The organism is Nisaea sp. (assembly GCF_039990255.1).
GTDB lineage: Bacteria > Pseudomonadota > Alphaproteobacteria > Thalassobaculales > Thalassobaculaceae > Nisaea.
Genome location: NZ_JBDXGG010000006.1, coordinates 57,672 through 114,673 on the forward strand (window position 1 = coordinate 57,672; position 57,002 = coordinate 114,673).

53 protein-coding genes (2 of these 53 cut by a window edge) are annotated in these 57,002 nt (G+C 59.4%); 19 read left to right on the top strand and 34 right to left on the bottom strand.

From position 1 onward, the window contains the following. The 4 genes from argJ to ABJ076_RS04395 all read right to left on the bottom strand — a co-directional run. Nucleotides 1-363, bottom strand: partial view of a bifunctional glutamate N-acetyltransferase/amino-acid acetyltransferase ArgJ gene (argJ, locus tag ABJ076_RS04380; protein ID WP_348190552.1) — the 5' end (the start) only. Its footprint begins 870 nt before the window's first position; the window shows 363 of its 1,233 coding nt (coding positions 1-363); its start codon is at nucleotides 361-363; its stop codon lies off the left edge, out of view. Nucleotides 364-410: 47 nt separating this feature from the next. Next, on the bottom strand, nucleotides 411-1,349 hold the full coding sequence (locus ABJ076_RS04385; protein ID WP_348190410.1) for a peptidylprolyl isomerase: 939 nt from the start codon (nucleotides 1,347-1,349) through the stop codon (nucleotides 411-413). A 171-nt stretch (nucleotides 1,350-1,520) separates the two neighbouring features. Continuing rightward, a complete protein-coding gene (locus ABJ076_RS04390; protein ID WP_348190408.1) occupies nucleotides 1,521-2,435 on the bottom strand; it encodes a hypothetical protein in 915 nt (304 codons plus the stop codon). Between the two features lie 233 nt (nucleotides 2,436-2,668). Next, nucleotides 2,669-3,814, bottom strand: a complete 1,146-nt coding sequence (locus tag ABJ076_RS04395; RefSeq protein WP_348190405.1) for an alpha-hydroxy acid oxidase — start codon at nucleotides 3,812-3,814, stop codon at nucleotides 2,669-2,671. A 188-nt stretch (nucleotides 3,815-4,002) separates the two neighbouring features. Here ABJ076_RS04395 and ABJ076_RS04400 point away from each other — a divergent pair, with 188 nt between their 5' ends. Beyond that, nucleotides 4,003-4,611 (top strand): CDP-alcohol phosphatidyltransferase family protein, encoded by a 609-nt coding sequence (locus ABJ076_RS04400; RefSeq protein WP_348190402.1) that lies wholly within the window; start codon nucleotides 4,003-4,005, stop codon nucleotides 4,609-4,611. Between the two features lie 173 nt (nucleotides 4,612-4,784). Here ABJ076_RS04400 and ABJ076_RS04405 read toward each other — a convergent pair whose 3' ends face one another. After that, nucleotides 4,785-5,426, bottom strand: a complete 642-nt coding sequence (locus tag ABJ076_RS04405) for a hypothetical protein (protein ID WP_348190399.1) — start codon at nucleotides 5,424-5,426, stop codon at nucleotides 4,785-4,787. 190 nt (nucleotides 5,427-5,616) lie between these two features. Here ABJ076_RS04405 and secA point away from each other — a divergent pair, with 190 nt between their 5' ends. Next, on the top strand, nucleotides 5,617-8,340 hold the full coding sequence (gene secA / locus ABJ076_RS04410; protein WP_348190396.1) for a preprotein translocase subunit SecA: 2,724 nt from the start codon (nucleotides 5,617-5,619) through the stop codon (nucleotides 8,338-8,340). A gap of 38 nt (nucleotides 8,341-8,378) precedes the next feature. On the opposite strand, the gene ABJ076_RS04415 is transcribed toward secA, so the two are convergent. The 3 genes from ABJ076_RS04415 to ABJ076_RS04425 all read right to left on the bottom strand — a co-directional run bounded on the left by ABJ076_RS04415 (nucleotide 8,379) and on the right by ABJ076_RS04425 (nucleotide 11,836). Next, a complete protein-coding gene (locus ABJ076_RS04415; RefSeq protein ID WP_348190393.1) occupies nucleotides 8,379-8,855 on the bottom strand; it encodes a hypothetical protein in 477 nt (158 codons plus the stop codon). 291 nt (nucleotides 8,856-9,146) lie between these two features. After that, entirely contained in the window at nucleotides 9,147-9,707 is a 561-nt protein-coding gene (locus ABJ076_RS04420) for an SAM-dependent methyltransferase (protein WP_348190391.1), read from the bottom strand. Further along, on the bottom strand, nucleotides 9,704-11,836 hold the full coding sequence (locus ABJ076_RS04425; protein ID WP_348190388.1) for an aminotransferase: 2,133 nt from the start codon (nucleotides 11,834-11,836) through the stop codon (nucleotides 9,704-9,706). Before ABJ076_RS04425 ends, ABJ076_RS04420 begins: the two co-directional genes overlap by 4 nt. 122 nt (nucleotides 11,837-11,958) lie before the next feature. Between ABJ076_RS04425 and ABJ076_RS04430 the strand changes: the two genes are divergently transcribed. Further along, nucleotides 11,959-12,414, top strand: a complete 456-nt coding sequence (locus ABJ076_RS04430) for a DUF1178 family protein (protein WP_348190385.1) — start codon at nucleotides 11,959-11,961, stop codon at nucleotides 12,412-12,414. Here the strand turns inward: ABJ076_RS04430 and ubiG are convergent, their stop codons facing one another. Beyond that, nucleotides 12,415-13,176 carry a bifunctional 2-polyprenyl-6-hydroxyphenol methylase/3-demethylubiquinol 3-O-methyltransferase UbiG gene (gene ubiG / locus ABJ076_RS04435; protein ID WP_348190382.1) on the bottom strand — a complete coding sequence of 254 codons (762 nt, stop codon included), beginning with the start codon at nucleotides 13,174-13,176 and terminating at the stop codon, nucleotides 12,415-12,417. A gap of 137 nt (nucleotides 13,177-13,313) precedes the next feature. Here ubiG and ABJ076_RS04440 point away from each other — a divergent pair, with 137 nt between their 5' ends. From ABJ076_RS04440 to ABJ076_RS04480, 9 genes are all read left to right on the top strand, one after another. Then, nucleotides 13,314-14,543: an aspartate kinase gene (locus ABJ076_RS04440; protein ID WP_348190379.1), complete on the top strand. Its 1,230-nt coding sequence runs from the start codon at nucleotides 13,314-13,316 to the stop codon at nucleotides 14,541-14,543. 3 nt (nucleotides 14,544-14,546) lie between these two features. Beyond that, complete coding sequence (ptsP, locus tag ABJ076_RS04445; RefSeq protein ID WP_348190376.1) at nucleotides 14,547-16,820, top strand: phosphoenolpyruvate--protein phosphotransferase; 2,274 nt, start codon at nucleotides 14,547-14,549, stop codon at nucleotides 16,818-16,820. Nucleotides 16,821-16,993: 173 nt separating this feature from the next. Continuing rightward, nucleotides 16,994-18,466, top strand: coding sequence for a RodZ domain-containing protein (locus tag ABJ076_RS04450; RefSeq protein WP_348190374.1), 1,473 nt, complete (start codon nucleotides 16,994-16,996; stop codon nucleotides 18,464-18,466). A 112-nt stretch (nucleotides 18,467-18,578) separates the two neighbouring features. Next, on the top strand, nucleotides 18,579-19,727 hold the full coding sequence (ispG, locus tag ABJ076_RS04455) for a flavodoxin-dependent (E)-4-hydroxy-3-methylbut-2-enyl-diphosphate synthase (RefSeq protein WP_348190371.1): 1,149 nt from the start codon (nucleotides 18,579-18,581) through the stop codon (nucleotides 19,725-19,727). Between the two features lie 126 nt (nucleotides 19,728-19,853). Next, the gene (gene hisS, locus ABJ076_RS04460; RefSeq protein ID WP_348190368.1) at nucleotides 19,854-21,098 is read left to right on the top strand and encodes a histidine--tRNA ligase; all 1,245 of its coding nucleotides are present in this window, start codon (nucleotides 19,854-19,856) and stop codon (nucleotides 21,096-21,098) included. A gap of 11 nt (nucleotides 21,099-21,109) precedes the next feature. After that, nucleotides 21,110-22,402, top strand: a complete 1,293-nt coding sequence (hemA, locus tag ABJ076_RS04465; protein ID WP_348190365.1) for a glutamyl-tRNA reductase — start codon at nucleotides 21,110-21,112, stop codon at nucleotides 22,400-22,402. Then, nucleotides 22,399-23,454: a peptide chain release factor 1 gene (gene prfA / locus ABJ076_RS04470; protein ID WP_348190362.1), complete on the top strand. Its 1,056-nt coding sequence runs from the start codon at nucleotides 22,399-22,401 to the stop codon at nucleotides 23,452-23,454. The genes hemA and prfA overlap by 4 nt, the downstream gene beginning before the upstream one ends. Next, nucleotides 23,454-24,323, top strand: a complete 870-nt coding sequence (prmC, locus tag ABJ076_RS04475; protein ID WP_348190360.1) for a peptide chain release factor N(5)-glutamine methyltransferase — start codon at nucleotides 23,454-23,456, stop codon at nucleotides 24,321-24,323. The genes prfA and prmC overlap by 1 nt, the downstream gene beginning before the upstream one ends. Before the next feature lie 261 nt (nucleotides 24,324-24,584). After that, nucleotides 24,585-25,376, top strand: coding sequence for a DUF4167 domain-containing protein (locus ABJ076_RS04480; RefSeq protein ID WP_348190357.1), 792 nt, complete (start codon nucleotides 24,585-24,587; stop codon nucleotides 25,374-25,376). A 77-nt stretch (nucleotides 25,377-25,453) separates the two neighbouring features. On the opposite strand, the gene ABJ076_RS04485 is transcribed toward ABJ076_RS04480, so the two are convergent. After that, nucleotides 25,454-25,912 (bottom strand): GNAT family N-acetyltransferase, encoded by a 459-nt coding sequence (locus ABJ076_RS04485; protein ID WP_348190549.1) that lies wholly within the window; start codon nucleotides 25,910-25,912, stop codon nucleotides 25,454-25,456. A 35-nt stretch (nucleotides 25,913-25,947) separates the two neighbouring features. Beyond that, nucleotides 25,948-26,754, bottom strand: a complete 807-nt coding sequence (locus tag ABJ076_RS04490) for an MOSC domain-containing protein (protein ID WP_348198874.1) — start codon at nucleotides 26,752-26,754, stop codon at nucleotides 25,948-25,950. Between the two features lie 205 nt (nucleotides 26,755-26,959). Here ABJ076_RS04490 and clpB point away from each other — a divergent pair, with 205 nt between their 5' ends. Further along, nucleotides 26,960-29,578: an ATP-dependent chaperone ClpB gene (clpB, locus tag ABJ076_RS04495; protein ID WP_348190352.1), complete on the top strand. Its 2,619-nt coding sequence runs from the start codon at nucleotides 26,960-26,962 to the stop codon at nucleotides 29,576-29,578. 57 nt (nucleotides 29,579-29,635) lie between these two features. Here the strand turns inward: clpB and ABJ076_RS04500 are convergent, their stop codons facing one another. From ABJ076_RS04500 to ABJ076_RS04515, 4 genes are all read right to left on the bottom strand, one after another. Continuing rightward, nucleotides 29,636-30,541 (bottom strand): hypothetical protein, encoded by a 906-nt coding sequence (locus ABJ076_RS04500; protein ID WP_348190349.1) that lies wholly within the window; start codon nucleotides 30,539-30,541, stop codon nucleotides 29,636-29,638. A gap of 82 nt (nucleotides 30,542-30,623) precedes the next feature. Beyond that, entirely contained in the window at nucleotides 30,624-31,250 is a 627-nt protein-coding gene (locus ABJ076_RS04505; RefSeq protein WP_348190347.1) for a pseudaminic acid biosynthesis-associated methylase, read from the bottom strand. Between the two features lie 25 nt (nucleotides 31,251-31,275). After that, nucleotides 31,276-32,046, bottom strand: a complete 771-nt coding sequence (locus tag ABJ076_RS04510) for a glycosyltransferase family protein (RefSeq protein ID WP_348190345.1) — start codon at nucleotides 32,044-32,046, stop codon at nucleotides 31,276-31,278. Further along, a complete protein-coding gene (locus ABJ076_RS04515) occupies nucleotides 32,043-33,074 on the bottom strand; it encodes a hypothetical protein (RefSeq protein WP_348190343.1) in 1,032 nt (343 codons plus the stop codon). Before ABJ076_RS04515 ends, ABJ076_RS04510 begins: the two co-directional genes overlap by 4 nt. Before the next feature lie 86 nt (nucleotides 33,075-33,160). Here ABJ076_RS04515 and pseI point away from each other — a divergent pair, with 86 nt between their 5' ends. From pseI to ABJ076_RS04535, 4 genes are all read left to right on the top strand, one after another. Further along, entirely contained in the window at nucleotides 33,161-34,234 is a 1,074-nt protein-coding gene (pseI, locus tag ABJ076_RS04520) for a pseudaminic acid synthase (RefSeq protein WP_348190340.1), read from the top strand. Beyond that, nucleotides 34,224-35,945, top strand: coding sequence for a tetratricopeptide repeat protein (locus ABJ076_RS04525; RefSeq protein WP_348190337.1), 1,722 nt, complete (start codon nucleotides 34,224-34,226; stop codon nucleotides 35,943-35,945). The genes pseI and ABJ076_RS04525 overlap by 11 nt, the downstream gene beginning before the upstream one ends. 110 nt (nucleotides 35,946-36,055) lie before the next feature. Next, nucleotides 36,056-37,876 carry a tetratricopeptide repeat protein gene (locus ABJ076_RS04530; RefSeq protein WP_348190334.1) on the top strand — a complete coding sequence of 607 codons (1,821 nt, stop codon included), beginning with the start codon at nucleotides 36,056-36,058 and terminating at the stop codon, nucleotides 37,874-37,876. After that, a complete protein-coding gene (locus tag ABJ076_RS04535; protein ID WP_348190331.1) occupies nucleotides 37,873-39,603 on the top strand; it encodes a tetratricopeptide repeat protein in 1,731 nt (576 codons plus the stop codon). Before ABJ076_RS04530 ends, ABJ076_RS04535 begins: the two co-directional genes overlap by 4 nt. A gap of 16 nt (nucleotides 39,604-39,619) precedes the next feature. On the opposite strand, the gene ABJ076_RS04540 is transcribed toward ABJ076_RS04535, so the two are convergent. The 15 genes from ABJ076_RS04540 to ccmA all read right to left on the bottom strand — a co-directional run bounded on the left by ABJ076_RS04540 (nucleotide 39,620) and on the right by ccmA (nucleotide 52,091). Continuing rightward, nucleotides 39,620-40,555 carry a DMT family transporter gene (locus ABJ076_RS04540; protein WP_348190329.1) on the bottom strand — a complete coding sequence of 312 codons (936 nt, stop codon included), beginning with the start codon at nucleotides 40,553-40,555 and terminating at the stop codon, nucleotides 39,620-39,622. A gap of 86 nt (nucleotides 40,556-40,641) precedes the next feature. After that, complete coding sequence (locus ABJ076_RS04545; protein WP_348190326.1) at nucleotides 40,642-41,166, bottom strand: GNAT family N-acetyltransferase; 525 nt, start codon at nucleotides 41,164-41,166, stop codon at nucleotides 40,642-40,644. After that, the gene (locus ABJ076_RS04550; protein WP_348190324.1) at nucleotides 41,153-41,899 is read right to left on the bottom strand and encodes an ABC transporter permease; all 747 of its coding nucleotides are present in this window, start codon (nucleotides 41,897-41,899) and stop codon (nucleotides 41,153-41,155) included. The genes ABJ076_RS04545 and ABJ076_RS04550 overlap by 14 nt, the downstream gene beginning before the upstream one ends. A 3-nt stretch (nucleotides 41,900-41,902) precedes the next feature. Then, nucleotides 41,903-42,622: an ABC transporter permease gene (locus ABJ076_RS04555; RefSeq protein WP_348190321.1), complete on the bottom strand. Its 720-nt coding sequence runs from the start codon at nucleotides 42,620-42,622 to the stop codon at nucleotides 41,903-41,905. Between the two features lie 84 nt (nucleotides 42,623-42,706). Continuing rightward, nucleotides 42,707-43,558 (bottom strand): lysine/arginine/ornithine ABC transporter substrate-binding protein, encoded by an 852-nt coding sequence (locus ABJ076_RS04560; protein ID WP_348190319.1) that lies wholly within the window; start codon nucleotides 43,556-43,558, stop codon nucleotides 42,707-42,709. Nucleotides 43,559-43,617: 59 nt separating this feature from the next. Continuing rightward, on the bottom strand, nucleotides 43,618-44,406 hold the full coding sequence (locus ABJ076_RS04565) for an ABC transporter ATP-binding protein (protein WP_348190317.1): 789 nt from the start codon (nucleotides 44,404-44,406) through the stop codon (nucleotides 43,618-43,620). A gap of 114 nt (nucleotides 44,407-44,520) precedes the next feature. Beyond that, nucleotides 44,521-46,011: a c-type cytochrome biogenesis protein CcmI gene (gene ccmI / locus ABJ076_RS04570; RefSeq protein WP_348190315.1), complete on the bottom strand. Its 1,491-nt coding sequence runs from the start codon at nucleotides 46,009-46,011 to the stop codon at nucleotides 44,521-44,523. Then, on the bottom strand, nucleotides 46,011-46,493 hold the full coding sequence (locus tag ABJ076_RS04575; RefSeq protein WP_348190312.1) for a cytochrome c-type biogenesis protein: 483 nt from the start codon (nucleotides 46,491-46,493) through the stop codon (nucleotides 46,011-46,013). The genes ccmI and ABJ076_RS04575 overlap by 1 nt, the downstream gene beginning before the upstream one ends. After that, entirely contained in the window at nucleotides 46,490-47,038 is a 549-nt protein-coding gene (locus ABJ076_RS04580) for a DsbE family thiol:disulfide interchange protein (protein WP_348190309.1), read from the bottom strand. The genes ABJ076_RS04575 and ABJ076_RS04580 overlap by 4 nt, the downstream gene beginning before the upstream one ends. 1 nt (nucleotide 47,039) lies before the next feature. Continuing rightward, nucleotides 47,040-49,034, bottom strand: a complete 1,995-nt coding sequence (locus ABJ076_RS04585) for a heme lyase CcmF/NrfE family subunit (protein WP_348190306.1) — start codon at nucleotides 49,032-49,034, stop codon at nucleotides 47,040-47,042. After that, entirely contained in the window at nucleotides 49,031-49,477 is a 447-nt protein-coding gene (gene ccmE / locus ABJ076_RS04590; protein WP_348190303.1) for a cytochrome c maturation protein CcmE, read from the bottom strand. The genes ABJ076_RS04585 and ccmE overlap by 4 nt, the downstream gene beginning before the upstream one ends. After that, a complete protein-coding gene (gene ccmD, locus ABJ076_RS04595) occupies nucleotides 49,467-49,658 on the bottom strand; it encodes a heme exporter protein CcmD (RefSeq protein WP_348190300.1) in 192 nt (63 codons plus the stop codon). Before ccmD ends, ccmE begins: the two co-directional genes overlap by 11 nt. A 129-nt stretch (nucleotides 49,659-49,787) precedes the next feature. Next, on the bottom strand, nucleotides 49,788-50,513 hold the full coding sequence (locus ABJ076_RS04600) for a heme ABC transporter permease (protein ID WP_348190297.1): 726 nt from the start codon (nucleotides 50,511-50,513) through the stop codon (nucleotides 49,788-49,790). Nucleotides 50,514-50,622: 109 nt separating this feature from the next. Then, entirely contained in the window at nucleotides 50,623-51,288 is a 666-nt protein-coding gene (ccmB, locus tag ABJ076_RS04605; RefSeq protein ID WP_348190294.1) for a heme exporter protein CcmB, read from the bottom strand. Then, complete coding sequence (gene ccmA / locus ABJ076_RS04610) at nucleotides 51,285-52,091, bottom strand: heme ABC exporter ATP-binding protein CcmA (protein ID WP_348190293.1); 807 nt, start codon at nucleotides 52,089-52,091, stop codon at nucleotides 51,285-51,287. Before ccmA ends, ccmB begins: the two co-directional genes overlap by 4 nt. Before the next feature lie 296 nt (nucleotides 52,092-52,387). Here ccmA and ABJ076_RS04615 point away from each other — a divergent pair, with 296 nt between their 5' ends. Together ABJ076_RS04615 and ABJ076_RS04620 are read left to right on the top strand one after the other, a co-directional pair. Then, a complete protein-coding gene (locus tag ABJ076_RS04615) occupies nucleotides 52,388-53,581 on the top strand; it encodes a CaiB/BaiF CoA-transferase family protein (protein WP_348190292.1) in 1,194 nt (397 codons plus the stop codon). Between the two features lie 54 nt (nucleotides 53,582-53,635). Beyond that, complete coding sequence (locus tag ABJ076_RS04620; RefSeq protein ID WP_348190290.1) at nucleotides 53,636-54,436, top strand: enoyl-CoA hydratase; 801 nt, start codon at nucleotides 53,636-53,638, stop codon at nucleotides 54,434-54,436. Nucleotides 54,437-54,440: 4 nt separating this feature from the next. Here ABJ076_RS04620 and ABJ076_RS04625 read toward each other — a convergent pair whose 3' ends face one another. From ABJ076_RS04625 to ABJ076_RS04640, 4 genes are all read right to left on the bottom strand, one after another. Next, nucleotides 54,441-54,773 (bottom strand): DHCW motif cupin fold protein, encoded by a 333-nt coding sequence (locus ABJ076_RS04625; protein WP_348190288.1) that lies wholly within the window; start codon nucleotides 54,771-54,773, stop codon nucleotides 54,441-54,443. A gap of 82 nt (nucleotides 54,774-54,855) precedes the next feature. Next, complete coding sequence (locus ABJ076_RS04630) at nucleotides 54,856-55,890, bottom strand: LLM class flavin-dependent oxidoreductase (protein WP_348190286.1); 1,035 nt, start codon at nucleotides 55,888-55,890, stop codon at nucleotides 54,856-54,858. A 29-nt stretch (nucleotides 55,891-55,919) separates the two neighbouring features. Continuing rightward, nucleotides 55,920-56,432 (bottom strand): flavin reductase family protein, encoded by a 513-nt coding sequence (locus ABJ076_RS04635; protein WP_348190284.1) that lies wholly within the window; start codon nucleotides 56,430-56,432, stop codon nucleotides 55,920-55,922. 2 nt (nucleotides 56,433-56,434) lie between these two features. Continuing rightward, a protein-coding gene (locus tag ABJ076_RS04640) for an alpha/beta hydrolase (RefSeq protein ID WP_348190282.1) crosses the window boundary here: on the bottom strand, nucleotides 56,435-57,002 show its 3' portion. Its footprint extends 230 nt past the window's final position; the window shows 568 of its 798 coding nt (coding positions 231-798); its start codon lies beyond the right edge, outside the window — the gene reads right to left on this strand; the stop codon is at nucleotides 56,435-56,437.

Consider the following 57,002-nt stretch of genomic DNA (forward strand, 5'->3'; position numbering starts at 1 on the left):
GGTCGAAGCGATGAACACTTCGTCGGGTGAACAGCCAAGAATGCCAGCCGCCGCGGACGCCGTCTCGCGCACAGCCGCATCCCCGACAGCGCCGGTGAAAACATTCGCATTACCGGCATTGACGACCAGACCGCGCCCACTGCCTTTGGCCAAGATTTCCCGGCACCAGATGACGGGCGCACCCGGCGTGGTGGACCGCGTCAAGGTTCCGGCGACAGTGGTTCCGGGCGCGAGCTCGGCAACCAAAACATCGTCCCGATTTTTGTATTTTATTCCGGACAAGACTGTGGCCGTACGCACGCCGGCAATTGCCGGTAGCGTCGGAAAGGAGTCCGGAGCAAGCGGCGAAACCTGATCGGTCATGGTCATGGTCATGGTCATGGTCCCACGGAAATGATTTCGATGGAAGACTATTGCGCCGGGAGTTTGGAGCCGTCCGGCCCGAAACGCTCGATATCGACTCCAGAGCGAAGCGCCTCGACAGCCTTGGTCAGGATCTCGCGGGTCAGATCCTGCGCCAACTGAGGCTGCACCTGCTCAAAGCTCGGCGGCTGCAGGGCGCGCCGATCTTCGACCTTGATGACATGCCAGCCGAACTGGGTCTGCACAGGCACCTCCGTGAACTCGCCCGCCTTCATGGCAAAAGCGGCCTCGGAAAACGCCGGAACCATTGCATCGGCAGTGAAGTAACCAAGATCTCCTCCGCTGGAGCCGGACGGTCCGGTGGATTTTTCGGCCGCGAGCTCCGCAAAATCGGCGCCTTGCTTCAGCTCTTCGATAATCGCCTTTGCATCATCTTCGCTGGCAACCAGAATATGGCGGGCTTTGACTTCCTCGCCGGCATCGGCGCCGCCCTTGATCGTCTCTTCGTAGCGCTTGCGCAACGTGTCCTCGTCCACCGCATCCTTCACAATATCGGTCATATAGACCTCGGAAATGATGTCGGCTTCAGCCCGTTTCACCCGCACCTTGACCTCGTCACGGTCCTGAATTCCCGCTTCCCTTGCCGCTTTGGCAATCAGACGCGTATCAATCGCCCGATCCAGCATTGGCGGATAGATCTGCTCCATCGGCGCCTGCTGATACTGCTGCGGCAACTGCTGGATCTGCTGGAGGACTTCCGAGAGATAGATCGGCTCGCCGCCAACGGTCGCAACGACGGTGGTCGCCGGGTCGATGGCTGCCTGATCGAGAGGCTTAGTTTCCGGCGTGGTGCCAGTGGTCTGCGCGGCGGCCGGAAGGGTTGCGGTCAGAACCAGCACGGGCAGAGCCAAAGCAGGAAGCAGTGTCGTTAGCGAGAGGCGCAAGGCCGGGACGTAAAATGCAGGCCGGAAGTAGAGATGTTTCATTAAGGCGCCTTTCACCGGACCATCGGCCCGCGCTTTGTTCTGAAAATGGCGCGAGAGCCCGGCTTCCGCGCGACGAGCAGCCCTATCAGATCACCCAAAGAGCGGCAAGGCGCGTTTGCAGCCTGCAGTATGACAAGTTCGAGGGTAGCGGCGCACGTGTATCTCCTGAAATCAGCGTGCGCGAAACGGCAGGATAAGATCGAAACGTAACCACTCTGCCGGAGAACGGTGGTTCGACAAATCGCTATTATCGGCGCGGATCAGGACGATGGCGCCTTCAGTATCATCGCTGCCGCCGAAATGCGGCAGATCCCGCCGCACTGTCTCTATGATCCCGTTGGCGATGGCCGCTCCATGAGCGCCGGTATCGACGAAAATACCCGGTCGCACATCATGCACTGCTGCGCTACCGCGCACATCAAACACAACCCCGGTCGCCCGCATATCGATGCGGTCCAGAAAATCTGCCGCCCCGATCTCGATTGCCGCCGTACCACGCAGCCCGTCATAGCGCACGGAAATATTTTCGAACGTGAGGCCCAGCGGGCTACTGCTCGCACTGCCCGCTTTCTGGAGATAGCGCTCCCGCCCCACTCGCACCGCACTCAGCGCGGCTATATGAAAACGCCGTTCGACATCATGCGCCGCATTGTCCGGGACCCGCATCAAGCCATGCACAAGCAACCCAACATTACTGACGGCACGGCGGATAAGGCCACTGAGATCTTCGGTCAAAAGGACCGCCGTCGAACGGGAAATCAGCACGTCGTCAGTGCTCGATGCGGCAGATGGGACTAGCGCATTCACATAGGCATTTGCTGCATAGGGCGACCTCGGCCGGGCGTGCTGGGGCGCGGACGTTGAAGCCGCCTCGCTGGAAAGATGAACATCGACGACGTTTTCGTTCCCATCGCCTTGATTACTATCACGCTTGGGTTTCTGATCACGCGTACCTTGGTCGTCACGCTGCTTGTCGCGGCGCGGCAAAACTCTCTGATTGAGCGCCTCTCCAGCAACCTGGCGGCTTGCCCGCCCTGCTGTCGGCGCGATCACCCCGGATGTGTACCCGGTGATCCGATCAATCATGCGCTCACCCTTTCTAGGTAATGCAACAGATGCATTAACGAATTTTAATCTAAATTAATCGTAAATTCCAATCATCTCCAGGATTCGATTTTCTTTAAAATGAAGATCTAATATATCACACATTGAAATTTAATTCACACCCATACCGCGAGCACTCTGCGGCACCCTGCGATTCATAGCGGCGGAACGCCCTCCCGGGACATGGCCGGGATCACAACACAGCCCTGGCGGTTTCAGCGAAACGCCACAGACTCTCGCGTCAGGTCTTTGACGCTGCTGCAGCCCATCAGCCGCATGTCCCGTTCGATCTCCGCCTTCATAAGAGTCAGCGCTCGCTCGACACCAGCCTGACCGGCAGCCGCGAGCGGATAGAGATAAAAGCGCCCGCCCCCAACGGCCTTGGCACCTAGCGAAAGCGCCTTCAGTACGTGGGTGCCGCGTTGCACACCGCTATCCATGATGACGTCGATCCGGTCGCCGACCGCCTGCACGATGGCGTCCAGCTGATCGAACGGCGCGCGTGAACCGTCGAGCTGACGGCCTCCATGGTTCGAGATCACGATGCCGGTGCAGCCGATCTCGACCGCACGCTTTGCATCCTCGACCGACATCACGCCCTTAAGGCAGAACTGCCCGTCCCAAAGCTCGACCATCTTCGCGACATCGTCCCAGGTCATCGAGGGATCGAGCATTTCTGTGAAATACCGCCCGATCGACATTGCGCCACCGCCCATATCGACATGTTCGTCCAGCTGCGGGAGCTTGAAGGCTTCGTGCGTGACGTAATTAATGCCCCACATCGGCTTGATGGCGAATTGCAGCATGCCGCCGAGCGTCAGACGGAAGGGAATGGAGAAGCCGGTCCGGAGATCACGTTCCCGGTTGCCACCGGTGATGCTGTCCACGGTCAGCATCATGACATTGATGCCAGCCTCCTTGGCCCGCTCCATCATTGCCTTGTTCAGGCCACGGTCCTTGTGAAAGTAGAATTGATAGCATTGCGGGTTGTTGTGCTTCTTTCTCAGCTCCTCGAGGCTGACCGTGCCGAGGGACGAAACTCCGAACATGGTCCCGAACTTGTCTGCGGCCGCGGCCACAGCCCGCTCGCCGTCATGATGGAAGAGCCGCTGCAGGGCCGTTGGCGAGCAATAGATCGGCATGGCGAGCTTCTGCCCCATCACCGTCACCGACATATCGACATCCTCAACCCCGCGCAGGATGTTCGGCACCAGATCGCAGCGCTCGAAACTCTCCGTATTGCGCCGGTAGGTCACCTCGTCGTCAGCAGCGCCGTCTATATAGTTGAAGATAGGGCTAGGCAGGCGGCGGCGCGCCAACGCGCGAAAATCATGAAAATTATGGCAATCCGAAAGTCTCATACGACCGCACTCCCCGTATCGGCACTAACAGTTTGGAACAGTGCTAGTACATGGTCGGAAATCATGTAATCGGAATCTGCCCCCAGATACCGCACAGTGAGCTAAACATCATCTTTGCCGGTTCATCGAACCGCACTAACTAACGCGCTCTGGAAAGAGTCGCTCAGGTCAAACAACCGAAGTCAGCCATGCTTGATGCTTTTGTCAGACCCCTAATCGATCCGCCACTGGATGCTGCGGGACGCGCACTTGCGCGGCACGCAGTCGGTGCCGACAGCGTGACCGTCGCCGGACTCGTTCTCGGCATCTCGGCCGCTGCAATGATCGCGCTGGAATATCCGATCTGCGGACTTGTCCTGCTCCTTCTTTCCCGTCTGGCGGACGGCCTCGACGGTGCAGTTGCCCGCGCGAGCAGGAAAACTGACTTTGGAGGTTTCCTCGACATCACGAGTGATTTTCTGTTTTACGGCGCCGTGCCCTTGGCCTTTGTCTGGACCGACCCGGCTATCAACGGGGCCGCAGGCGCATGGCTGCTCACCAGTTTCTATTTCAATGGCGCGACTTTTCTCGGCTACGCAATCCTGGCCGAAAAACACAAGATGGATAATACGAAGCGCGGCCCTAAATCTCTCTATTTCACAGGCGGGCTACTGGAGGGGACCGAAACCATCGGTTTTTTCATCCTCCTTTGTCTTTTCCCCGCACTGTTCGCCCCCTTAGCGTGGGGTTTCGGAGCACTCTGCTTTGTGACAGCAACATCCAGAATTCTGCTCGCCCGCAGGATTTTCTCAGAATAACCTATTAAACTGTTGGGCCCCACTCGGTTGATGCCAAAGCGTGATGCGGCATTACTGGATGAGGCACGAGACAATAAGACCTGGTATCTCAACAATGGGGCCGTCAATCCAGACTGTGCGCCATCATAATTCACATCCCCAAAATCCTTAGTTTTGGGCGACATCACGAACAGTCACTCCCGCACAAACTCAAAATTTTCCAGTTCCTCAAAAGAGGCGATGATCTGGACTGACTTCTGCTGTCTCGCGTCCGAAACAAGGCCACGGATTGTTGGCATCCAGTCTCGGTCCACTCTCCAGACCGTTTCAAATAAGGCCTGCGTCGGGGGCATTTTTTTCTGCCCCCCTGGCGGCAATTCCAATGTCCCATGCGCCCATTTTAGTTGACGCTCCGCCAGGAGCCAGAAGTGCTGCCATAGTGGAAAATCGCAAAAAATAACGTGATTTGCTCGATCGATACGTTGATCAATGGTCTCCAGCATCCCGAGACCTTCTATTATCCAATTATCGTCTCTGATTACACTATTGTGAGCTTCCTCATAGAACACCCTTGGTGCGGGCACCCAGCCTTCTTGCCAAAGTAATTTGTCAATTTCGCACACGGGAATGTCGAGCTGCCGGGACAGTTTCACGGCGAGCGTTGACTTGCCACTACCTGCATTTCCGATGATAGCGATCCGCATGTGATCCTCGAAGTTGCTCCAGCGCATATGATTGAAGGTATCGACCTTAGGTGTCGCCCAGTACGGCCACATCACCGCAATACTGGAGTGGATACAAGCCCCGAACCCTTTACCTGAAGGGTTCATCAGCATACCGATCAAACATCAGAGCACAGTCAATCCCGTTTCGAATGCCAAGTGGGGCGCATACATTCTGTCCGAGGAAAAGCGCCGTCCCTCATATGCCCCTACTGACCGCCTGCGTTGACAGAGTTTGCGCGACCCCCTATCTGTCAGCCAGCCGGGGACTTCCCGGATATCCATTACCTTTTCAGAGGTCGGCATGCTCGGCTCACTCGCCAAGGCCCTCTTTGGTTCCGAAAACGAACGGATACTGAAACGTTTGCAGAAGACGGTCAGTGCGGTGAACGCGCTTGAGCCGGATTTCGCAGGGCTCGACGATGCGGCGCTGGCCGCTAAAACCGATGCCTTTCGGGAGCGCCTGAAAGCGGGGGAGAGTCTCGACGACATCCTGCCGGAAGCCTTCGCGACCGTTCGCGAGGCAGCCAAGCGGACACTCGGACAACGGCATTTCGACGTCCAGTTGCTCGGCGGACTCGTTTTGCATCAGGGCCGGATCGCGGAAATGAAGACCGGCGAGGGCAAGACCCTTGTCGCCACACTCGCGGTCTACCTGAACGCCATAGAGGGCAAGGGCGTCCACGTCGTTACCGTGAACGACTATCTGGCCAAACGTGATGCTGGCTGGATGAGCCAGATCTACAATTTTCTTGGTCTTTCGACCGGCTGCATTGTGCACGGCCTGACCGACGCGGAACGTAAGGCGGCCTACGCATCAGATGTGACCTACGGCACCAACAACGAATTCGGCTTCGACTATCTGCGGGACAACATGAAGTTCCGCCTGGAAGATATGGTCCAGCGCGACTTCAATTTCGCTATCGTCGATGAAGTCGACTCGATCCTGGTCGATGAAGCACGAACTCCGCTGATCATTTCCGGCCCGGCCGAAGACAGCTCCGCCACCTATACCGCCATGAATGCCGTGATCCCCGGACTCGTTCCGGAAGACTTCGAAAAGGACGAAAAGCAGCGCACCGTCGCCTTCACAGAGGCCGGACAGGAGCATATCGAAGAGCTGCTAAGCGCCGCCGGTATGCTGGAAGAAGGCGGGCTCTACGACATCAATAACATTTCTCTGGTTCACCACGCCAACCAGGCGCTCCGTGCACACCATCTTTTTGCCAAGGACACGGACTACATCGTCAAGGACGACAAGGTCGTCATTATCGACGAGTTCACCGGCCGGGCGATGGAAGGCAGACGCTATTCCGAGGGTCTGCACCAGGCGCTTGAGGCCAAGGAACAGGTGACCATCCAGAACGAGAACCAGACTCTGGCCTCAATCACCTTCCAGAACTATTTCCGGCTCTATCCGAAGCTCGGCGGCATGACCGGCACGGCCATGACAGAGGCCGCAGAGTTCGCTGAAATCTACAATCTCGAAGTCGTCGAGATGCCGACCAATGTTACTATCGCCCGGAAAGACCATGACGACGAGGTCTATCGCACGGCCGAGGAGAAGTGGGACGCCATCATCGACACCATCGCGGAATGCCGCGAAAAGGGTCAGCCAGTGCTGGTCGGCACGGTGTCTATCGAGAAGTCCGAGTTGCTCTCCGGCCTGATGCACAAGCGGCGGATCGAGCACAAGGTCCTCAACGCACGCTTCCATGAACAAGAAGCGACGATTGTCGCCCAGGCTGGCCAGCCGGGCGCAATCACCATTGCCACGAACATGGCAGGCCGCGGCACCGATATTCAGCTCGGCGGCAACGCAGACATGCGGATCGCTCTCGAACTCGGTGAAGACGCAGATCCGGCAAAGGTCGAGGCTATCCGCGCCGAGGTCGAAGTGGCGAGACAAAAGGTTCTGGAGGCTGGCGGCCTCTATGTCATCGGTACCGAGCGACATGAAAGCCGGCGTATCGACAACCAGCTCCGTGGCCGTTCCGGCCGTCAGGGCGACCCGGGCGCGTCCAAATTCTTCCTGTCGCTCGAAGATGACCTGATGCGAATCTTCGGCTCAGAGCGCATGGACGGCATGCTTCAGCGGCTCGGCCTGGAAAAGGGCGAGGCCATTGTCCACAGCTGGATCAACAAGGCGCTCGAAAAAGCCCAGCAGAAGGTCGAGGCCCGTAACTTCGACATCCGCAAACAGCTTCTCAAATATGACGACGTCATGAACGACCAGCGCAAAGTGATCTTCGAGCAGCGCAAGGATATCATGCGCGCCGAAGAGATCGCGGCGACTGTCGCCGATATGCGGCACGAGGTGATCGAAAATCTGGTTGCCCGTTGCATTCCGGAAGGCGCCTATTCCGAACAATGGGATATCCCGGCCCTGCACGAGGAATGTCTCCGGCTACTCGCCCTCGATCTGCCCGTTACCGAATGGGCGGACGAGGAAGGCATCGCCGACCAGGAGATCCTCGAACGCATCACCAAGGCATCTGATCGTGCAATGGCAGAAAAAGCCGCGAATTACGGCCCGGAAGTGCTGCGCATGGCTGAGAAGAGCCTACTGCTGCAGATCCTGGATCAGCAGTGGAAAGAACATCTGCTTTCGCTTGATCACCTGCGCCAGGGTATCAACCTGCGCGCTTATGCCCAGAAGGACCCGCTGAACGAATACAAGCGCGAAGCCTTCAACCTGTTCGACGGCATGCTGACCGGTCTGCGCGAGACTGTCTGCGGCGTCCTCTCCCATCTTGAGATCCGCATCCAGGCGACGCCCGAAGAAATGGAAGCCCGCATGGCGGCGGAACGCGCGGATCGGGAAATGCACGAGGGCCGCATAGACCCTGCCCTTACCTCTCCAGGTGCGGATGATGATTCAGCAGACGGGGAAACCATGGTCCGGTCCCGGCAGAGCGCTGCCAGCATTGATCCCCAGGATCCATCAACATGGGGAAAGGTTCCGCGGAATGCTGCATGTCCCTGCGGTTCAGGTAAAAAATACAAGCAATGCCACGGGAAACTCTGATCGCGCGCCATCGACTTTAGCGCGCGTTGATAAACGCCTTAACGAACGAGTGAAATGACAGTCCCACCAATGTGAGCCGCTTCATTCTCGACACTGACGAGACCGACCAGAACAACATCGACTTCGCCGAATTCTCCGCTGAACGGCAAGCAAAGGATTTGCATTCCACCAATGGAACCCGAAGCCGGTTCCTGACTCTTTGCTGCGGTAAGAATACAGCTGGTTAGTTCGTCCGGCAAACCGCCGCCAGCCTCTGTTGTCGCGCCTATCACCTGACCGCCGAGCAATCCGGCGGCGGCATCGCCCGTGAATTCAACCTGAAATCTGGATTTTTCTCCATAGACGAGCAGCACATAGGGCATTTCGTCGACAAGATCTGAGATAAACAGGTTCTCGGAGAGTGGAAGGGTCAACTTAGCACGGGAGAAGTCCCAATAGACTCTCAGATCCCGAAGCACCGGAGACAAATGCTCTGTCTGCGCGAAACGTCTGTCTGACTGAAAATCCAAAATCATAAACCCCTCCCTCGGCGTTGCCATGCGCCGTGGCTATGGATGGCCGACGATGTTTTTTTCATCGTCCGATACCATTCAAGCCATCCCCTGTTCCTTTCGTGCCGGTTCCAGCCATCACCCAGATCCGGCCCACCTCTCGCCGTTCACGATATTTTAAACGCTGATTATCCTCTCAGCATAGCACCAAAGCGTATGTGACAAGGCCAAGCCTCGCAACGCTCCGTAGGGCATACGGGTATTTTTCAATCATGAGTCTTCAGTGTTATCCACCATGCCTAACAGCGCATGAGACTAAATATCAGCTATCTGGGGCATATTTCTGATCGCCGCGATCCGCTGAATACAGGCCGGCGCCGGAACGGTGACTGTCAGGTCTTCAAATGCGATAACCCTGAGTTCAGGTCTACACAAAGTCAGAAGTTCTTCATTATGTAACAGGAAATCAGGGTTCCTCGGCCGGCCAAAAGCTTCGTTACCTCTGGCGAACGTCTCGTAGATCAACATGCCATCCGGAGCAACGGCCGCAACGATGTCTCGCATGATCGGCCGGTGCAGGTAGTTCGTCACGACAACGCAGCCAAACCGTCGGTCGACAAGTGGCCAGGACCTTCCAGCTTCCAAATCGAATGCGACAAGCTGAACGTCCGGGTCGGCGGCCATATCGGCGACGGGTGCGATGTTCCGATCCAACATGACAACCGGATTTCCCCGATCACGAAAGAACCGGCCGTGACGCCCCGCGCCGCACGCAACATCGAGGATCTCAACGTCTTTAGGCACCAGCTCAGAAAAACGCTTGACCCAACTTGACACCGCCGCCATCGGTCCCGATTCAACGCGCGCACCGCTCATTCAGCTGCCTCGGCCGTATCAAGAATGGGGATGACCGCTCCGGAAAACGAGCAATCCGGAACCGCTAGTCGCAGGAATACCGGCCCGGCCGCCTCTACCGGAGCAACCGAGCCAGGGTCCTCGTTTGGAAAAGCCGTGGCACGCATGCCGGTACGCATCGCACCTGGGTCGATGGCATTGGCCTGGATGCCGAAAGTTCGGTTTTCCTCAGCGTAAACACGCATCATGGCCTCAAGACCGGCCTTGCTCGCCGCATAGGCGCTCCAGTCCGCATGGGCGTTCCGGGCTGCGCCAGAAGTCACAAAAATACACCGACCAGCTTCGGACGCTGCCAGCAGCGGATGCAACACTGACAAAACCCGGAAGGCCGCATTGAGATTGAGATCGATCACCCGGTCCCAAGTAGCATCTTCAATGTCCGGCAAGGGCTTCAAATCCCCGAGCAGCGCGGCATTGAGGACAAGCACATCAAGCCGCCCGCCGCTACGCTCGATGGCTTCCAGGAGCGCCGCCATCCCTTCCGGGCGACTGAGATCGGCTTGAACTGACATCGCCGTGCCGCCTTCCGCCTCGATTTCAGCCTGCCGGGCGGCCAGCCCAACTGCATCCCGCGCGAGCAGAAAAACAGTGGCTCCAGCTCGGGCGAAAACCCGTGCGACCTCCGCGCCGATCCCACGGGAAGCACCAGTGACAAGCGCGACCTTACCGGCAAGGGGCTGCGTCGAATGCTCAACCGCTTCGGCGACCTTCTGTTCCTCAGCGATGATCCCCAGTTCTTTGCTGATATACTCCAGAGCCGCTTCGAGCGTATCAACGATATCATCGACCTGATCATGCGTGACCACGAACGGCGGCGCGATAAGCAATGTATCCCGAACCGCGCGGACGATGATGCCCCGCTCCCTAAGGTTCTCACGGCAGACTGCGGCAACGATGCCTGGCGGATCGAACAGGATATGCCGGTCTTTATCCTGGATCAGCTCGACCGCCCCCAGCAGCCCCAGGCTGCGCACTTCACCAACCAGCGGATGCTCTGCGAGACGCTCAAGCGCGCGCTGGAAATAAGGGCCGATATCCTGCGCAACCCGCTCAACCAACTTTTCACGTTTCAGAATATTCAGGTTTTCCAGCGCCACGGCAGCCGCGACCGGATGTCCCGAATAGGTGAAGCCATGAGCAAGCCCCCCCTCTGCGTCGCGCAATTTGTCCGCGATCGGGTCAGAGATCATCAACGCCGAAATCGGCTGGTATCCGGAGGACAGGCCTTTCGCCAATGTAATGAAATCGGGACTGAGGCCAAACAGTTCCGCCGCGGACCAGGCACCGAGCCTGCCGAAAGCGCTGATCACCTCGTCCAGAACGAACAGCACGTCATGTTGTTGGCAGATTTTCTGAACTTCCTGAAGGTACCCTTCAGGCGGAAAAATCAGACCGCCCGCCCCCTGAATCGGCTCGCAGATAAAGAGCGCGACATTCTCGGCACCGAGTTCCTTGATCTTGATTTCAAGGGCATGCGCGGCCTGCTGTGCAAATGCCGACTCTGACATGTCCCAGCCGTGCAGGAATTTGTACGGTGCCTCAATATGGGCGAAATCCGGCATGCCGGTGCCGCCCTGCGCGTGCATGGCCCCCACTCCGCCAGCGCTGATCGTCGCCAGAGTTGAGCCGTGATACCCCTCTTCCCGACCAATCACGATCCGCTTCGACGGCTTGCCGATCAGTTGCCAGTAATAGCGTGCAAGGCGGATCGCACTATCGCAGACCTCTGAGCCGGAATTCGCGAACAAGGCGGTGTTGAGATGCCCCGGCATCAGAGCCGCCAGCGTCTCTGCCAATTCAGCCGTGGGTGCCGTAGTCGTATTAAAGAATGTATTGTAGTAGGCAAGCTGGTGCATCTGCCGTGCGGCGACATCGGCCAGCTCCTTGCGGCCATACCCGACATTGACGCACCACAGACCAGCGAGTGCGTCGAGATAGCGGTGCCCCTGATCATCCCAGAGGTAGCAGCCCTCGCCCCGATCTATAACGGTCGGTCCGCCCGCATCCGAGAGTTCCCGGTTCTGCGTGAAAGGATGCAGATGATGGGCCGCGTCCCGCTGCCCGAGGGTCTTGTCGTCCGGATCGCTCATACTCTGTCCCCCGCGCAACGACACACTGGCTTATTAGCAATTATTACACTATTCCGACAGCATGCTACCTGATAGCTCCGTGAACTATTAGATGGCCGACAGGACGACAGTGGATCAGTTGAATGATCAAATACAGATTGCGGTGCGATAAGGACCATAGCTTCGACGCTTGGTTTCGCGATAGTGCTGCCTATGACAAACAGGCAGACGCTGGCCTGCTGCTGTGTCCAAGCTGCGGCTCGTCCTCTGTCTCCAAGGCCCTGATGGCTCCCAACGTCTCTTCCTCCAAGAAGAAAGGTGACAGCGAGCAGCCGCAGACCGATAGCGTACCGACGATCAACCAAATGCCGCCGGAAGCGATCGAGATTCGTCAAAAACTCGCCGCACTCCGCTCTGAGGTAGAGAGTAATTTCGACTATGTCGGCAAGGACTTTGCCGAGGAAGCACGTAAGATCCATTACGGCGAAAAAGATCCGCACGGCATCTACGGAGAAACCAGCCCTACCGAAGCCGAGGCCCTGCGCGACGAAGGAATCGAGTTCGGCGCCATTCCCTGGCTGCCCAAAAGCGACGCCTGATCAGGCGCTTTCCGGACGAATGGCAAGCATGGCGTAATTGATACCCAGATCCGACGATCGCTCGAATGAATCGCCCAGCGGATCGAACCGGATACCGGTCTTCTCCGCCAAAACCAACCCAGCTTCCGACAACAATGCGCCCAGTTCATTCGGTGTCAGGAATTGCCGCCAGTCATGCGTGCCTGCCGGAACCCAGCGCAGGACATATTCAGCTGCGAACTTCCCGAACAAAAGTGACTTCATGGTGCGATTGAGCGTGGTTACGAAGACAACACCGCCCGGGCGAACCAAGCTGGCGAGAGACGCCGCAAAAAGCGCGGGGTCGGCAACATGCTCGATCACCTCGGAGGCAATCACCGCATCGAACGCCCCAGGCATTTCAGCCGCAAGATCTTCTGCCAGAGAAACCCGGTAGTCGATCTCAAGGCCTGTCTGCTCAGCGTGCAACCGTGCGGTTCCGATGGTCCGTGCATCGGCGTCAATCCCCGTCACCGTCGCGCCAAGCCGGGTAAGCGGCTCCGAGATCAAGCCGCCACCGCATCCGATGTCGAGCAGTTTCAGGCCGTTGAACGGAGTCTCGGCGGCTTCGGACAAAACAAAATGGTCGCTCAACCACTCCCTGATCAATCCAAGACGGACCGGTGTGAATTTATGCAGCGGCGCAAATGGTCCCTGCATATCCCACCATTCCGCCGCCACTGCGGAGAAGCGGGCGACATCCTCCGGATCGATCGTGCTCGCAATTACATTCTTCTGGTTCATGGGCTCTCCATTCAACACCGAGCCCGGTCTTGCCCGGACAGCGACGTATCGCTATGTATAGCCCCGCCGGGAGCCATAAGGAACGCTCGCGTTCCGGTTTCGGGCATTGGGGATACACTCCTGAAAAGCGGAACGAAATGGCGCGTATCGTGCAAAAGTTCGGCGGCACGTCCGTCGCCGATATTGAACGCATCAAGAATGTGGCCCTGCGGGTCAAAAAAGAGGTCGATGCCGGCAACGAAGTGGCCGTCATTGTCTCTGCTATGGCAGGCGTCACCAATCAGTTGGTCGGCTATGCGCGCGAGATGAGCGTGCTGCATGACGCTCGTGAATACGACACCATCGTCTCAACCGGCGAGCAGGTGACGAGCGGCTTATTGTCGATGGCCTTGCAGAATATCGGCGTCAACGCCCGCTCCTGGCTAGCATGGCAGTTGCCGTTCCGGACCGATGGGGTGCATAGCAAGGCCAGGATCGAGAACATTGAGACCGGCGAGATCGTCAAACGGTTCGAGCAAGGTCAGGTCGCCGTCCTCGCGGGCTTCCAGGGCATTGGGCCGGACAACAGAATTACAACGCTCGGTCGCGGCGGTTCCGATACATCGGCCGTCGCGCTCGCCGCAGCGCTCAACGCTGACCGCTGCGACATCTACACGGATGTCGATGGGGTCTATACGACCAATCCTCGGATAGTACCGGCAGCCCAGAAGATAGACCGGATCACCTACGAGGAAATGTTGGAACTGGCCTCTCAAGGGGCCAAAGTGCTGGAAACGCGCTCCGTCGCGCTCGCTATGCAGCACAATGTAAGGCTTCAGGTGCTCTCCAGCTTCATTGAAGCTCCCGGCACCCTGGTTTGTGATGAGGATGAGATCGTGGAACAGCAAATCGTCAGCGGCATTGCATATAGCCCGGAAGAAGCCAAGGTCACCGTGCGTCACGTTCCGGACCGTCCGGGCATTGCCGGTTCGATCTTCGGCAGCCTCGCTGACGCAGCAGTCAATGTCGACATGATCGTCCAGAACGTGACCGAGGACGGCAACACCACCGACATGACCTTCACCGTCGGCAAGACCGACCTCGAACGTGCTCGTCAGGTTTTGGAAAAGCTGAAGGGTGAACTGGGCTTCAAGGAAATCAACGCGGACCCGAATGTTGCCAAGGTCTCGGTCGTCGGCGTCGGCATGCGCTCCCAGCCCGGCGTTGCCAAGACGATGTTCCACACACTGGCCGACAAAGGCATCAATATCCAGGTCATCTCGACCTCGGAGATCAAAGTCAGCGTTCTGATCGCCGCCGAATATACAGAGCTCGCGGTCAGGGCTCTTCACACCGCATACGGCCTCGACGGGCCGCCGGCGAGCTGAGGCATGACGGCGGCGGTCGAGCAAAACGGCTTCGGCCGCAACTCCCGCACCATGTTGCGCAGACTGCGCGATGTGATGGCGGATACGCGCGCACCGCAGGAACGCCTTAACAGCATCACCTCGATCATCGGCGCCGACATGGCGGCGGAGGTCTGCTCGATCTATGTCCGCCGGTCCGACAATCTGCTGGAGCTTTGCTCCACCGAGGGACTGAATAAAGACGCAGTCCACCGCACGCTGATGCATTTCGGCGAGGGTCTTGTCGGCGACATCGCCGCCCGTGCCCAGTCGCTTGCGTTATCGGACGCCCAGTCCCACCCCAAGTTCGCCTATTTCCCGGAAACCGGGGAAGAGATCTACCAGTCCCTCGCCGGTGTGCCGGTGATGCGCGCCGATCGGGTGCTCGGCGTGCTGGTGGTCCAGAACCGCTCCCGCCGGCAATATTCTGACGAAGAAATCGAAACGCTCGAGACTTTCGCCATGGTGCTGGCGGAACTGCTCGCGAACGGCGTACTCGACGGGCAGGAGAGCAGGCACGATGCACCCGTTCGTATCGCCGGTCAGACCGTCGCACCTGGCGTTGGCATCGGAGTTGCGCATTTCCACAGACAGAGCACGGCAATCCGCCGTGTCGTTGCCGACAACCCGGCGATTGAAAAGGAGCGTCTCGACAGTGCTATGCAGGGGGTGCGCTCACGCATCGACGCGCTGCTTTCAGCTCCCGATCTCGCCGAAGCCGGGGAGCATCGTGACGTTCTTGAAACCTTCCGGATGATTGCCCATGACCGTGGCTGGCTGACACGGATGAATGACGCGATCGATAACGGCCTGACCGCAGAGGCGGCGGTCCAACGCTCGCGCGCCGACATGCGCGCCCGCCTCGGCTCAGTCCAGAACCCCTATCTGCGCGAGCGCCTGGCCGATTTCGAAGATCTGACAAACCGTTTACTCGCTCAGCTTGCCGACGAGGAAGAGAATGGCGACGCTGCCAGCGCCCTTGACGACGAACAGCCCTATATTGTGGTCGCACGTTCCATGGGCCCGGCGGAGCTGCTCGACTACGACCGTACGCACCTCGCCGGCCTCATCCTTGAGGAAGGCTCGGCAACCGCACATGTCGCCATTGTCGCAAGGGCTCTGGACATCCCGGTTCTCGGGAACATTCCGGGCCTGTTGAGCGAGGTTAACCCGGGCGACCGCCTGATCATCGATGCCGACAGCAGCCAGGTCTTGCTAAGGCCAACTGAAGATGTTCAGGAATCCTTCCATGCTGGTCTGCGCGCCCGGGCCGAAACCAAGGCGCGCTATCAGGCACTTCGCGATCAGCCGGCCCGCACGCTGGATGGGGTCGACATCAGTCTGTTGCTGAATATCGGCTTGATGTTCGACCTACAGCAGATCGACGCCACTGGTGCCGAAGGGATCGGGCTCTACAGGACAGAGATACCCTTCATGGTGCGCCGGGACATTCCGGACGTTCCACAACAGACGGACGTCTATCGCCGTGTCCTCGATGCCGCCAACGGTCGACCTGTCACCTTCCGCACTCTGGATGCAGGTGGCGACAAGAACATTCAGGCATTCGGCCACGACCCTGGCGACAATCCGGCTCTCGGCTGGAGATCAATCCGGATATCCGTCGATCACCCCAGCCTCCTGCGCAACCAAGTTCGCGCGATCTTGCGGGCCGCAGCAGGCGCTCCAGTAGACCTGATGTTCCCTATGGTCTCCACCGTGGGGGAGTTCGACGCAGCGCGTTCTATTCTGGACAGAGAACTCGAACGCGCCTTGCGCCTTGGCGAAGAACTGCCAGCAAAACTGCGTCTTGGTAGTATGCTCGAAGTTCCCTCTCTTGCGTGGCAACTTCCCGAAATCTTGCGACGTGTCGACTTTCTCTCTGTAGGCAGCAACGATCTACAACAGTTTTTCTTTGCAGCTGACCGTGGAGACCATCGCGTAACCCATCGTTACGACGCAGTCTCGGTTCCCTTCCTCCGGCTCCTCAGAAATATATCCAATGCATGTAAAAAGCACGGTAAGCCATTGACTTTATGTGGAGAGATGGCCGGATCGCGAATCGGCGCGATGGCTCTCGTCGGAATTGGATATCACAGACTGTCCATGGCGGCAGCATCGATCGGCCCCGTCAAAGAAACAATAAGATCATTTAATTACAATGACTTGCAAGACCTTATGTCGCATTTACTAGAAACCCGCGAGGGTAGGCTGGTGGAGAATCTGAAAGCATTTGCCCGCGATCATCAGGTACCGACGTGAGTCTTCGGATGGAAAAATCCGAATAGATCATTGATTCATTGGAGAATTTATTCTAACTTGGCTTTCAAGCCTGGTTACTCCATGGTGACGCAGTCAGTTTTTCGAAATAGTTACTGCTGAAATTGTGGGCTGAGGAAGACGCAATATTCGCGGGCAATTAGGTCGTGGATGATATGAGCGCAAAAGAAAAGTTGAGACTTCGGCATATCGAAGATGCCGCGAAGCCAATAACCATTGAACGCACGTCTTCGGTGACGGCGAAAGTGGCCGACGTGTCTCTGGATATTTCCCCCAAGGCGACCAGTTCCAGGGCGGCAGAGCTCTTACTGAGCACCGAAGCAGGGGGCGGCTCTGCGGTAGGTGCGATGTTGCGCCAGCACCGTGTTGAAAGAGACTTTACTGTTCAGGACATCGCCCAGCAGTTACGAATTCAGCGCAGTTATCTGCAAGCACTGGAAGAAGGCGATTTCGACAACCTTCCAGGACTGACATATGCCATCGGATATGTTCGCAGTTATGCCAAGCTTCTGGACCTTGACCCAGACACCTTGATTGCCGATTTCAAGGCTGAAGCCAAAAAGCTTCAAGAACCGACTCAGCTGTCCTTTCCTTCTCCCGCACCGGAGGGGAAAGTGCCAGGTGGAGCAATGGTGTTTGTCGGCGTTCTGCTTGCGGCGATCAGCTATGGCGGCTGGTATTATTTCTCAACAGCGGAAACCGCAGTCTCCGATCTGACGCCGGGCATCCCGGACCGTCTTGCCTTCCTGCTTGAAGAGCCTGCAATCGACACTCCCGCAGCAATAGAAAACGCCACAGTTGCGCGCCAACCGGCCGCAGCTATCGCCGCGACACAGGCGCCAAACGCCTCCGCAGCAGCAACGTCGCCCACAGAGACAGAGTCCGTGATCGAGGCAGCAACCGTTGCGCCGGTGAGCCAGGAACCTGCTCAACAGCCCGCAGCACCTGCGGAACCGGTAGTAACCTCGGAAACGGCGCCCGCAGCAACAGAGACAGTCGCCGCTACGCCCGAAGTTGCCGCAGCGATTAATACCGAGACCGAAATACCGGCCGCCCCGTCGCCGACCGCCCCGTCGAACGACGAAACGGTCACTGCTGCCGTCGCGGGAACAGAATCAGTCTCGGAGGCAACGCCAACAATCGATACTCCCGCCTCCAACGATACAACACCTGCAGCGGTGGCACCTGCAGCGGAGACTGTAGAGCAGATTGCCAGCGTACCTGGCCCTACGCCTGGAACAACCGACATTCCTGGCATTCCTGAAGTACCCGTGCAGGAAGCGGCTACAACCAGCCGCTCTGTCGTCGAAGCGGAAGCGGCGGCAATCGACAGCAAACCGAAACCGGTTTCCGCCGTGGCAGGACCGTTTATCGTGATCAGCGCAACGGATGACAGCTGGGTTCAGGTCCGGGGCACTGATGCAACCCCGCTACTGACCCGTATCCTTCGCAAGGGCGAGCAATATGAGGTGCCATCCCGCACCGGTCTGAAGCTCTTCACCGGAAATGCCGGGGCTCTGAAGATTTCCGTGAATGGATCGGAGGCACCAAGCCTTGGACCGTTCGGCAAAATCGCCCGCAACATCCCGCTGGACGAAACCCTGTTGACTTACACGGTCACAGACTGACGCCAACATTCCTCAATCGTATTGAAGGCGCCGTTTACCTGCGGCACCTGCTTGCTTTATAAGACCCGGAACGCCATCTCGCAGTGGCGAGTACAGCGAGCGGATCGATCCCATGAGCGTGCGGCCCTACCGCGATATCTTCAGACGTAAATCCCGTCAGATCTCCGTCGGCAATGTGCTGGTCGGCGGCGATGCGCCGATTACGGTGCAAACCATGACGAATACCCTGACATCGGATGCCAAGGCGACCATTGCGCAAATCCAGGCCTGCGCCGATGCCGGTGCGGATATCGTTCGCGTCTCCTGCCCGGACGAAGCTTCGACCGCAGCAATGCCGGAAATCTGCAAGGCCAGCCCCGTGCCGATCGTCGCGGATATCCATTTCCACTATAAGCGCGCCATTGAAGCCGCCGAGGCGGGCGCAGCATGCCTGCGGATCAATCCGGGCAATATCGGTAGCGCCGAGCGAGTCCGCGAAGTGGTGAAAGCTGCCAAAGATCACGGCTGCTCAATGCGGATCGGCGTCAATGCCGGCAGCCTTGAAAGGCACCTTCTGGAAAAATACGGCGAGCCATGCCCCGAAGCGATGGTCGAATCCGCGCTCGATCACATCCGCATCCTGGAAGACAACGATTTCCACGAAATGAAGGTCAGCGTGAAAGCGTCTGACATCTTCCTTGCCGTCGCCGCCTACCAGGGGCTGGCCGACGCCTGTGACTACCCACTGCATCTCGGGATCACCGAGGCCGGAGGCTTCCGCATCGGCTCCGTCAAATCCTCCATAGGCATGGGCATGCTGCTCTGGAGCGGCATCGGCGACACGATCCGGGTCTCACTATCCTCGGATCCGGTGGACGAAGTGAAGGTCGGGTTCGACATTCTGAAGTCACTCAACCTGCGCCATCGCGGTGTTAACGTCATTTCCTGCCCGTCCTGTGCCCGCCAGCAATTCGACGTGATCAAGACCGTCGAGATTCTGGAGAAGCGGCTCGCGCATATCACAACCCCGATGACCCTTTCGGTGATCGGGTGCATTGTGAACGGGCCAGGCGAAGCGCGCGAGACCGATATAGGTTTCACAGGTGGCGGCAAGGGGACTCATCAGGTCTATGTCGCAGGCCTGCCGCATCACCGTCTGAAGGACGACAATGTCGTCGACCATCTGGTCTCTCTCGTCGAGGAAAAGGCGGCCGAAATCGAGAAGGAACTGGCAGAAGCAGACGACAGCCCAGCCCGGATCGTTTCTCCGGCGGCGTCCTAACCCTTTAAAGGCTATCCAACCACCACAAAACACCGCATCCGTTTGAATCCGGGACGGAAACGCGGCATAAACCGAGCCTCCCCGGCAAATTGTCGGTTTTCGGGGACGTTTGAAAGGACCTCAATCATGGCAAAGTTGCAGCCCGTTCGTGGCACCCACGACCTCCTCGGTGAGGATGCGCGGCGGCATCGCCATGTAGTCGAGACGGCACTAGCGACAGCTGGCCGCTATGGTTTCAGCGAGATCCAGACACCAGTCTTCGAATTCACGGAAGTCTTCGCCCGGACTCTCGGCGAAACATCGGATGTCGTTTCGAAGGAGATGTACAGCTTCACCGACCGGGGCAATGAAAGCATCACCCTGCGCCCGGAAGGTACCGCAGGCGTGGCGCGTGCTTTCATCTCCGGCGGGCTGACCCAGGACCTGCCGCTGAAGCTGTTCTATCAGGGCCCAATGTTCCGCTATGAGCGCCCGCAAAAAGGCCGCCAGCGTCAGTTCCACCAGATCGGCGTCGAGCTTATCGGCGTGCCGACACCGCAGGCCGATATCGAAGTGATCACGGTTGGCGCCGATATCCTCGACGCACTCGGCATCTTCGACGGCATCGTTCTGGAGCTGAACACGCTTGGCGACACGGAGAGCCGTCAGGCCTATCGCGGTGCATTGGTCGAGTACCTCATGGGCCACAAGGACGGATTGTCAGAAGACAGTCTGAGGCGGCTGGAGGCAAACCCACTACGCATCCTCGACAGCAAGGATGAGGGCGACCGCAAGATCGTCGCGGACGCCCCCTCCTTCGGCGATTATCTCAATGCGGCGTCCGAGGATTTCTATGGCTCGGTCAAACAGGGACTCGATGCCGTCCGCATTCCCTATCGACAGAACGACCGGCTGGTGCGCGGCCTCGATTACTATTGTCACACCGCCTACGAATTCGTAACCGACCGGCTCGGCGCCCAGGGTACAGTTATGGCTGGCGGCCGTTATGATGGGTTGGTCGAAATGATGGGCGGCCCCACGACACCAGGCGTCGGTTGGGCAGCCGGTATCGAACGGATCGCCATGATGATCGAGGCGCCTGCCGCTCCGGCACGGCCGTTTTCCCTGATCCCGGTCGGCGAGGCCGCGACCATCGCAGCGATCAAGCTCGCGCACGACTTGCGCAAGGCGGGCCACTCTGTCGAAATGGGCTATTCGGGCAATCTCGGAAAGCGCATGAAGCGGGCAAACAAAGTCAGTGCCAGCCACGCCGTGATCATCGGCGAGACGGAACTCGAAAAAGGCGTAGCGACGATACGCGACCTGGATTCAGGCACGCAGATCGAAGTTGCTCTGGACAAGATCGGGGACCATCTCGGCGCCGAGGCCTAGCGAGGCGCGCGTTGGCGGACCGCTCCGCTTCCCCGCTTTTTCAGGATCTGCACCGCTTCGCCGTCGTCGGCGTCAACCACCGGACCTGTCCCGATGCCATTCGTGAGCAACTTTTCGTCGCCGACGAGGAGCTGCCGGTCGTGCTTCGCTCGCTCCGGGTCTTCGGCGTTGAGGAAGCCATGCCACTCTCGACCTGCGACCGGGTCGAGGTCGCCGGCATCTTCCCCAATCCGGAAGAAGCGCGCAGCATCATCGCCAAGATCCTCTGTGCCCCGGTTGATCTTGACCCGGCACTGCTGGAGCCTCTGCTTTACCGGCATGTCGGCGGGGATGCGGTGAGCCATCTCTTTCGCGTCGCCGCTTCTCTCGACAGCCAGGTGATCGGGGAGCCCCAAATACTCGGGCAAATGCGTGCAGGGCACCGGCTGGCACGCAGCCTGAAATCCTCAGGTCCGTTACTCGACGCGACCATGAGCGCCGCCTTCGAAGCCGCTCGCCAGGTGCGCCGGGAAACCCGCATCGCCGAAGGGCCGGTCTCCATCGCCGCTGCCGCCCTCTCTGTTGCCCGCGACGTGCACGGCGCATTGGAGCGGACACGCGCGGTGTTGCTTGGCTCGGGCGAGCTTGGCCTCATTCTGGCGGAGCAGCTTCACAACAGTCACGGCACCCCCGTCACGGTGCTCGACTGTATTGCCCGGCGCGCTCAAGCCTCGGCCAAATCCATAGGGGCTCATCATGGCGCGATGGACAGCCTTGCGGATGCACTTGTCGATGCCGATATCGTCATCGCGGCCGTCGGGGAAGGCCGGACCCAGCTGACCGAAGAAATGATTGCACAAACGCTGGTGAAACGCCGCTACCGGCCGGTCTTTCTGGTCGATCTCTCGGTCCCGAGCGATATCGATCCTGCGGTCAACAGGATCGACGAGGCATTCCTGTTCGATCTGGAAGACCTGGAACGGTCCGCGGCCGAAGGCAAGAATGCTCGTCGCGCCGAGGCCGAAGCGGCCCGAGAGCTAATCGACGCGGCAGTCGCCCGCTTTCTCTCAGATCAGAGCGGACGCATCGCCGCCCCCTCAATTGCACGGCTGCGGACCCATCTTGAGGGCATGCGGAACACCCTGCATGCGGAGCAGCCCAACCTATCCGCCGAAGACGCAACGCGCCTGCTGCTGAAGCGCATCATGCACGGCCCGTCGGAACATCTCCGGCACCTCGCGGCAATTGACAATCTGGACGACCGGACTCTCTCCACTCTCGAGGAGCTGTTCGGTCTCGACCAAGAACAAGGAGACGACCTGTGAGCTTGCAGGCAAACCTGGAACGCGTGCTGGCCCGTCACAAGGAACTGGAAGCCATTTTGGCCTCCGGCGACAGCTCAGACATCGCCAAGCTATCGAAAGAGCTTTCGGAACTGGCGCCTATCGCCCAGAAGGTGACCGAGTTGAATGGCATGCGCCAAGAGTTGTCCGATGCCCGCGAGTTGCTTGAAGATCCGGACATGGCGGACATGGCCGCCGACGAGGTGCAGCGGCTAGAGAAATCCCTACCAGAGCTTGAGCACGTCGTTCAGATTTTGCTGCTGCCGAAAGACGAAGCGGACGAGAAGAACGCTATCCTCGAAGTCCGGGCCGGCACCGGCGGGGATGAAGCCGCTTTGTTTGCCAGCGATCTGTTCGGCATGTATCAGCGCTATGCTGCCCAGAAGGGTTGGAAGTTCGAAGTCATGGAGATCTCCGAGAACGATATCGGCGGCTACAAGGAAGCCACTGCCGAGATCACCGGCCGCTCGGTCTTCGCGCGTCTCAAGTTTGAATCCGGCGTGCACCGGGTGCAGCGGGTGCCGGTGACAGAGTCCGGTGGCCGGATCCATACTTCCGCCGCGACCGTCGCGGTGCTGCCGGAAGCCGAGGATGTCGATCTCCACATTGAGGACAAGGATCTTCGGGTCGATGTGTTCCGGGCCAGCGGCGCTGGGGGACAGCACGTCAACACAACGGAAAGCGCGGTCCGCATCACCCACCTGCCTTCCGGCATCGTGGTCTCCCAGCAGGACGAGAAGTCGCAGCATAAGAACCGGGCCAAGGCAATGAAGATCCTGCGCGCCCGGCTCTACGATCATGAACGCCAGCGCCTCGCCAGCGAACGGGCGGCAGATCGCAAGGATCAGATCGGTAGCGGGGATCGATCGGAGCGTATCCGGACCTATAATTTTCCACAGGGCCGCGTGTCCGATCACCGCATAAACCTGACCCTTTACAAGATAGAAAAGGTGATAGCCGGAGAAGCTCTCGACGAGTTGGTCGACGCCCTGACCGCGGAAGACGAGGCCGCCCGCCTCGCCTCAATGAGCTGATGACCCGGAACGCTACTCACGAGACAGAGACCGTCGCGGCCCTGCTGCAGGCCGCAATGCAGCGTTTGGCTTCGGAAGGCAACGACAATCCCCGGCTCGACGCGCGGCTACTGCTTGCCCATGCCCTCGGCGTGGAAGGACGGCTGCATGGCCGGGAAGACAATCCGGTTACGGTGGAGGAGCGCACCCACTTTGCTGGATTTCTGGCGCGCCGGATCGGTGGGGAGCCCGTCTCCCGCATTCTCGGTTCCCGTGAATTCTGGAGCCTGGAGTTCGATCTTTCACCAGCCACCCTTGATCCGCGCCCGGACAGCGAGACTCTGATTGATGCCGTTCTCGAGCTGCATCCGGACCGCAACCGCGCTTACCGCATACTAGATCTCGGCACTGGAACCGGCTGCCTCCTGCTGGCAGCACTATCCGAATTTCCGAATGCAGAAGGTGTGGGTGTCGACATCGACACAGAGTGCGTCCAAATTGCGCGTAAAAATGCAGAGAAACTATGTCTTTCCAGCCGCGCACGAATGATCTGTTCCCGGTGGGCAGACAATGTGAACGGACCGTTCGATATCGTACTTTCCAACCCCCCGTATATTCCCACATCCGACATTTCTCAATTACAACCAGAAGTAAAATTGCACGACCCGACACAAGCATTAGACGGCGGCGTGGATGGCCTCGACGCATATCGTAACATAGCGGAATCCCTGCCCTCCCTACTCGGCGAAGACGGTCTCGCAGTGCTCGAATTTGGAGAAGGCCAGGGGCAAGATATCTTGCGTATCATGGAAGCTTCAGGCCTCATCGTGGGTGGCTTCCGGAATGATTTGGCGGGCATCGAGCGCTGCATTCTGGTGCGCCGACTCTAGCTGTACGCCCCTTATCGCTGCGTTGCGATAGAGGAATTAAAACTTGGAATGCCGCGCCCAAACAGTTAGTCTCTTCTTATGCAACAGAGGCCGGAGGGGGCAGGTCTGTTGCAGGAAACCATCCTGGTTATGAGATGAATGCATCGGCTTGGACTTGGTCCTACCGGATGCACTGGATGTTTCGGTCGCGCACGTGGTGTGGATCGGTGTTTTGGCATGGGAGCCCATTTGGCACCCTTTTAAAACGGCAAAGAATCAATCATGAGACAAGGTCCCCATCAGAAGCGTGGGCGGGGTCGCGGCGGAAATAACAACAATCGTCGCCCGAACACCCCAAACAGAAATCAGACCTTCGACAGCAACGGCCCAGACGTGCGGATCCGTGGCAATGCGCATCAAGTGTACGAAAAGTACCTGACGCTTGCCCGGGATGCCTCTACCTCAGGAGACCGGCTGCTGGCTGAAAACCTGTTCCAGCATGCGGACCACTATTTCCGCATCTACAGCGCTTTCAACGAAGAGAATGAAGCCCGCAAGAATGCGCAGCAGGATAACGGGCAGCAGCAGCCCGACAATCCGCCGCGTAACGACGACTCCCGCAGAGAAGACGATAGCGATGCGGGTAATGTCGTGGAAGTGCGTCCGGTTCAGTCTTCATCACCCCAGCCTCCGGCAACACCGTCGTCAGACGAAGAACCGGCTCCGGCGCGGAAGACCCGAAGCGAACGACGTCAGGACGCCGAAGCCGCAGAGCAAACCGGTGGACAGCCGAGCGAGCCGGAACAACGTGCACCGCGTCAGCCGCGCCGCCGCCGCACCGCACCTGCACCTGTTCAGCAGGATGCCGCCCCTCCTGCAGCGGATAATGATTCTGCGCTTCGGGCAATGCTTGGTGCCAGTGAAAGCGGTACGCCAAAAGCGGCGCCGAAAGAAGCTAAAGAAGCTGCCGCTGACAGTCCTGAACCGGAAGCAAAGCCGGTCCGCCGTCGCGGCCGTCCGCGCAAGGTTGTCGAAGCAGTCGAACCCGCTCTGCCACTGGCCGGCGAAGACTGATAGGCGTATAGCCACAACGATTTCAAAAAACCGGTCGTCAGCAATGGCGGCCGGTTTTTTTATGCGACGGTGTCAGGTCAGCGCCTGGATCTACTTTGTGCGAGGATCTGCTTTGTGAACGAATAGGATGGCGAAGAACGCTGATATCCGATGCGTTCGTAAAAGGCATGAGCACCGGTCCGACGCTCATTCGACGACAGGAACACGGTTGCACACCCGAGCTCCCGAGCCAGCCGCTCCGCCTCGATCATGAGGGCACGCCCTGCTCCGCTGCCCCTCGCTTGCTCATCAACGACGAGCGCCTGCACGCGCAACATCATCCCCTTGTCGATCGTTGGGGCCTGAAAGCAATGCAGAAAACCAAGCAGTAAATCCCCGGAGAAAGCGCCGAAGGCGTGATGACCGGATACCCCAAGAACCGCAGCGATACGCGCCTTGGCTGCTTCCGGCTCCAATTCATATCCGAGCTGCACCGTGAGGGCGGCGACTTTCACCGCATCCTCTACCCTCAGGCTCCGCATGCTCAGCTGATCCACCAACAGAAAGTCCGCTTTTCCCACCAGTCCAGAAACTAGAGAACGGTGATCTCTTCACCGACACGGATCATGCCACCACCGGTCACATCGACATAGATACCGCAATCGGTGTGGCCAAATCCGTTCTGCAGATCCCGCGGGATCGTAAGATCACGCTGGGCCGTCGCCGGATCGACATTGGTTGCCGGACAACGACCAATCCGTTCGGCAACCTGGAATTCGGCATCTCCAACCTTCACCGTCTTTCCGACCCAGGTGAATTCTTCCCAAGCCGGGACGCCTTCAATCACGAGATTACCCCGGAAGCGCAACGGATCGACCGGCCGGCCGACAACGCGCTCAAGATCACGGACACTTTCCAGATTGATGATCGAGACGAAGGGAACCTTCACATCGGAATAGGGCTGGTCGCCGCTTTCAACAATCCGGGGCTGCCCCCGGCTTTCCTTTGTCATGAAGGCGGCGAAGAACTGTTCGAGGACCGTCCGTCCATTGACGTCAGTGAGCTTGCCGCTAGAGACGTTCCGGCCTTTGCGCCATATTTGCAGGATCGCAGTTTCGTCATCGAAGCGTGCTTCGAGTTGAGCCAGCTTCTCTGCTTGCGCCAGTTGCAGGAAATTGGCTTTCGCCTTCCAATCCCGGTCTCCGGCCTCCGCGCGCCGCGCCGAAGCGCCGTGCAAAATGCCAAAACGACGGTCGTTCGGGAGCATGCGCCCCGCTTCCAGCGGCACGCTCTCCAAAGATTCTCCGGTCATACCCTTGACCGGGAACCTGTATATCGCACTGATTTTTCCCATACTGCACCGCACAATAAATAGCTTCGAAAGCCTGTCAACTCGCATTCCCACCACTTGCGATGCCCCATCCACTCCCTATATCTGGAGTGCGGGTTCCGGACGCCGCTATCGGGTCCGGCCCCCTTCCAAGACGGAACGCAATCGGCGATGCTGTAATGATCGTCCGTGCATTCCGAAAAGAGGCTCGCGTGTCGCCATATTGGGGCACACAGAGCTGTATCGGCAACCTTGCGGTACGAAGGAGACGACCGTGGATTTCGAAAAACTCTCGGAGCGCCTGCGCGGCTTTCTGCAATCGGCGCAGACCTATGCAACCGGAGCCGGGCATCAACGCCTGACCCCCGAACATCTGCTAAAAGTCCTGCTCGACGATAAGGAAGGCATGTGCGCCAAGCTTATCGACGCGTCGGGCGGTAACGCGAAAACAGCCCAGATCGCAGTCGAAGCCGAACTCGGCAAGCTGCCGACAGTCGAAGGCAGTGGCGCGGGGCAAGTTTATCTCGCCCCTGAAACGGCTCGCCTGCTTACCCAGGCTGAGGAAATATCCGAAAAAGCCGGAGACAGCTTCATTACGGTGGAGCGGCTGTTGCTTGCCATCACCATGGCAGAAGGCACCGCGGCGGCCCGCATCCTGAAGGATGCCGGTCTCACGGCGCAGGCGCTGAATCAGACCATCAACGACGTCCGAAAAGGCCGCAAGGCCGATAGCGCTACGGCCGAAAATGCCTATGAAGCGCTGGAAAAATACACCCAGGACATGACCGAGGCCGCCCGCTCGGGCAAGCTCGATCCGGTGATCGGCCGGGATGAGGAAATCCGCAGAACCATCCAGGTTCTGTCACGCCGGACCAAGAACAACCCGGTGCTGATCGGTGAGCCCGGCGTCGGCAAGACCGCTCTTATTGAGGGGTTGGCGCTGCGTATCGTGAACGGGGACGTGCCTGAGCCGCTGAAACAGAAGCGGTTGCTGACGCTCGACCTCGGCGCGCTGATCGCCGGCGCCAAGTTCCGGGGTGAGTTCGAGGAGCGTCTGAAAGCCGTATTGCAGGAAGTCTCCCATTCCGAAGGCGACATCATTCTCTTCATCGACGAGCTGCACACGCTGGTCGGTGCCGGTGCAGCGGAAGGCGCGATGGACGCTTCCAACATGCTGAAACCTGCCCTCGCCCGTGGAGAGTTGCACTGCGTTGGAGCGACGACGCTCGACGAGTACCGCAAGCATATCGAAAAGGACGCAGCACTGGCCCGTCGCTTCCAGCCGGTTTTCGTAGAGGAACCAAACGTAATCGACGCCATATCGATCCTGCGTGGCCTGAAGGAAAAATACGAGCTGCACCACGGCGTGCGGATCACCGACAGCGCGCTGGTTTCGGCCGCGAACCTCTCCAACCGCTACATCACCGACCGGTTCCTGCCCGACAAGGCTATCGACCTGATGGATGAGGCAGCATCGCGCCGGCGTATGGAAGTGGATTCCAAGCCAGAGAAGATCGACGAGCTTGACCGCAAGATCATCCAGCTCAAGATCGAACAGGAAGCTCTGAAGAAGGAAGCCGACAAGGCATCCAAGGACCGCCTATCGAAACTCGAAGGCGAGCTGGCCGCGCTTGAGAAGACGTCTGCCGAGCTGACCGAACGCTGGCAGTCCGAGAAGGAAGTCGTGGTCGGCGTCCAGAAGATGCAAGAGAAGCTGGAAAAAGCCCGGCAGGAGCTGGATAACGCAAAACGGCAAGGCGACTTCGAGAAGGCCGGCGAGCTGATGTATGGCGTCATCCCAGATCTTGAAGCGACCATAGGTCAGGCTGAGAACGCATCAGCCGAGAAGATGGTCATGGAAGAGGTGACGGACCGCGATATCGCTTCCGTCGTCTCACGCTGGACCGGAATTCCGGTCGACAAGATGCTCGAAGGCGAGCGCGAGAAACTGCTTCAGATGGAAGAAAACCTGCATGCGCGGGTGATCGGCCAGGACGAAGCTGTTTCCGCCATCTCCAACGCCGTTCGCCGGGCTCGTGCCGGGTTACAGGACCCAAACCGTCCGATCGGCTCTTTCCTGTTCCTCGGCCCGACCGGCGTTGGCAAGACGGAGCTGACCAAGGCGCTCGCCGAATTCCTGTTCGATGACGAGCACGCCATGGTTCGCCTCGACATGTCCGAATACATGGAGAAACACTCGGTCAGCCGTCTGATCGGGGCGCCTCCGGGCTATGTCGGCTATGACGAGGGCGGTGCCCTGACCGAAGCTGTGCGGCGTCGGCCTTATCAAGTCGTGCTGTTTGATGAAGTCGAAAAGGCACACCCTGATGTCTTTAACGTGCTGCTCCAGGTACTCGATGACGGCCGTTTGACGGATGGGCAAGGCCGGACAATCGATTTCCGCAACACGCTGATCATTCTCACCTCCAACCTTGGCTCCGAGTTCCTCGCGGCCCAGGGCGAAGGCGAGACGGTCGATGCGGTTCGGGAGCAGGTGATGGAGGTCGTGCGCCGGGCTTTCCGGCCAGAATTCCTGAACAGGCTCGACGAGACACTGCTCTTCTCAAGGCTCGACCGCGCGAACATGACGCATATCGTCGATATCCAACTCGGCAACCTCCGGAAACTGCTTGAAGACCGCAAGATCACCATCGACCTGGACGAGGCGGCCCTGCGCTGGCTCGCCGATACGGGCTACGACCCCGTCTATGGTGCCCGGCCGCTGAAAAGGGTGATCCAGCGCTCGCTTCAGAACCCGCTGGCCAACCAGATCCTGGAAGGTGGCATCCTCGACGGCAGCCACGTGAAGGTGACGGCGGAAGACGGCAAGCTGATTATCAACGGCAAAGCGTCAGCGCAGAGCTCCAAGGTTCGGATCGAGGCGGCGGAGTAAAACAAATAGGCCCCCCTTGTTAAAGAGGGGCCTATTCTCAGGAATTATTTTGAATATTCAACCCGTTAACCTCACCAAATGGCATTCTCGAGGCTTCGATTCTCCTCCGATTATTTGGTAGACTACAATAACATCGCCTCGAATTTTCTGCTTTGTCCAAATATCTTCTGGACGCGTTGGCGGGAAAATTCGCATCTGCATTCTGTCAGGAGATAGTTCGGGAATTACGGCTGCCCATCCACGCTTCGAATAATCGACGTCTTGTGCGTGCAATTCTATTTCGACATCATGAAGCTGCTCGCTCGTTTCATCCGGTGTAAGTACCTCTTCAGCTGTATCGCCCGGAACTTGAGCGACGATATCTGAAGGAATTGATCTAGTACCTATGATTATTTCTGCATTTCGCTGATTTTTGCTCGGAGCAAAAAATCTTAAAGCTGTCCGGCCAAGGCTAACCATTCGCCTTCCCGAATATCTCGATTCTAACGTAGCGCGGATTGTTTCCTCAGGTTTTCCAGTCGCTTGCGCCAATTCTCCTATAAGCTGATCCAACTGCGACCGGACTCCGTTTGAATCAAGCAAGCGACCAAGTCGCTTAATCAAGAAATCCGCTCCGTAAAACAAAACCACCAAAGTTACTACTGTTATGAGCGTGCTGTGCCCATCTGGAAGATCCACGCCAAGAATTTCTTCCACTCCTTTCGGAACAGCGGCATTTAGATCGTCTTGATAAGCAATCAGCAAAGCAACAGTGAATAATTCGCGTAGCGGGCTTTGCTGGGATACACGACTCACAGAAATATTTATACGACGGACCCTAAATCCATCTATTAAGCTGGATAATATTACGGCCGCCTCTTTTGCCGCTTGCTCTGTCGCCAAGAGAGAGTCAACGACGTCTGATACGGAGGAAGCCTCCTCAGTATCGTAAATCACCTGATGAGGTAGACTAATCTCCATCAAAACTCCCCCTTTACGGGAAAGTTACAATTTCTAAATACAACCCATCAAGATCAATTGAGCGTTGATTTAAAGAATTCAAAACCTATCCGCGCTTCTCCAGCAGGAACCAGGTCATATCATCCGCCGGAAAATTTGGGTCCCGGTGATAACAGAAACCGTAATCGACCAGTTTCAGATCGGGGAACCGGTCCAACAGATCACCGGCGAAATCCCGTTTGAACAGCCGGTCGTCGTGCCCCCGGTAAGGGATCGCAACCGGAGCCGGGTTGTAATACTCCGACAGCGCGATGTAGCGACCGCTGGCCGCATAGAGATTGTCATAGACGCTCGGCAGCGCGTCGGGACTGATGTGGATGAGCACACCGGATGTGAAAGAAAGATCGTGCGGCGTCTCCACCTGCGGCTCAAGGATCGAGCCGTGATGAACATTCAGCCGCTCCTGCATCTTGAGGATCTTCACCGCTTCGGGATTGATCTCGATGGCGGAGAGTTTCGCTTCCGGCAGCAGGGTGCGGAGGGCCAGCATGTTGAGGCCTATATTCGCCCCGAACTCGACTACCGAGCCGACCGTCCCCGCCCGCGACAGGATGCGGGTGAACATCGCCGTGCGAGAGGCCAGGATGGCGGCGTCCCGATTCCGGTCGATATAGGCATTGCCGAAGGATCCGGCCCAGAAGGCTTCCTGCTCGGTGCGGTAGATGTCCGTCATCGGGTTACTCCGGTTTAGCGGCGGCTCAAGCCTGCTCGGGATAGGCGCCGCTGTCATTTTTCACGGGTTGGGGGCGTTCATAGACCCCGCGATTGATCAGCGGCCAGTCCGGGTGCTGTTCCAGCACTGCCAGCACATCCTGATAGGTGAAGGCCGGGTTCACCGGATAGAGCGCTTCGAGAATGCGCCGGACCAGCTCGAAATCCTCCGGGTGATCCACCGTCCAGCGATGTCCCGTGATCGGCGGCTCGTGCAGCAGGTAGTGGCAGGCGAACCTTTCCTTGTGATTGTAGAGGAAGGGCGTGACATGCTCGCGCTCCTGCCGGGCCTCGGCCTCACGGTGCGCAGCCATCAGGGCCGTAACCCGGATACCTTCCGCATCGAGCCCCATGGGCAGGGTTCGCGGGGTCGTGTTCGAAATATAGTCGAGCGGCGGGTTACTGTCCCGCAGCGCCGCAACAACCTGATCCACAAGCGCCGGGTCGATCAACGGGCAATCGGCCGTGAGCCGCACGACAAGATCGGCGCCCGCCATTTCCGCCGCTCCGGCATAGCGAGACAGCACGTCTGCTTCCGAGCCGCGCCAGACGCGCAGCCCCTCGCTCTCAACAAATTCTGCCACCGGATCGTCCGTCGCGTTCACCGTGGTGGCGACGACGATCTCATCCACCGTCCGGCAGCGAGCGATACGTTCGAGCTGATAGCCAAGAAGCGGTTTCCCGAGGACCTCCTTCAGCACCTTGCCGGGCAGGCGCGTCGACGTCATGCGCGCCTGGATGATCACAACAGTTTTCACGGAATTCCCGTCCCCGCCTCAATTCCCAGCATGGCGTCAATCACCCGTTCCACCCCGCCCCCGTCAACAAGAGCCGATGCGGCGGCGGACAGCTTTCGGCGCACGGCTGAATCTTGCAACACCCTGACAGTTTCCGCCACCAGTTGCTCCGCCGGGCAATCAGAAAAGCGGCCGAGATAAAGCGCAGCGCCCCGGGCCGCCATGCCCGCCCCAACCGGCTCCTCCACCGGAACGCTGGCGCCGAGGATCATGGGCGTGCCAAACAGCGACAACTCCCAGACCGTGGAGCCGGCGGATGAAATCGTAAGGTCCGTCTTCGCGATAAGGGTGCCCATATCCTTCACGCCGCGATGATAGGTGATCATGGGATCAGTGTCCGCTGGGGCCCGCCATGCGCTTGCCGGTCCAATCACCGCATCAACATGGCCGTCAGCAATGGTGGCCTGCCGCAGCGCTGTCGCCGCCGCTTCCGCCAGCGCTTCAAGATGGCCGCCCGGGTCCGCGCCGCCTACCAACACAAGAATACGCTGCGGTCGCTCCGGGAGCGTGCGGAGCTGAAGGGTCTCGCGCATGTCAGCACGGATCAGGGCGAAGCCGGGACCGGCCAAGATCTTCGCCTCGGTGCGCCCGGCATAGTCACCGGACGTGGCCTGAACATTCTGGTTCAGCAACAGGTCGCAGGGATAGCGCTCCGCCGAGCCCTCATCGTCGATCAACAGGACTGGCAGGCCCGCATTCCGAACCCTTTCGAGATAGTCGGGCGTCGCGAAGGATCCGTCGACAACCAGCCAGCGGGCGCCAATCCCTGTCGCCGCGTCGGCAAACTCACGCCCATCATCCGGTGAGGCAAACACCCGATGCGCGATACCCGCACCGTCGAGCCGGGCAAGCACCGGATCGGGCAGTGCTGCAGCGGAGAAAAATACGGCTTCACCGCCCTGCGCGCACCACGCCTCCGCCAGCGCGAAGCAGCGCATGGCATGGCCGAGACCAATCCCCGCGTCCGCGTCGGCGCGAATTGCCAGCATCCCCGGACTCACCCTGCCGCCATCCCTTCTATCCCACGGTAAAAAAAGCTATTCTGGCGACTTCACATCGCCAAGTCACGGGAACCATGGCCAGCACCTTCAAGATCAACGGACGCCCGGTCGGGCCGGATCACACGCCTTATATCGTGGCGGAGCTATCCGGCAATCATAATGGCGATATCAAGCGCGCCCTTGCTCTGATCGATGCCGCCAAGGCGGCGGGTGCCGATGCGGTAAAGATTCAGACCTATCGCGCCGACACCATTACCATCGATCATGACGGCCCCGAATTCCTGCTCACGGACGGCCTCTGGAAAGGCCGCAAGCTCTTCGAACTCTATGAAGAGGCCCATACACCATGGGACTGGCACGCGGAGCTGTTCACCCATGCCAGCAATCAAGGCATCACTCTGTTTTCTGCACCGTTCGATCCGACGGCAGTTGAGTTACTTGAGCGACTGAATGCGCCCGCCTACAAGATCGCCTCACCGGAGATCGTCGATCTCGATCTGATCGAGCTATGTGCACGGACCGGTAAACCGCTGATAATCTCCACCGGCATGGCCAGTTTCGAGGAAATCGAGGAAGCGGTCGCCACCGCCCGCGCCGCCGGGGCGGCGGAGATCCTCGTCCTGCACTGCACCAGTGGCTATCCGACACCGGTTGATCAAGCCAATCTTTCGACCATCACGGATCTTACAAAACGCCTCGATGTCGCCATTGGGCTGTCGGACCACACACTGGACAATATCGTTGCCGCTGCCGCCGTCGCCGTTGGCGCCGTGCTGGTCGAGAAGCATTTCACCCTGAGCAGAGCCGATGGCGGGGTCGACAGTGCTTTCTCTCTGGAACCGGCGGAGCTCGCTCAGCTGGTCAAAGACCTGCGCTCGGTGCACGCAGCCATCGGCCAGCCGAACTACCGGCCGACCGCCGCCGAGCTGATCACCCTGCCGATGCGGCGCTCGCTTTACGTGGTCGCGGACATCGCCGAGGGAGAAGAACTCACACGTGCTAATGTCCGCTCCATTCGACCCTCAAACGGCATGCTGCCGCGGCACCTGAAGAGCGTGCTCGGGAAGACGGCAACCCGCGCCCTGACGCGTGGCGAGCCGCTGGCAGCGGACATGGTTCAGGGTTTCACGAGCCAGCATGACGGGTGACGACACGCAGGTGATGCTGCACCAGGCTCTGCAAAAGCATCAGGCTGGCGATCTCACAGGGGCAGCGCCGCTTTATCAGCAGGTTCTCAAAGCATCTCCTCAGCATCCCGATGCCCTGAACCTGCTCGGCTTCCTGCTGCATCAGGCGGGCAAATCCGCGGAGGGCCTGAAACTCGTCGATGCCGCCATCGCCATAGCCCCACAACAAGCCAGCTTCCGCAGCAACAGGGCACGGATTCTTCATCATCTCGGAAAGCACGAAAATGCGGATGCCGCTTTCCGAATGGCACTGACGCTCGATCCGTCCGATCCCATCGCAGTTCAGGACCTTGCAGCGGCCCGGCGCGCAAATGGTCGGGTTGTCGCGGCGGCACCGCTTTTCCGCCATCTGCTCAGCCTGAGTCCTGCGGATCCTGCAGCCTTGCTTGCCGAGGCGACCAGCCGGATTGATCTTGGCCACCATGACGCCGCGCGTACACTATTGCGAAAGTGCCTGGTGACCGCCCCCGCCCTGATCGAAGCCACAAACAGCTACGCTTTTCTCGGCATCACCGCCCTTACTTTCGATGAAGCGCGTCGGTGGTTCAGGCGGACGATTACAGCTCAACCGCGCTATGCCGCTCCCTATTCCGGGCTGGCCGAACTTTACTATTTAGAAGGTGACATAGACGCCTGTCTGAACGCCTCCGAACAGGCTATCGCCCTTGCTCCGAACGACCCGCAAATTCAGGTTAGACACAGCATGCGCCTGCTTACCGCCGGGCACATCAAAGATGGATGGCGGAATTTCGAATGGCGCTTGAAACGGTCAGATGCAGTCCGGCGGCCGGGTTTGCCTCCGCGCTGGCAAGGCGAGCCACTTGCTGGCAAACGCATGCTTGTCTGCGCGGAGGAAGGTGTGGGCGACGAGATCCTTTATGCGTCGATGATCCCGGATCTGCTGTCAGCCAACGCTTCCGTCGTCATCGAATGCGCGCCGCGGCTTCTAGAGGTTTTCCAGCGCTCCTTCCCCGACTGCGTCGTGCATGCCTACACACGGAGTGGCGATCGTTTCAGGCCAGCACATGACTACAATTGGCTGCCGCAGGACCCGCCAGTCAACTTCGCTATTGCTGGAGGCAGCCTGCCTGCGTTGCTGCGCCCGGATATCGCATCCTACGAGCACCAACGCCCTTACATCTCCGCATCTCCGGAGAGAGTCCGTGATATGGAACAGAAATTGGCAGCGCTGCCACCAGGGCCACGGATCGGGTTCGCCTGGCGGTCAAAGGACGTAAACCCGTTTCGTGATCTACACTACACACGACTTCAGGATTGGCAGTCTCTGCTGACCGAGCCAGGACTACAGCTCGTCTCCATGCAATACGGCTCCGGCTGGGAGCGTGAGATTTCCGACGCTCGACAAGAATTCGGAGCACGCCTGCATGTACTTGAGGGCGTCGACATGACAAATGACTTCGAGGATATTTTCGCCCTCGCCGCATCAGTCGATTGCCTGATCTGCCCAAGCAGCACTCTGGCCTGGGTTGGCGGAAGCCTCGGCAAGCCGGTCTGGAAATTTGGGATCGACCCCATTTTCCTTCGCTTGGGAACAGAGAGATTTCCGGGTTTTCCAAGCCTGAAAGGTTTTTTGAAACTGGCGGGAGCCCCTTGGAAGCAGGTCACAAACGCGGTAACCGCCGAGGCTCGCGCTCTGCGGGCATCTCTATGAGCATAGATAACAACTCACGTCACGTGCAGACGTTCTATCGGCCCCGCCAAGGAGCTAAGCTCCGGTTTTCATTGACCCGGCGCCCTTAACGGACCGACAACGAAGTAAGCATGGCTACTCTGGAAACCCAAAGCCTGATGCAGCAGGCACTCGCGCACCATCAGCAGGGCCGCCTGCCGGAGGCGGCCGCGCTCTATCAGCACGTTCTCCGGCGCACTCCGCGTGAGCCGGATGCGCTCCATCTGTTCGGTGTGCTGATGCATCAGGGCGGACAGCACGAAACCGGACGCCAACTTGTCGAGGCCGCTCTGCAAATCGACCCCATGCGTGCGGACTTTTTGAGTAATCTCGGGCAAATCCTGAAAGCATTGGGGAAGCTGGAAGACTCGGAAACCGCCTACCGAAACGCTCTCTCCAAATCGCCCGGCTTTGTCGACGCCCTTGCCAATCTTGGTGCGCTGTTGCAGGAACGCGGCGCAGTGGCCGAAGCAATCGGCTTCCTGCAGCAAGCCGTTCGAAAAGAGCCCGGCCACGCCAACGCACATATGAATCTTGGCAACGCCTTTCGAAAAGACGGTCGTGTTGCAGAGGCGGAAGCGGCGCATCGGCAAGCCGTGTCGCTCTCTCCGCTAAGCGAGGAAGGCCATGCCAATCTCGCCACCACATTGATGGACCAGGACATGCTGGAGGAAGCGGATTGTGCCTTGAAGCGTGCGCTCCTCCTCAACCCGATCCTGGCCGAGGCAGCCAACAGTTTCGGTTTCCTCCTCTTCAACCAACGACATTACACGCAATCAGGCACATGGTTTGGCCGCGCCATCCTGTTGGCTCCCGGCTACGCCGCCCCGGAGACAGGCCTCGCCGAACTCGCCTATTTTTCCGGTCAGCTGGAACAGTCTCTTCGCCACTCTGAAAACGCTCTTCGCCTTGCCCCGGAAGAGCCACAGATCCACCTGCGCCATGCAATCCGGCTCCTAGCGGCGGGTCATCTGGAAGAAGGTTGGCAGGAACGGGAATGGCGACACAAGGCGCCGGATCGGGTGCGACGGATCGGCCTGCCCCCGGTCTGGCAGGGAGAACCGCTTTCTGGCAAGCGCCTGTTGGTCTGTGCCGAGGAAGGCGTCGGGGACGAAATTCTCTATGCGTCCATCCTTCCTGAAGTCTCGCAGCAGGGTGCCGAGCTGGTGATCGAATGTGACGAACGCTTGCTTCCGGTCTTCCGGCGCTCCTTCCCTGAAGCGCTGGTGCATGCTTATGCAAGAGCTGGAGATGGTTTCCGGCCAGTGCAGAAATATGACTGGCTGCCGCAAGACAAACCTGTCGATTACGCCATCGATGCCGGTAGCCTCACCCTCTATTTTCGGCGAACGCTCTCTGACTTTGAAAAGACCCGGCCATATCTGAAACCCGATCCGGAGCGGGTTCTCCAAGTTCGTGACATGCTCGGCAAAACCGGCGATGGGCTGAAGGTCGCCCTTGCCTGGAGGTCACGCAGAAGTTCGGCTTTCCGGGACGTTCACTATACTGCTCTGAAAGAATGGCTGCCACTTTTCGCCCTGCCGGAGGCACAGTTATTCTCAATTCAGTACGGCGAAAACTGGGGCACGGAAATAGAAACGCTCGAGCGCGAGACAGGTCATGCCCCAACCGTCCTGCCGGACCTCGACCTGACCGATAATTTCGACGACATTCTGGCACTTGTCTCGTCAGTCGATGTCCTGATCTGCCCCAGCAGCACATTGGGCTGGATCGGCGGCGCGCTCGGCGCGGAGACCTGGCTGTTCCATCCCCAGCCGCTCTTCGTGCAATACGGCACGGAAAGTTTTCCGGGATTCCCAAGCATCAAAAGCTTTGCAAAACCGTTTGAGGCAAGCTGGGAGAAGACCGTTTCCGAAATCACCGACGCGCTCAGCGCAAAAGCAGCGACATGAGCGCGACATTACTTCAAGCCGCATTCGCCTCCCATAGAGCCGGCAATCTTGAGGCCGCCATCGGGTATTACAAGGATTGCCTTGCCTCCGACGCAGGTCAAAGCGCCGTGTATGATTATCTCGGCGTCGCCTGCACAGGATTGCCGGAGCATGGACCGGAAGCTGTGCGCGCCTTTCGGCGCTCTCTGTTGCTTGAGCCCGGACGCGGCAGTGTCTTGAGTAATCTGGCAACTCTCTATGCGCACGCTACAGACGACCCGAGGGCTCTCTTGTGGTTTCGGCGCGCTTCAATAACAGAACCCGTGCGAGCCGATTATTGGGCCCGCCAGGCAAGTTGCGCGATCCGTCTCGGCCAGAACGCCGAAGCGCTTGTCTGCCTTAAGCGGGCATGCAGACGTGCTCCTACGGACTCAACTCACTGGGAACATCACGGCACTCTGCTGCGCCGCATGACCCGCCGAGCAGATGCAGAACGCGCCGTACGGAACGGCTTGCTCATCAACCCTGCAGCCGGACGCCTCTGGTCTTCTCTTTCCGCCACCCTTCTTGAGACAGATCAAGTCGCTGCGGCAATGCAGTACGGCCGCAAGGCAACGATTGCGGCACCGGCGGATAGCGAAGCGTTCGGAAATCTCGCACAGGCGCTCTATCGGTTTGGCCAGATCGAAGCCGCGATCTCGAACGGCGCACAGGCTATGCGCCTCGATTCCCAGAACCCGGTTATCACTTTCAATCTTGCGATCTATCTGCTGAGCAACGGCGATATGGCGCGCGGCTGGCCTCTCTATGAAGCCCGCCTGATCCCGCTCCGGAAAATGACACGCAATCTTCCACCACAAACTTGGAGCCGGGACATCTTCGGGCCAGACATTCATCTGCTGGTATATGCCGAACAGGGGCTCGGTGACGAAGTCATGTTCGCAACATGCTTTCCGGAATTGCAGGAACGGTTGGCGCTGGGAGAACTGGGGAGCATTACGATCGAATGCACTGATCGGCTCCGCCCTTTGTTTAAGCGTTCGTTCCCCGAGTTCCACTTTTTCGACCGCATCCGGAAACAGGAACAGCGCCTGCATCCCGCCGACTATGGGACAATTGTTGGCGAGCGTGGATGTACTCACGAAATCGCAGCCGGCAGCCTGCCAAAACTTTTCCGCCCGGATCAGACCCAGTTCCCGGCTAAGTCCGACATTTTAGTTCCAGACCCGGACAGGGTCGCACATTGGAGAGATTGGCTTTCGAAAAACGGGACCGGTCCAGCGATCGGCTTGTGCTGGAGATCGCGTGCCGGGCGTGACCTCGGAGCCGTTTACTATCCGGGAGCCGGAAACCTTGGTTCAATCCTTCAATCGCCAGGCGCGCGTTTCATTACCCTGCAATATGACGAGAACGCAGAAGAACTGGCCAGGATCGAAACAGAAAACGATGTACGCGTCCTGCGGCCCGAAGGCCTTGATCTGACCAATGACCTGGATGGGGTCGTCGCATTGATTTCGGCACTGGATGTCATTGTCTCACCGCAAAATCTGGTGCTTAGCCTGACAGGTGCTCTCGGCCGAAAAGGCTATTCAATGCCACATGTACTAAACTGGGTCTCGCTCGGTACGGATCGCATGCCATTCTTCCCATCGATAGATGTAGATATCCGACGAAAAGATGAAGGATTGAATTGGGATCCCGTTATGGGACGGATAGCCGAGCGCGTACGATCCCGCATCAATTCTTAGACACAAGTTGTACGATCTAACGCTCCGCGACCGCTTCGGCAGCGATCCGGTTGGACCGTGCCCTCTGTGCTTCACGATATGTGATGTAGAGCCCACTCCCGACAATAATTCCCGAACCAAGCCATGTCATCGCATCCGGCAAAGTTCCGAAAATCAGAAAAGTCAGCAGCGTCGCCATCAGTAACTGCCCGTAATTCAGCGGAGACAGCAAGGAGGCCTCGCCAAGCCTGAAAGCCTTGATGACAAGGAAGTGTCCGAGTCCTCCAAGAATTCCCATAAGGGCGAACAGACCATAATCAAGCATGCTGATCGGCAACCGGTAATCGAACGGCAGCGCAACCGTCGTTATCAACGCACCGATCAGGGCGATATAGGTGATTGAGGTTTCAGCGGAATCGCTGCTTGCATACTTACGTGTCAGCACCTGATAGACCGCATAGAAAAACGCAGTGCCAATGACCAGGAACATCGCCCAATGGCTTTCCGCACCTCCGGGCCGGATGATGATCAGCGCGCCGCAGAAGCCAACCAGAACCGCAATCCAGCGCCGTATCCCAACCTTCTCGCCGAGGAACGGAACCGCAAGGGCCGTCACGATGATCGGCGAGGTGAAGTTGATCGCACTGGCGATCGGCACTTCGATATAGCGAAGCGCCAGGAAGAACATGCAGGTGCAACAGAACATCAGCACCGAACGGATGATGTGAACACCGGGTTTCTGCGCCCGAAGCAACCCGACCCCATGCTTTGGCATGAAGAGGATCAAAGCGAACAGCAGATGCCCCGTATAGCGCGCCCAGACGATCTGCGTCGTCGAATACTCGGCTGAAAGATACCGCGCCAGCACATTCATGCAGGGCAGCACCGTGATCGCGCCGAGCATGAAGAGAAAAGCCGTACCGTAGGAATTCGAAAGAGGTTTGGAGGCGGTTGCCCGAGCGTTTGTTGCCATTTTCGCAGTCTACTTTTGCGACAGCCCCGAAACAAATGCCAACCCGGAACGAATGCACGACAGAGCCGCGAACTGGCTTTCTATTATCAAGATTTCAGAGTTGCCGGCGTCACGGTCAGATACATCGCGTTCATGGCCGGATTGGGGTGGCGCCCTTTCTCTCGGAAGCCGACGCGTTTAAGAGCGATGACCGCCGGCCAGTTATCCGCCAGCGGGCAGGCAACGATACGGTCAATGCCGGGGTCCTCGAAGACCTGAAGGCCAAGTGCACGTAGCATGGCCTGACCCCATTTCCGGTTCAGCACATCCGACTCGCCGATCAGAAAATCTATGGCACGGGTGTGCGGAGTGACATCCGGAATAGCGCTCCAGGATGGATCCCCATGTGCACTATAGACATAGGCGCAGCCGACCGAACGGCCATCGATTACCGCAATAAGAAGCTGCGTTTCCGTACTATTCTGCGGCCCCTGCAAAGCTGCGCCGATACGTGAAAATACTTTATGCGACCAACGGGTTACGTGGGGAGCCATCACCCAGTTTTGTATCGCTCCAGTGTCGGAGGGCTCCGCCCCCCGAAAGAAAACGTTCCCGGTTCTATCTGATGTCAATATCGCCTACCGATGCCGTCCTCAGATCCTTGACTGTCGGCGTGCGCACGGCATCGCGCCGCTCAGGGTTGAGCCGGTATTCGATAAAAGCGACGAGACGCGTCACGATGAAAACAAGCGCCAGATAGAAGACCGCAGCAATCAGGAATATTTCCAACGGTTTGTATGTCTGCGAGATCATCTTGCGAGCGATGCCGGTCATCTCCAGCAACGTGATCGTGCTGGCAAGCGAGGTCGACTTGATCATCAGAATGATCTCATTGCCGTAGGCGGGAAGGGCCTGACGAATGGCCTGCGGAAAGACGATCCGGCGAAACCGCATGACCGCATTCATGCCGCAGGCCTTGGCCGCTTCGATCTGGCCGAACGGAACGGCCTGGATACCGCCGCGAATGATCTCGCTGGTATAGGCGCCGGTATTCAGCGTCAGCGCCAGGATCGCGCACCACCAGGCTTCTCGCAGCACCGGCCAGAGAAAGCTCTCCCGCACGGCTTCGAACTGGCCGGTGCCGTAGTAGATCAGGAAAATCTGCACCAGCAGCGGCGTGCCACGGAAGACATAGACAAAACTGTAGGCAAAACCTGAGAGCGGCCGGAACCGGGAGGTCCGCAGCAGCGCAATGACAATCGCGAGGAAGAAGCCGAGGAAGAGCGACGATGCCGCCAGGACTATAGTGACCGGCAGGCCGCTCAGGATTTTCGGGAAGGCTTCCGCCATCAACTCAAAATCCATGACTCAGGCCCTCCTGACGCCGCGGTTGGCCCAAAGCTCCGCAAGGCCGAACCCTTTGTTCGAAAAGGCCGTCAGAACCAGATAAAGCACGCCCGCCGCAAGATAGAAGGTGAACGGTTTCTGGGTCGATCCGCTGGCAACGGAAGCCTGCCGCATGATCTCGACCAGACCGACGATGGAAATCAGGGAGGTATCCTTGAGGGTGAGTTGCCAGACATTGCCAAGCCCCGGCAGCGCGAACCGCGCAACCTGTGGCACCATGATCCGGCGGAACAGAAGAAACCGGCTCATGCCACACGCTTTTGCCGCTTCGATCTGTCCCTTCGGCACGGCGAGAACAGCGCCCCGGATCACCTCGGTCGCATAAGCTCCGGAAATGGTGCCGAGTGCGATGGTGCCGATGGCGAAAGCGTCAATCTCGATATATTCCTCGTAGCCGAACACGCGGGCGACGGCCATGGCCGCCATGCTGCCGCCGAAGAACAGCAGATAGATGACCAGCAAGTCCGGAACGCCACGGATCAAGGTGGTGTAAGCCTCACCGATCAAACGGACAGCCAGATAACGCGAGAGCTTGATGGCAGCCCCCATGGTGCCAATGACAATACCGAGCAGGAATGCCGCCATGGCAACCGCCAGCGTCATGAACATGCCGCGGACCATTTCGTCGCCCCAGCCGTCATCGCCCCACTGCAGCAGTAGCATCCATTCCGGCAAATTCACCTGCGCTGTCTCCGGCTTGTTTCAGCAGAAACGCGGCCGCACTGAGGCGGCCGCGTGTAATGTTCTGGGATCAGCAGATGCCGATCATTCCTTAGGCGTGCCGTCGAAGCCGAACCACTGCTTGGAAAGCTTGGCAATCGTGCCATCCGTGCGCGCTTCGTCGATCGCCTTGGTGAACATGTCGGCCAGTTCCTGATCATCCTGACGGATACCCGCGCCGACGCCGTTACCGAACGGGCCACCGTCCATCTTCGGGCCAACCATCGCCATGGTCTTGCCCTTCTCGCCTTCGAGCAGCGGCACCCAGTAGGAAAGCGACGCCAGTGCCGCATCAATCCGGCCGGCGGTGAGATCGAGATCGAGGTTTTCCTGCGTGTCATAGGTTTTCACGGTGACCGCGTCGCCCATGTACTCATTCAGGAAGTTTTCGTGCGTGGTAGAGATCTGAACGCCGATGGTTTTGCCCTTGAGGGCCGCTTTCATCGAGTCCAGACCAGCTTTTTCCTTGGCATCGACATCAGCAAGGGTCAGTGCGTCCATACCGGCGCTCAGGCTGGCCAGCGGGCTTGATTTAACAACCACGAAGGATGCCGGGGAGCCCATGTAGGAGCGCGAGAAAGTGATAACCTTCTTGCGTTTATCGGTGATGGACATACCGGCCATGATGGCGTCGAACTTGCCCGCCTGCAGCGCCGGAATGATACCTTCCCATGCGGTCTGCACCAGATCGCACTGAACGCTCATGCGCTCGCACAAATCTGCATAAAGATCGACTTCAAAGCCGGCCAGCTTGCCGGAGCTGTCGGTGAAATTCCACGGCGCATAGGCGCCTTCCGTGGCGATGCGGACTTTGCTGCCCGCCTTGAAATCCTTGGCATGCGCGGCACCGCTAAAAGCGATGGACGCGAGGGCCAGAGCAGTCAGAAAACGTTTCATTATTGTGGCTCCCAGTTTGAATCCGGTTTAGTTCCCTGCGGTTGCTGTTGCTGCCTCTGTCAGTTTCGTTTCACGAACTGACGGCAGCGCTCCGATCGCGGGTTGTCGAACACCTGTTCAGGCGGTCCAATTTCTTCCACACGCCCCTCGTGAAGGAAGACCACCTCGTTCGAGACCTCGCGAGCGAAATCGATTTCGTGGGTAACAATGATCATGGTCCGGCCTTCCTCGGCCAGCTGGCGCATCACCAGCAGCACCTCGCCGACCAACTCCGGGTCAAGCGCGGATGTCGGCTCGTCGAACAACATGACCTGCGGCTCCATCGCCAACGCCCTGGCAATCGCGCAACGCTGCTGCTGCCCGCCAGATAGGTGGCTCGGATACTGATCCCGTTTGTCCGCAATCCCGACCTTCTGGAGCAGTCCCTCGGCACGGGCGATAGCTTCCTCGCGCGGAATTTTCAGAACGTGGACCGGTGCCTCGATAATGTTTTCGAGCACTGTCATGTGGGTCCAGAGATTGAAGCTCTGGAATACCATGGAAAGCCGGGAGCGGATGCGATCAACTTGCCGGTTGTCGGCCGGGATCTGAGTACCGTGCGGACCGGGCTTCATGGCGATGGTTTCGCCATTGACGGACACGATGCCCCTATCCGGAATTTCAAGCAGATTGATGCATCGCAAAAAAGTGCTTTTGCCGGAACCGGAAGAGCCGATCATGGAGATCACGTCGCCCTGTCGGGCCTCCAGGGAAACCCCCTTCAGAACCTCCAGGCCAGCGAAACTTTTGTGCAGGTCCTGAACGACCAACGCCTCGGACACGGCGTCCGGCCCGTGCGCTACTGCCATATTGACGCAACCCCAATCGTAGTGGACAGGCGCAGCATAATGGCCCATGCGAAACCGGCAAGATTAATGTCACTGAAACGCCATGAAAAATGCACTGAAGCGCGCAGTTTTCACCTATCCGCCGAGCGCCTCGATCCTCGCTTCGAGCATTCCGCGAGCGGGTGCATCGGGTCCAATCAAAATCAACAACTCACTCCAGAGCGCCTTCGCAGTCGCAGCATCGCCTTTTCTGTACGCAACAAGCCCACCGTAGAAGAGGCCATCCGGGTTGCCCGGCGCCAACCTACGGATATGTGCAACCAGCGAGATGAATTCATCCGTCATTCCCGCTTCCGGCGTGCCCGGCGGGAACAAGGCGCGCGCATATGATAGCTGAATGTCCAAATTTTCAGGCGCCAGCCGGGCCGCGTTCGCCTGAGCATTTTTCGCCTCCTCGGTATTACCGAGCACACCATAGGCACGGGCAAGACGAAGCCATCCATCTAGATCGTCCTGGTCTTCTTCGAGGCGGTCAGCCAGACGGTCGACCATCGACTGAATCATCGCCGCCCGGTCTTCGCCGCTCATCTCCTGCGCAGCAGCCACGTCATCGGCACTCGGCCCCGGAGCGTTCGGCATCGGCGTGGCCATTTGCTGTGACCGTTCCGGCCTACTCTTCCGTTCCTCCTCTCTGAGAGACGACACGTCGATACCAGATTCTGTCCCGACCTCGTTGATCCGCTGCGTCACCAATACTTCCCAAGGGGCGCCTGGCGGCGTGTCCGCTTCCAGTGCGATCCACCATTTCAGGGCCCCCTCCGCGTCCGCCGCCTGGCTGCGAGCAAGTCCGAGGTAGTAGCGGGAGCGCGGCTCCAGAGGTTCGCGCGCATTGACGGCGCGGAAATCCTCGACGGCAGCGGGCGGCACCATACCGTCGGCCGCAAGCACCAGTGCTTCTCCACGCGCAGCGAAGAGCTGTGGATTATCCGGCACCAACGCGAGCGCCTTACCATAGGCCTCCACAGCATCGCCATAGCGTGCCGTCACCATGTAGGAACGCCCCAGCAGGGCCCAGCCGTCACCATCATCCGGGTTGTTCGCCAGCTTGGCTTCCAGCCCCGAGACCATATCCGAGACACCCTGCTGCGCCTGCTGTGGCGCGCCCGCGCGCACCTGACCGGATGCCCGATTTCCTGAAGTATCGGCAAGAGCGCGCGTTCCCGCCCCGTCAGTGCGTCCGGCCAACGGCAAATCCCGCATACTGGGATTGCCAACGGAAACGTAGGTCAGAAGCGCGCCCGCCGGAACGGCGAAAATCACCAGTACGGACGCCGCCAGCCGACGCTTGCGGACCGATTGTGGCGAGGCCGTTTCGGCTTTCTCCCGCTCTGCCGCTGCGGCCAGCATGCGGCGCTCGACCTCGAGCTTAGCCGCCTCAAAGTCCTCGGCTCCGAGGCGGCCCGCATCGAGATCGCGCTCCAGCTCCTGCAACTGATCGCGATAAACCGCAAGTGCCTCCTCGCCTGCTTCGTGGTCATTGCCATCAGCCCCGGCAGAGAGAACCGGCCACAACAGCAGCAAGACAACGCCAAATGTCAGAATTCCGGCAAAGACCCAGAAGATCATCAGGCTTTCCGATCCTGTTCAGACAAGAGTGCGTCGATCCGCTTACGCTCATCGTCGCTCAAAGGCACCGGCGCCTCGTTGACAGCACTGCCGTCCCGCCGCCGCAACAGGAACACGGCAACACCGATGGCGCCCAGAGCACCGATGGCGAACGGCCCATACCAGAGGAACAGTGTTTCAGCCTTAACCGGGGGCTTCAGCAAGACGAAATCGCCATAACGGTCGACCAGGAAAGTCTTGATCTCGGAATCGCTATCACCAGCCACCAGACGCTCCCGCAAGATCACCCGGAGATCCTTGGCCAGCCCCGCATTGCTGTCGTCGATGGACTGGTTCTGGCAGACGAGGCAACGGATTTCCTTGCTGAGTTCACGTGCACGCGCTTCCAGCGCCGGATCCGTCAGCGCCTCGCCCGGCTCCACAGCAAAAGCAGGGACAGTAAGAACGGCAACGAGCAGCGCCAAGACTAAGGACCGGATCATCCTTTGGCTGCCCTCAGTTGTTCGACCATCGGCAAGATCGTTTCCTTCAGTGCATGAGATGTCAGCGGCCCCACATGCCGGTACCGGATATGCCCATTCACATCGACAACATACGTTTCAGGAACGCCATAAACGCCCCAGTCGATGGCAGCACGGCCGTCCCCGTCGACGCCGATCCGTCCGAACGGATCGCCCAGCTCACGCAACCAGGCGAGAGCGGCATTTTGCTCGTCTTTATAATTGATACCGACAAGCTGCAGATCCGTCTCTGCCGCAAGCCGCATCAGGACAGGATGCTCGACCCGGCAGGGCCCGCACCAGGAGGCGAAGAAATTGACCAGCTTTACATCGCCTTTAAGCGCTTCGGGGCCGACCCCCGGCTTGTTCTCAAGCAGCGGTCCAAGGTTATGCGGCGGCGCCGGCTTGTCGATCATTACCGACGGCAGCAGATGCGGGTCTTTCTTGGTCAGGATCGGGACAGTGAAATAGCCGGCGATCACCACAAAGATCAGCAGCGGCAGGAGGAAGAGCAGCCGGTTCAGCATCTCAGTCTCCCGCCTCCGTCACTGCCGATCGGGCCTGAGGTCGCTTCGAACGTTTCGGCGCACCGATACGCAAGCGGCGATCAGACAGCGAGAACAACCCGCCGAGGACCATCAGCATGGCCCCGGCCCAGATCCACGGTACCAGCGGCTTGACCCAGACCCGGACGATATAGCCGCCCTGGTCGCTGCCCTCACCGATGGCGACATAGAGATCACCTGAAATACCGGAGCGGATGGCCGCCTCGGTCGTTGGCATCTGCTGGACCGGGTAGAGCCTCCGCTCGGGATGCAGGGTGGCGAAAGGCGTCCCCTCCTTGCTGACCCGCAGCGTCGCCATATCACGGAAGTAATTCGGCCCCTGGCTACGCTCGACCTTTTCAAGCACCAGTTCATACTGTCCGAGGGTCAAGGTATCTCCGGCCCGCGCCGTCGCGACCAGCTCACGGGTCCAGTTCATCTCGCCGGTGGCGCCGCAGATGAATATCGCCATACCTATATGAGCGAAGCTCATGCCATAGGCTGCGCCAGGAAGATTGAAGAGGCGCCTGAGGCTGTCGCCGAGAGGTATCCGGAACAGACGAATCCGTTCTGCCAGCTCGGTCAACACACCACCGGCCACCCAGGCCGCAAAGCCGAAACCGAGCACTGGCGCCAGCGGCGCGCCTTCTTCCAGCACCAGAATTCCGCCAGCGACCACGACAGTGAACAGCGCGCTGACCCAGAGCTTTTCAACGGCGGCCCGGAGATTGCCGCGCTTCCAGGGCAACAATGGACCGATTGCCAGCAGAAGCAGCAGCGGGATCATCACCGGAACGAAAGTCGCGTTGAAGAAAGGTGCGCCCACCGACACCTTGTCTCCGGTCATCGCATCCAGGAACAGCGGATAGAGCGTGCCGATGAAGACGGTCACCGTCGCGACGCTCAGGATGAGGTTGTTCAGCACCAACCCGCCTTCCCGGCTGACCGGCACGAACAGGCCACCGGCCTTCAGTGCGGGGGCGCGAATGGCAAAGAGCGCGAGCGAGCCGCCGACAGCCACGATCAGGATACCAAGGATAAAGAGCCCCCGTTCCGGGTCGACGGCGAAAGCATGCACCGACGTCAGGATACCGGAGCGCACAAGGAAGGTGCCCATCAGGCTAAGGGAGAAAGTGATGATCGCGAGCAGGATGGTCCAGGCCTTCAGCGCATCCCGTTTTTCAACCACGATGGCGGAATGCAGCAACGCCGTTCCGGCAAGCCACGGCATGAAGCTGGCATTCTCGACCGGGTCCCAGAACCACCAGCCGCCCCAGCCGAGCTCGTAATAGGCCCACCAGCTACCGAGCGTGATCCCGGCGGTCAGAAAGGTCCATGCGGCGAGGGTCCAGGGCCGCACCCAGCGGGCCCAGGCGGGATCGACCCGGCCTTCGATCAGCGCCGCCATGGCAAAGGAAAAAGCCAGCGAAAAACCGACATAGCCGATGTAGAGCATCGGCGGATGGAAGGCGAGGCCCGGATCCTGCAGCAGCGGATTGAGATCACGCCCATCGAGCGGAGCCGGGTCGAGCCGCTCGAACGGATTCGAGGTAAGCAGGATAAAAGCGAGGAAAGCGAGCCCGATCAGCCCCTGTATCGAGATCACGCGGGCCTTCAGACTGTCCGGCAATTGCCGGCCGAATGCGGCGACCGCGAAGCCAAACAGGGCCAGGATCAACACCCAGAACACCATCGAGCCTTCGTGGTTCCCCCAGACGCCAGAAATTTTATAGAGCAGCGGTTTCAGGCTGTGGGAATTCTCCGCCACGTTAGCGACCGAGAAGTCCGAGGTGATATAGGCGTGCATCAGTGCGCCAAAGGCTATCGCAATGCACAGGAACTGGGCGGAGGCGGCGGGTGCGGCGAAGGCCATCAAAGCAGTATCGCGCCTGGCCGCGCCGTACATCGGCACGATGACCTGGGCGACAGCAACGAAGAAGGCGAGCACAAGGGCGTAATGCCCGATCTCGGCGATCATTGCACCTCCTCCCCTTCTTTCCAGCGGCCTGATTTTTTCAACGCGTCGGCGACCTCACGAGGCATGTAATTCTCATCATGCTTGGCCAGCACTTCACTCGCCGTGAAGACGCTGCCGTTATACTTGCCTTCCGCAACCACGCCCTGACCTTCACGGAACAGGTCCGGCAGCGAGCCGCGATAGACAACTTTCACCGCATTCTGAAAATCAGTGACCACGAACTCAGAGCGCAGCCCCTTTTCGTATTTCTGCCAACTACCATCCTCGACCATACCGCCGATCCGGATACGCCGATCCGGGCCGACATCTTTCTCTGCAAGATCCGTCGGGCTGAAAAAGAAGACGAGGTTATCCTCGAACGCGGTCAGCACGAGCGCCGCCGCCGTGCCGAGCATAGCAAGGCCGATGAGCACAATGGACAAGCGACGGCGTTTAGGCGTCATGACGCACATCCTCCAGACCCGGCTGCTGACGGCGTTGCCGCCGGGAGCCCACCCGCTCTTCGAGCGATTTCAGTTCAAGATCCCGAGCACGCACCCCGACGACGGAAGAGATCAGCAACACAGCGAGCACCGCCACGGCCACCCCATAGGACGACCAGACGTAAGCCGCATACCCGCCCATTTCGAGAAACTCCTGAATGGCCTTGCTCCAGCAAACCGTTCATCAACATTTGGAATTTAGATTAATTCCAAAACCGGTCAAAGCGACGTGAAGTCGCGGGCGATCACAACGCGATCAGTCAAACCACTGTCAGGACACGTCCGACAGGTGCAGCAGCCGGATGCGCCGGGCCATTAGCTCCCCGCGCATGCGCACAATCAAGAGATACAAAAAGTACAGCTTGAAAGCACCGGCCATCAGCAACAGCGGCAACAACATCGACGGATCTATGGATGGCCCATCCATCCGTGCCACGCTGGCTGGTTGGTGCAGGGTGTTCCACCAATCGACGGAGAACTTGATGATCGGAATGTTCACAACGCCGACAAGCAGCAGAATGGCGCCCGCCTTAGATCCTCGCTCCGGATCGTCGAAGGCATTCACCAAGGCAATATAGCCGAGATAAAGGAAGAACAGGATCAGCACCGACGTCAGCCGGGCATCCCAGACCCACCAGGTGCCCCACATCGGCTGCCCCCAGAGCGAGCCGGTGATCAGCGCCATCAAGGTAAAAGCTGCACCGACCGGCGCGGCGGCCTGGGCCGCCACATCGGCCAGCGGATGCTTCCAGATCAGAAAACTCCCCGCCGCAGCGGCCATAACCACATAGACAAACATCGCCATCCAGGCCGATGGCACATGCACATACATGATACGTACCGTTTCGCCCTGCTGATAATCCGCCGGCGAGGCGAAAAGCGCGAAATAGAGCCCCGCGGCTCCGGTCAAAATGCCGAGCCCCATGATCCAGGGCTGCAGCCGGGTCGCGAAGCGCATGAAGCGCGCCGGATTGGCGAGCCAATGGAACCAGTTCATCCGAGCATATCCTCCATATACCGTATCGGCATGGAGCGGTCCGGCTGCGGGGTCACCCCCCGTCTCTTTCCGTCCGCAGATCTGTTTGAACACCAACCAGCGATAAACATCAACCGGCCGCCTGTCTGAGCGCTGCGGCCGTCGCCCAGGGCGCGAGCGGCAGACAGGCCAGCAACATCGCTCCCATGATCAGGAGCTGCGCCTTGGCCGACTGGCCTGTAACCGCCGCCTCCACAGCCGATACGCCAAAAATAAGAAGCGGTATGGTCAATGGCAACACCAGCAGAGCAACGAGCGTTCCGGCCCGCCGTGCGCCAAGAACCAGCGCCGCGCCAACTCCGCCGAGCAAACTCAACACAGGCGTCCCCAAAGCCATGCTGGCCAGCAGAACAGGAAAGGCTTCGGCCTGCATATTCATGAAGATGCCGAGCAGCGGCGCGATCAGCAACATCGGCAGACCGGTCGTCAGCCAATGCGCCAGGCACTTCGCCAGCACCAGAAACTCGAGCGGCACCGGCGTCAGCAGCATCAGCTCAAGCGAGCCATCGTCGTAATCCGCCTGGAACATCCGGTCGAGCGAGAGCATGGCCGCAAGCAGCGCCGCCACCCAGACGATGCCGGACGATATCCGCTCCAGCACACCCGGTTCCGGGCCAACGCCGAGGGGAAACAGTGTGACCACGATTACGAAGAACATCAACGCCATGGCGGCATCGCTGCCCTGACGGAGAGCAAGGGAGAGATCCCGGCGCACGAGGACGAGAAACGATTTCATGACGCGTTCTGAAGCTCCGCGCCTAGGGCCCCGTAGGCCTCTTCGATATCGGCTGCGGAGGGGGCAAAATCCGACAGCTCAAGCTCGGCAACACGATCGCCCGTCTCGAACCGGATATGGGTGGCCGCCACGATCATGCCGCCGCGACTCCTGTGCCCGGCAATCGCCTCTTCCAATGCCGCCACCCCATCGGTATCCAGCCCCACCGTCGGCTCATCGAGGATCCAGAGAGGGGCTTCACTGACCAGCAACCGGGCCAAAGCCAGCCGGCGCTTCTGGCCCGAGGAAAGATAGCGCGCCGGGAAATCCGCGCGGTGCCCGATGCCGAAACGCTCCAGCGCCGCCGTCACCGAGATTCCGTTGGCGCCGCGCATACCGGACCAGAAAGCTAGGAGCTCTTCCGCCGTCATTGCAGGCTTGGCAGCATCGGCATGCCCGACATAATGCAGGTTTGCGGCATGAGCTTGCGGGTCGTCCGTAACAGGCACACCATCCCAACGCAGGTCACCCCGCGCCGGACCGACCAACGTTGCCATCGTCCGCAACAGACTCGATTTACCGCTGCCGTTCGGGCCTTTCAGGATCAGCACACCACCTGAGGTGAGGGTGAAATCCAGCCGGTCAAACACCAGACGGCCGCCTCTCTGGCAGCCAAGCCCCCTGCCCTCGAACCGGTGATCACCAAAAACTTCCATGAAAGCAATGCCCTCGCACCCAAGATAAACACCATAGGGGAGGTCGCCGCCCGCCTCAACGCGGTAAGGTGCCGCAAGGCCTTCTCGGAGCAATTTCAGTATTCGCATAAAGAAAGCGGCGCCGTTCTGGGGGGAGGGGAACGTGGCGCCGCTTTTTCAGTTCCCGGCCCTCCGAAGAGAGCCGAAGAAGGGGACCAATCCTTGGCGTTCTATCCGCCAAGTCGATCTACCGGGGACTGCCGGTATATGAAAAACATGGGTACGCCGTATGGTGATTTCGAGGCCAAGCGGTGTATTTTTTATTCCGCTCGATCCTGCCCGCATTATCCGGCGCGTAGCGACATGACCAAATTGTCACGCGCCAGACGACCGCAACGACAAAATCAGCTCTCAGGGAGTAAACAATGCCCGCCATCCATGCCTCCGAAGCACTCTCCCGTTTCACCGTACTCGACCTGACACGCGTCCGCTCCGGGCCGACCTGCGTACGCCAGCTCGCCGACTGGGGTGCCAATGTCATCAAGGTCGAATTGCCCGAGGCACTGGAAGCCGGTAATCAGCTCGGCGGCGCCCGCAGCGGCTCCGATTTCCAGAACCTTCATCGCAATAAACGGGCGATGACCCTGAACCTGAAAGATCGCGATGGGGTTGCCCTGTTCAAGAAGCTGGTGCAGACGGCGGACGTTATCGTCGAGAATTTCCGGCCGGACGTGAAACAGCGTCTTGGCATCGATTACGAAACGCTGGCGAAGGACAATCCCGGTCTGGTCTATGCCTCGATCTCCGGTTTCGGGCAGGACGGCCCCTACGCCAAGCGCCCCGGTTTCGATCAAATCGCCCAGGGCATGGGCGGGCTGATGTCAATCACAGGCGCCCCCGGCGAAGGCCCGATGCGGGTTGGGATTCCGGTCGCGGATCTGACCGCCGGTATTTTCGCCTCCCAGGGCATCATGGTCGCCCTGCTGGAGCGGGAAGCCTCCGGCAAGGGCCAGTGGGTTCATACCTCGCTGCTTCAGGCGCAGATCTTCATGCTCGATTTCCAGGCCTCGCGCTGGACCATGAGCGGCGAAGTCGCCAAGCAGGCCGGAAACAACCACCCGACCAGCATCCCGACCGGCGTGTTCAAGACCAGCGACGGCTACATGAACATCGCGGTTTCCGGCGAGAAGATCTGGACCCGGTTCTGCGCCGTAATCGGCCGCGAGGACCTGCCGGACAACCCGGACTACAAGACAGCGCCATCTCGCTCGGAGAACCGGGACACGCTGAACGCCATCATCCAGGATGTGATCCTGACCGAGACGACAAAGCACTGGGTCGATCTGTTCAACAAGGAAGGCGTTCCGGCCGGGCCGATCAACACCATTGACCAGACCTTCGCCGATCCGCAGGTCCAGCATCTCGGTATGCAGAAGACCGTGCATTCCGAAGAACATGGCGATATCGATCTGGTAGCCCAGCCTATCACCCTGTCGCGCACGCCCAGCACCTTCGCCGCCGCACCGCCCGCCTATGGCGAGCATACGGACGAGATCCTGACCGGCCTCGGTATGAGTGCCGAGGAAATCCAGAGCCTGCGCGACCGCCAGGTGATCTGACGCATATCCGCCCCCACCAGCAAGTCGACAGTCGACACGAAACGGACCCGCCCCATGCCAGCCAGCACCGCGCCGCATCCGATCCTGACCAAGTTCAAGGGGGGCGTTGCCCGCCTGATCTTCAACAATCCGGCCCGCCACAATGCCATCTCACTGGAAATGTGGACCCACGGGGCCGAGTTGCTGGAGGCTTTCGGGCGGGACGACAATATCCGCGCCATCCTGCTGACCGGGGCGGGTTCCGAGGCCTTTGTCGCCGGGGCGGATATCTCCAAATTCGGAGACGAGCGGGCCAGCCGGGAAGCGGTGGAGGCCTATGACCGCGCCGTCGCCCGCTTCCAGCAGGTGATGCGGGATCTGGAAAAACCGACCATCGCCCGGATTGACGGCTTCTGCATCGGCGGCGGCCTCGCCATCGCCATCGAATGTGATATCCGGATCTGCTCGGAAAAATCCAGCTTCTCCGTCCCCGCCGCCAAGCTCGGCATCGGCTATGCCATGGACGGTATCCGCCGCCTGCGCACCCTCACCGGCCCCGCCTTCGCCGCCGAAATCTTCTACACAGCCCGCCGGTTCTCGGCGCAGGAAGCGGTGATGATGGGCCTCGTCAACCGGGTGCTGCCCGAGGCCGAGCTCGACAAACATGTCGAGGACATGCTTGCCCGCATCTCAGCAAACGCCCCGCTCGCCATCCAGACAGCGAAACGCGCACTGATCGAGCTGGAAAAACCGGATGACGAGCAGGACTCCGCCTCCTGCGACGCGCTGGTGCTGAAATGCATGGAGAGCGGGGATTATGTTGAGGGCCGAACGGCCTTCATGGAGAAGCGGAAGCCGGTGTTCCGGGGACGGTAAACGGCTAATCCACAATAAACAGCTTCGCGCCGGTCTCCGTCGAGGAACGGTGCGCGGAGTCGCCGAAGTCGGATACCTGATAGGACATGCCCGCTGTCATGGTGGTCTTGCGTCCGTCTTTCAGCTCCGAGACCAATTCGCCTTCCAGCACATAGAGAATATGCCCCCGGTCGCACCAATGGTCAGCGAGATAGCCCGGTGAATATTCGACCTGCCTGATACGGATATCGCCGATTTCCATGGTCCGCCAGATGGCCTCTCCGGTCTCTCCGGGATGTCTGGTTTCGGTGACCTGCGACCAGTCGGTGACCGTGAAGGGCAATGCGGGGATTTTCATGGGCGGCTTTCGGGTGACGGGAGGAAGCGCCGAAATCTTAGGCAGACGCATAGCGTCTGACAATCTCCGGCTTGGCCTCCGCTCAAGCGAATGCCGGCATCACCTCGTCGATGAAGCGCGCAAGCGATGCTTTTTTCCGCTCCGTGCTCATCCCGCTGTCGGCCCAGAATGAGAACTCGTCATAGCCCAGGTCCTCGATCCGCTTGAGCCGGTCAATGATTTCCTGAGCCGTGCCGATTGTCAGGTCCCGCCGCACGGCCTCCGGCGTCACCATTTTGTTGTCCCCGATCTCTTCCTCCGACAATGCCGCTATCTGGCCCTGATGGATCGGCCGCTCGTTCTTGAACCAGGCGCCGAAATAGCAATAAAAGCGATGCAGCTCATCAACCGCAACGGCGAGATCGTCGGCATCCGCCGCGACATAGGTATGATGCAGCAGCATGATCTTGGGACGAGGGCCGTCGTGTTTTTCACAGGCGGCGTTAAAGCTCCCCATCAAACTCTCGATCTCCCCCCAGCCCTGCCAGAGCGGCGTCACCTGGATGTTGAAACCATTCGAGACACCAAATTCGTGGCTGTTCGGATCACGGGCGGCGATCCAGACCGGAGGGCCGTCCGGCTGCGTCGGTTTGGGGACTGTCGAAGTGGTTGGAAACTGAAAAAATTCGCCCTCATGCACGCAATCGCCAGCCCAGAGCTGCGGCAGAAGCGGCGCGATTTCCCGCATCCTCTGCCCGGCCTGCCAGGCGTCCAGCCCCGGTGAGAGCCGTTCGTATTCGAAGGAATAGGCGCCCCGGGCGATGCCGAGTTCGAGCCGTCCACCAGTCAGCAGATCCGTAGCCGCCGCCTCCCCCGCCAATTTGACCGGATGCCAGAAGGGCGCCACGACAGTACCGGTACCGAGCCGCACATTCTTCGTCCGGTGCGCCAGGTCGACCAGCTGCAGGAACGGGTTCGGCGTGATGGTGAATTCCATGCCGTGATGCTCGCCGGTCCAGATCGCGCGCATGCCGCCCTGGTCCGCCATCTCGCACAGACTGACGAACTCCTCATGCAGCTCTTCGTGAGACTGGCCGGAAGTGACGCGCTCCATATGCGCGAAAAGAGAAAAGTCCATCGCAGCCGGCCTCCTTAGCCCTAGTGACGTTAACCGTAGTGACGTTCGCGCTCGGCCGCGTTTACGGAGCCGAGGCTGAAATAGTTTTGCTCGGCGAACCCGAGTCCAAGACGTTCAGACCGCTCGAAGGCCTCGACCGCGCCCATCAGAACGACGTGGTCGCCAGCCGGGATAATCTGGTGCGTGGTGCACAGGAAATGCGCCGCCACGCCGTGGAAGACCGGCGGCTGGTCCGGATCGTCCGTCCAAGCGGCTTGCGCGAACCGATCACCTCCAAATCGGGCAAACGTATCGGACAGCGCTTCCTGCCCGTCCGCCAGCACGTTGACGGCGAAGCGTGAGCACGTCGCGAAAACCGGAAAACTGGAAAGATAACGGCCGGGGCACACCAACAGCAGCGGCGGGTCAAGCGAGACCGACGTAAAGGAGTTCGCTGTGAAACCAACTGGTGTTCCATCATCCGCACGCGCAGTGACGATGGTGACGCCGGTCGGGAAAACGCTGAAGGCTTGCCGCAGGGCTTTGGGATCAAACTGCGTCATTTTTAACCGCCATGGCAGATCTCCGCGAATTCGAGCAGGGCCGAGTTGACGCTTCCGGGATGCGTCATTGGCATCATGTGGGCCGCGCCGGGAATGACGGTGCTCTGGCCCTGCGGCACCAGGGCGGCCATCGCCTCGGACATGGCCGGCGTCGAGTTCGGCTCTTCCGAACCGGTCAGGAACAAAGCGGGACAGGAGAGCCCCCGAAGCGCCTCGTCCGGCGGACCGTCCGATGCTGCGAAAACCGTGTAGGCCGCTTTATAGGCAGCAGGATCGGCGCCGAGCAGCCAGTCCCGGCAGGCTTGCCTCGCATCCGGGTTCCGGTCGACGGAAAACCAGCGCTCCAGAGTCGGCTCCGGATCGGAAATCTTATCCAAAGGCAGAGTGTTCGCCCGCACCCTCACGGCATCGGAGGCCTGCTTGCTCCGGCGGAAAATCGCATTCAGAGCCGCCACGCCGGCGCAGAGATCAGGATAACGGATGGCGATTTCCAGCGCGATCAACGCGCCAAGGGAATGACCTGCGACAACGGCCGGGCCGCCTTTACCGGCGATAACGTCTGCGATCCGG

What these genes read in the sequence shown, in the direction of transcription:
- ABJ076_RS04625 (WP_348190288.1), bottom strand. Translation starts at nt 54,773, where the DNA reads ATGAAAATCCCCGCATTGCCCTTCACGGTCACCGACTGGTCGCAGGTC.
- ABJ076_RS04490 (WP_348198874.1), bottom strand. Translation starts at nt 26,754, where the DNA reads ATGCGAGTTGACAGGCTTTCGAAGCTATTTATTGTGCGGTGCAGTATG.
- ABJ076_RS04395 (WP_348190405.1), bottom strand. Translation starts at nt 3,814, where the DNA reads ATGAGACTTTCGGATTGCCATAATTTTCATGATTTTCGCGCGTTGGCG.
- ABJ076_RS04400 (WP_348190402.1), top strand. Translation starts at nt 4,003, where the DNA reads ATGCTTGATGCTTTTGTCAGACCCCTAATCGATCCGCCACTGGATGCT.
- ABJ076_RS04390 (WP_348190408.1), bottom strand. Translation starts at nt 2,435, where the DNA reads ATGATTGATCGGATCACCGGGTACACATCCGGGGTGATCGCGCCGACA.
- hisS (WP_348190368.1), top strand. Translation starts at nt 19,854, where the DNA reads ATGGCAAAGTTGCAGCCCGTTCGTGGCACCCACGACCTCCTCGGTGAG.
- ccmA (WP_348190293.1), bottom strand. Translation starts at nt 52,091, where the DNA reads ATGCGAATACTGAAATTGCTCCGAGAAGGCCTTGCGGCACCTTACCGC.
- ABJ076_RS04565 (WP_348190317.1), bottom strand. Translation starts at nt 44,406, where the DNA reads ATGGCAGTAGCGCACGGGCCGGACGCCGTGTCCGAGGCGTTGGTCGTT.
- ABJ076_RS04630 (WP_348190286.1), bottom strand. Translation starts at nt 55,890, where the DNA reads ATGGACTTTTCTCTTTTCGCGCATATGGAGCGCGTCACTTCCGGCCAG.
- ccmB (WP_348190294.1), bottom strand. Translation starts at nt 51,288, where the DNA reads ATGAAATCGTTTCTCGTCCTCGTGCGCCGGGATCTCTCCCTTGCTCTC.
- ABJ076_RS04575 (WP_348190312.1), bottom strand. Translation starts at nt 46,493, where the DNA reads ATGATCCGGTCCTTAGTCTTGGCGCTGCTCGTTGCCGTTCTTACTGTC.
- ABJ076_RS04515 (WP_348190343.1), bottom strand. Translation starts at nt 33,074, where the DNA reads ATGCTGGCAATTCGCGCCGACGCGGACGCGGGGATTGGTCTCGGCCAT.
- ABJ076_RS04415 (WP_348190393.1), bottom strand. Translation starts at nt 8,855, where the DNA reads ATGATTTTGGATTTTCAGTCAGACAGACGTTTCGCGCAGACAGAGCAT.
- ABJ076_RS04505 (WP_348190347.1), bottom strand. Translation starts at nt 31,250, where the DNA reads ATGACGGACATCTACCGCACCGAGCAGGAAGCCTTCTGGGCCGGATCC.
- ubiG (WP_348190382.1), bottom strand. Translation starts at nt 13,176, where the DNA reads ATGAACCAGAAGAATGTAATTGCGAGCACGATCGATCCGGAGGATGTC.
- ABJ076_RS04600 (WP_348190297.1), bottom strand. Translation starts at nt 50,513, where the DNA reads ATGAACTGGTTCCATTGGCTCGCCAATCCGGCGCGCTTCATGCGCTTC.
- ABJ076_RS04430 (WP_348190385.1), top strand. Translation starts at nt 11,959, where the DNA reads ATGATCAAATACAGATTGCGGTGCGATAAGGACCATAGCTTCGACGCT.
- pseI (WP_348190340.1), top strand. Translation starts at nt 33,161, where the DNA reads ATGGCCAGCACCTTCAAGATCAACGGACGCCCGGTCGGGCCGGATCAC.
- ABJ076_RS04550 (WP_348190324.1), bottom strand. Translation starts at nt 41,899, where the DNA reads ATGGATTTTGAGTTGATGGCGGAAGCCTTCCCGAAAATCCTGAGCGGC.
- ccmI (WP_348190315.1), bottom strand. Translation starts at nt 46,011, where the DNA reads ATGATCTTCTGGGTCTTTGCCGGAATTCTGACATTTGGCGTTGTCTTG.
- ccmD (WP_348190300.1), bottom strand. Translation starts at nt 49,658, where the DNA reads ATGGGCGGGTATGCGGCTTACGTCTGGTCGTCCTATGGGGTGGCCGTG.
- ABJ076_RS04530 (WP_348190334.1), top strand. Translation starts at nt 36,056, where the DNA reads ATGGCTACTCTGGAAACCCAAAGCCTGATGCAGCAGGCACTCGCGCAC.
- ABJ076_RS04425 (WP_348190388.1), bottom strand. Translation starts at nt 11,836, where the DNA reads ATGAGCGATCCGGACGACAAGACCCTCGGGCAGCGGGACGCGGCCCAT.
- ispG (WP_348190371.1), top strand. Translation starts at nt 18,579, where the DNA reads ATGAGCGTGCGGCCCTACCGCGATATCTTCAGACGTAAATCCCGTCAG.
- ABJ076_RS04635 (WP_348190284.1), bottom strand. Translation starts at nt 56,432, where the DNA reads ATGACGCAGTTTGATCCCAAAGCCCTGCGGCAAGCCTTCAGCGTTTTC.
- ABJ076_RS04620 (WP_348190290.1), top strand. Translation starts at nt 53,636, where the DNA reads ATGCCAGCCAGCACCGCGCCGCATCCGATCCTGACCAAGTTCAAGGGG.
- ABJ076_RS04480 (WP_348190357.1), top strand. Translation starts at nt 24,585, where the DNA reads ATGAGACAAGGTCCCCATCAGAAGCGTGGGCGGGGTCGCGGCGGAAAT.
- ABJ076_RS04585 (WP_348190306.1), bottom strand. Translation starts at nt 49,034, where the DNA reads ATGATCGCCGAGATCGGGCATTACGCCCTTGTGCTCGCCTTCTTCGTT.
- ABJ076_RS04440 (WP_348190379.1), top strand. Translation starts at nt 13,314, where the DNA reads ATGGCGCGTATCGTGCAAAAGTTCGGCGGCACGTCCGTCGCCGATATT.
- ABJ076_RS04405 (WP_348190399.1), bottom strand. Translation starts at nt 5,426, where the DNA reads ATGCTGATGAACCCTTCAGGTAAAGGGTTCGGGGCTTGTATCCACTCC.
- ABJ076_RS04540 (WP_348190329.1), bottom strand. Translation starts at nt 40,555, where the DNA reads ATGGCAACAAACGCTCGGGCAACCGCCTCCAAACCTCTTTCGAATTCC.
- ABJ076_RS04420 (WP_348190391.1), bottom strand. Translation starts at nt 9,707, where the DNA reads ATGAGCGGTGCGCGCGTTGAATCGGGACCGATGGCGGCGGTGTCAAGT.
- ccmE (WP_348190303.1), bottom strand. Translation starts at nt 49,477, where the DNA reads ATGACGCCTAAACGCCGTCGCTTGTCCATTGTGCTCATCGGCCTTGCT.
- ABJ076_RS04535 (WP_348190331.1), top strand. Translation starts at nt 37,873, where the DNA reads ATGAGCGCGACATTACTTCAAGCCGCATTCGCCTCCCATAGAGCCGGC.
- prmC (WP_348190360.1), top strand. Translation starts at nt 23,454, where the DNA reads ATGACCCGGAACGCTACTCACGAGACAGAGACCGTCGCGGCCCTGCTG.
- ABJ076_RS04560 (WP_348190319.1), bottom strand. Translation starts at nt 43,558, where the DNA reads ATGAAACGTTTTCTGACTGCTCTGGCCCTCGCGTCCATCGCTTTTAGC.
- ABJ076_RS04450 (WP_348190374.1), top strand. Translation starts at nt 16,994, where the DNA reads ATGAGCGCAAAAGAAAAGTTGAGACTTCGGCATATCGAAGATGCCGCG.
- ABJ076_RS04580 (WP_348190309.1), bottom strand. Translation starts at nt 47,038, where the DNA reads ATGCTGAACCGGCTGCTCTTCCTCCTGCCGCTGCTGATCTTTGTGGTG.
- secA (WP_348190396.1), top strand. Translation starts at nt 5,617, where the DNA reads ATGCTCGGCTCACTCGCCAAGGCCCTCTTTGGTTCCGAAAACGAACGG.
- ABJ076_RS04525 (WP_348190337.1), top strand. Translation starts at nt 34,224, where the DNA reads ATGACGGGTGACGACACGCAGGTGATGCTGCACCAGGCTCTGCAAAAG.
- ABJ076_RS04615 (WP_348190292.1), top strand. Translation starts at nt 52,388, where the DNA reads ATGCCCGCCATCCATGCCTCCGAAGCACTCTCCCGTTTCACCGTACTC.
- ABJ076_RS04385 (WP_348190410.1), bottom strand. Translation starts at nt 1,349, where the DNA reads ATGAAACATCTCTACTTCCGGCCTGCATTTTACGTCCCGGCCTTGCGC.
- ptsP (WP_348190376.1), top strand. Translation starts at nt 14,547, where the DNA reads ATGACGGCGGCGGTCGAGCAAAACGGCTTCGGCCGCAACTCCCGCACC.